The organism is Bhargavaea cecembensis (assembly GCF_000826125.2).
Lineage (GTDB): Bacteria > Bacillota > Bacilli > Bacillales_A > Planococcaceae > Bhargavaea > Bhargavaea cecembensis_B.
Genome location: NZ_LN651373.1, coordinates 497,377 through 552,666 on the forward strand (window position 1 = coordinate 497,377; position 55,290 = coordinate 552,666).

The following is a 55,290-nucleotide window of genomic DNA, read 5'->3' on the forward strand; positions in this document are numbered from 1 at the left end:
CACCGCACTCGACTTCGCCCGCCGCATCTCAGAAGAACTGCCGGCGGAAGGAATTGAGGTCGAAGCGATCGGCGCGTTCAGGTAACGGAAGGTGGAAGAAAAGCGGCTCACTCGCGGGAGAAAGCGGCTCACTCGGAATGGAAAGCGGCTCACTCGCGGGAGAAAGCGGCTCACTCGAAGGTGAAAGCGGCTTACTCGCGGGAGAAAGCGGCTTACTCGGAATGAAAAGCGGCTCACTAGGGGGAAATCAATGAACAGCACACTGGATCAGAAAAAACAGAACCGCAGCGTCCTGCTCGGCGCGGCGTTTCTCATGGCGACATCTGCGATCGGGCCGGGGTTCCTGACGCAGACGACCGTCTTCACCGAGCAGCTCATGGCGAGCTTTGCGTTCGTCATCCTTATTTCCATCCTGGTCGATATCGCGGCCCAGCTGAACATCTGGCGCATCATCGCGGTGTCCGGGAAGCGGGCGCAGGATATTGCGAACGACGTGTTGCCGGGGCTCGGGTATTTCCTTGCCCTGCTCGTCGTCATGGGCGGGCTCGCCTTCAATATCGGGAACATCGGCGGGGCCGGCCTCGGGACGAATGTCCTGTTCGGCATCGACCCGAAAGTCGGAGCGGTCATCAGCTGTCTGCTGGCGGTCGGCATCTTCCTCGTGAAGGAAGCGGGACGGGTCATGGACCGGTTCACCCAGGTGCTCGGCTTCGTCATGATCGCGCTGACGCTCTACGTCATGTTCACGGCCGCGCCGCCGTACGGGGAAGCCGCACTCCGGACCGTCGCCCCGCTTGAGCTCGATGCCCTCGCCATCGTCACGCTCGTCGGCGGGACGGTCGGCGGGTACATCACGTTCGCCGGCGGCCACCGGCTGATCGACGCGGGCATCAAAGGGAAGGAGTCCCTCCCGGAAGTGTCGCGCGGCGCCATTTCCGCGATCGGGATCGCCTCGCTCATGCGGATTCTCCTGTTCCTCGCCGTACTCGGCGTCGTCTCGCAGGGACTGAAGCTCAACCCGGACAACCCGCCGGCATCCGTGTTCCAGCTCGCCGCAGGGAATGTCGGCTACCGGATCTTCGGCGTCGTCATGTGGTCGGCGGCGGTCACGTCGGTCGTCGGATGCGCCTACACATCGGTCTCATTCATCCGCTCATTCAGCACGTGGATCGACCGGCACCACCGGAAATTCATCATCGGCTTCATTCTCATCTCGACGCTCGTGTTCATCATCGTCGGGCAGCCCGTGAAGATCCTCGTGCTCGTCGGCTCGCTGAACGGGCTCATCCTGCCGCTCGCGCTCGGCGTCATGCTCGTCGCGGCATATAAATCAAAAATAGTCGGCGACTACAAGCATCCGATGTGGCTGACCGTCATCGGTGTCATCACCGTCATCGCGATGGCGATCATGGGCATCTACTCGCTCCTCAACGGCATCCCTCAATTATTTAAATGAATGAACCGAACCGGACTTCTCATGGGAAGTCCGGTTTTTGAATTTCGTTCTAGGTCTATTTACATAAGAAGAAACTATCAAGAAAAAAGTAAATGAAAGTTTTAATAGATATTTAGTCATACGCCGTGATAGAAGCGCATATACATATTAGGGCAGGGCAAATAGTGACCGGGAGGGGGACAGGCGATGAAAAAGAGACTGGCTGCAACGGCAATCGCCCTGGTCGTCGGCGCAGGCGCCGTGCATGCAACCGGCATGCAGGGGGGCTCCCTTTCCGGCTGGTACGAGGGTGCCTTCCAAAAGGAGCGTGAGAGAATCGCCGGATTTGCCGGGGAAGAAATGACCAGGCTGCTGGCCGGCATCGGGGCGTTCGCCCTGGAAGCCGGGGAATGGGCAGAAGAACAGATCGTCTCACTGACCGAGACGGAAGAAGAACGCGCCAAGCGGGAACTCGAAGCCCGTGAAGCCGAAATCCGGAGCCAGCTTGAAAGCACGGCAGCCCGGCTGGAAGAAGACCTGAAGGACGGCATCACCGACCACGAACAACTGGAAGCGGAAATCGAATCGGATGTCACCCGCCTCCTCGAAGAAATCCTCAACGAACACTGAGGGATCCAACCAACCATTACACGAAGAAAAGGGGAACTTTACAAATGATGAAAACAGTCAAAGGCAAACTCGTCGCAGGCGCAATCACAGTAGCACTCGTATCCAGTGCGGGGGGAGTGGTATTTGGGGCTTCGGATGCAGGTTCGAAACTGAAGAATTGGTATGACGTGCAGTTTGGTGATGCAAAAAAGACTATTGAAGCTGAAGCGGATGCTGTTTGGAAAGACAGCCTTGAAACAGAAAGCAAAGAAATTGGAGCCATGATCGGAGAGGCGAAAACGGAAATTGCCAATAAGGGTGATGAGCAAATTGATCAGAAAGGCAAGAGTATCCAAGCGGCAGCGGATAGCTATATCGATAACCTGAAGCAAGAGCGCGATACAATCATTAAGGGAATGACTGCCCAGTTCGACAAAATCGAGAAAGACGCCGAAGCAAAGTTTCAATCTGAGGGACAAGTATTTGCAGAAAAGAAAAAGGACGAGCTAACTAAAGGCACAGGAGAGGCAGGACGGGCAGCATCAGAAAAATTGGATAAAGAACTCCAAGCCGTTACAGATCAGGCACTCAAAGATCTTAGGGATACGATTAATGGAGTAAAAGGCGAACTTGTAAAAGAACTTAACTCTAATTCTATTCGTTCGAAGGAAGCGATGGTAAAAGCAGTTGACCGTGAAATCACTCGTATTCATGGTGTAATCGAAGGTGAAAAGAAAAAACTTGTTAAGCAATACGAAATCATGATCAGCAAAGCGGCACAAGTAAAAGAGGACAATGCGAAAACAGAGATGGAGAAAGTGATTAACGGAATCTAATTACACCCACACAGGACCTCTTCCGCGGGGTCCTGCTTTTATAATGGAGGGACGGCATGTATACGAAATTTCAGAAACGCCTTGTGCTCGTAATCGGGTTCTGCCTGTGCGTCATGCTGGGGAGCGGCGTGGGGACGGCGATGGCGGGGCAGGATGCGGGGACGATGCTGGAGAATTGGTTCAACGGGAAGCGGTCGGCGGCGGTGAGTGAGATCGACCTGGCGATCACGTCGGAGAAGGAGCGGCTGATGGGGGAGCTCCGGCTGAAGCTGAATGAGTCGATCGGCGCGGCGGATGCGGAGTTAACGAGTTTCACGGAAGCCGAAAAAAGCCGCCGGGTCCAGGCGCTCCGGGATTACGCGGCGTCTCTCATGGCGGGAATCGGGAACGGCAACGCCGACTGGGACAAGGCCTCGTATCTGGCTGATGTGGACAAAGCCGTAAACAAGGCGATCCAGGAGATCAACAAGGCCGCCGAGAAAGCGAAGAAGGACGCGGAGAAGAAGAAAGGGAAGCCGGCAGTCGAGACGCCGGCAGCCGTGACAGAGCCTGAAAAGCAGGAAGCGCCTGCGGAATCGAAGCCGTCAGAACAGCAGGAGGCCCCTGCGCCTGAGAAGACAGATCCTCCGGCAGCGGCCCCTGCACCTGAAGCTCCGCCCGAATCACCGGAAGCCGTGCCGCCAAGCCAGGGACAGCCGGCAACGCCTTCGGCAGAGGAATCCGCCGATGCCACGGCCGGAGCGCCTGAGTGATTTCGCTGCATAAGCAGGCTTTCAAAGCAAGTTGTACGAAATTCAAGGAAAAGAATGGACAGACGAGAACGCCTCCCGGCCGCCGGGAGGCGTTTTGATTGGCGAAGATTTCAACGGATCCCGATAAAGTAATACACAACAAGTGCGACCAGGCCGACCGGCACTCCGAACTTCGCCCACTCGACGCTCGTGATCCGCAGTTTTCCGGCGGCGATGATGTTCGGGATGTTTCCGGGGATGAGCATGCCGCCGCTGATGAGGAGTCCGAGCAGGATGGCCCGGATGGCGTCGTATTGCATGGCGGGACTGATTTCGGCGGCGGCGAGGGTGGCGTTGTCGAGTACGGCGGAAAGCATATTGATCCAGTACAAAGTCCCCGGCGCGACATCGGTCAGATGTTCCCGGATCAGCGGTTCGAACCCGGCGCCGAGCAGGGTGAGGGCCATGACGAACACATAGACATGGAACGCACGCGAAAACACGCTGAAGACAGGTTCCCGTTCGTCTCCTTCCTCCAGAACCGGCCGTTCTTCCGGCGGGTCGACCCAGACGGCGGCGAGCAGGCCGAACAGCAGGATGGCGGTCATCACGTCGAGCCCGACGAGATGGAACAAGTAGAAAAAGTCGGCATCCAGCTTCTTCACGGTAATCGTCGAAAGGGGTTCGCCGATCGGGGTGAGGGCGGCGCCGAGTCCGATTGAGTAGCACGCGAGGATGACGAGCCGGATCTGCGCCCGGCGTTCGAGCCGCAGGGCGGTGGTGACGGTGACAAGGACGAGCGCGGCGATGATAGCGGTGATCAGGCTCGACAGGAGGCCGAGCCCCATGACGAGGAGGGCGTACAGGAGCCGTTCGGGCATGAGTTTCTGCATGCGCCGGACGCCGTGGTCGATCTGCCGGGAAAACAGCCGGAATAGGAAACCGGCGATCAGGACGGCGGCGGTGATCGGGAGCGGGTCGGACAGCGCCTTGTCCAATAGCTCGCGTCCGAGCATGCCGCTGACGACGGCCGCGGCGATTCCCATGACGAGCAGGAACCACTCGAGCCGCTGCTCCACGGCTTTGATGGCAAATGGAAGAACGAGGACGAGTGATAAGATGATCAGCAAACCGGTTGTCATCAGGCCCGCTCCTTTTCGGTGGACTATTCGCCATCATACGCACGCGGACGGGCGGACATGCATAGACGAAAGTTCCCTCTATCTATTCCAGCAAGTCGAAATGTTCGTTATACTAATAGAATGACGAACGAAATGAAAGAGTTGATGTCGTGAACAAAGATTTATTCATCGCGTTTTTCCGGGCGGGGATGCTCGGTTACGGAGGCGGCCTGTCCGCCATCCCGCTTATGCAGAAGGAAGTGGTGGACCGGTACAAATGGATGGATGACGAGGAGTTTTCGGACGTGCTGGCGCTGGCGAATGCACTGCCGGGGCCGATCAATACGAAGCTGTCCGGCTACATCGGCTGGCGCGTGAACGGCTGGGCGGGCATGCTCATGACGCTGCTCGCGACGATTTTGCCGACTGCGGTGCTCATGATCATCCTGCTCACGCTGCTCAACGCGTTTAAGGACAAGCCGTTCGTACAGGGGATGGCGAAAGGCGTCATTCCGATCGCTGGTGTCATGATCGGGGTCATGGCGCTCGATTTCCTGAAGAAATCAGGCATCGGACTCGGCTGGAAGCTGTCGATCGGGCTCGCCGCCGCGAGTATCGTGCTGATCGAGTTCCTCGGCGTGCATCCGGCGATCGTCATCGGGGCGCTCATCCTGTCGGCGTTCCTGCCGTGGGACAAGCTGAAGCGGAAGGGGGCGGAGTGATTTGCTGACTTTATACTGGCAGCTGTTCATCTCCCACCTGACCGCGAACCTGCTCGGCTACGGCGGCGGACCGGCGACGATCCCGCTGCTCCAGCATGAGGTCGTGGACCGGTACGGCTGGATGACGAACCGGGAGTTCAGCGAAATCGTCGCGCTCGGCAACGGCCTGCCCGGCCCGATCGCGACGAAGATGTCGGCGTATATCGGCTACGACGTTGCGGGGATTCCGGGAGCGATCATCGCCACATTCGCTTCGGTCGCCCCGTCGCTCGTCATGATGCTCGCGCTGCTCGGCCTCCTCATGAAGTACAAGGAGTCCCCGCAGGTGAAGCGGCTGACGAAAGTCGTCCGGCCGACGATCGCCGTCCTGCTCGGGGTCATGACGTACGATTTCTTCTTTGATTCGTTCACCGGGACAGGCTGGATCCACTCGGTGATCCTTATCGTCGCGGGCTACATCCTGCTCGAGGTGCGGAAAGTCAGCCCGACATATGTCGTCATCGGGGCGCTCCTGTACGGGGCGATTTTCCTCGGCGGCTGAAAAGAAATTCTAAATAATAGGGGGAAATGAACATGGACTATCTATACCATCCATTCACGTCACGCCGTCACACAGTCTTCGCAAAGAACGGCATTGTCGCGACGAGCCAGCCGCTTGCGGCACAGGTCGGCATCGAAATCATGCGTCACGGGGGAAATGCGATCGACGCGGCGATCGCGACGGCGGCGGCCTTGACGGTCGTCGAGCCGACGGGCAATGGCATCGGCGGAGATTCGTTTGCGCTCATCTGGACAAAAGGGGAACTGCACGGCCTGAACGCATCGGGCCCATCAGCCAAATCCATCACCGCGGAAAAGGTGAAAGCTCTCGGTCACGACAAGATGCCGGTCTACGGCGCGGTCCCGGTCACCGTTCCGGGCACGCCCGCTTCATGGGCCGAAGTGTCCAGGAAGTTCGGCAAGCTGAGCCTCCGGGAAACACTCCAGCCGGCGATCCAGCTGGCGGAGGAAGGCTTCCCGCTCACTCCGATCCTTGGGAAATACTGGCGCATCGCCTACGACAAGTTCAAGACCATGTCGGACAACAGCCCGGAGGAAGAAAAGATGTTCGCCGCGTGGTTCGAGACGTTCGCACCGGACGGACGGCCGCCTGAAATCGGAGAAATCTGGTCGGCTCCGGGACATGCGGACACACTCCGCCAGATCGCCGAAACGGACGGCCGTGCCTTCTACGAAGGGCCGCTCGCGGAAAAGATCGCCGCGACCGTCAAAGAACACGGCGGCTTCCTGACGGCTCAGGACCTCGCTGATTATCAAGTGGAGTGGGTCGAACCGGTATCGACCAACTACCGCGGCTACGACGTATGGGAAATCCCGCCGAACGGACAGGGCATGGTCGCGCTCATGGCGATGAACATCCATACCGCCGATGGCTACAAGCCTGTCTATGGAGAGGTTGAAACCCTTCATAGACAGATTGAAGCGATGAAGCTCGCCTTCACGGACGGGAAGGCGTTCATCACCGAAGAGGCGGAAATGCCGGTGAAGGTGGAAGAACTGCTTTCTGAGGAATATGCAGAAGAGCGGGCACGGCAAATCGGGGAGAAGGCAATGCTTCCGGAACCGTACGATCCGGTGAAGGGCGGCACGGTCTACCTCGCAACCGCCGACAGCGAAGGCAATATGGTTTCATTCATCCAGTCGAACTATATGGGCTTCGGCTCGGGCGTCGTCGTCCCGGGCACCGGCATCGCGCTCCAGAACCGCGGCGCGGACTTCTCGCTCGATCCGGAACACGCAAACTATCTGCAGCCGGGCAAGAAGACCTTCCATACGATCATCCCGGGCTTCCTCACAAAAGACGGGGAAGCGGTCGGGCCGTTCGGCGTCATGGGCGGGTTCATGCAGCCGCAGGGCCATTTCCAGGTCGTCTCGAACACGGTCGACTTCGGACTCAATCCGCAGGCCGCGCTCGACCAGCCGCGCTGGCAGTGGACCGGCGGCAAGACGGTCCACGTCGAGCCGGACTTCCCGAACCATCTCGCGCAGGCGCTCCAGCGGAAAGGCCACGACATCCACATCATGACCGACTCCGGCTCCTTCGGCCGCGGCCAGATCATCTGGCGCGACCCGGAAACCGGCGTCCTCCAGTCCGGCACCGAATCCCGGACCGACGGGGCGATCGCGGTCTGGTGACAGCCTCGCGGGCCTAGTGCCGGGCATCTCCGGCCTCTTTGGAGAAAAGCGGCTCACTCAAACAGGAAAGCGGCTCACTCGCCATGAATTGCGGCTCACTCGGAAGGCAAAGCGGCTCACTCGAAGCAGATTGCGGCTCACTCACTCTCCGGCAACCCAAAAAGAAGCATCCGGCCCGTCCGACGGGCGCGGATGCTTCTTTTCTTAATCAAAATTCAGCTTGTAGTCTTCTGCTTTCAGCAGCTTGAGTTTCCTTGAGAACACATAGATCAGGCCGATGTTCAGGGCGATCGGCAGGATGAGGAATGTGCTGAGCATGATGCCGATGTTTTCGAGTGTCCATCCGCCGTCCGCGAGTTTGATGTAGTTGAGCGGACCGACGAAGCCGGAGAGGCCGAACCCGGCGCTGTACGGGGTGCCCTGGATGTTCAGGACGCCGGCGAGTCCGCCGAGCACAGCGGCGGAGATCATCATCGGGAAGGCGATTTTTGGCCTCATGATGAAGTTGCGCATCTGGATTTTCGGGGAGCCGAGGACGTGTGCGAGCGCGGTGCCGAGCGAGTTGGCTTTGTAGCTCGCGATGGCCAGTCCGACGCCCGCCGCGACGATCCCGAGGTTCGCCGCGCCGGCACCGACTCCCGACAGCATGATGACCGTCGCAACGCCGACTGTCGAAAACGGCGACAGGATGAGCACACAGAAGACGACCGCAATGGCGGCGCCCATGAAGACGGGCTGGAGCTGGGTGAGGAATGCCACGCCGTTGCCGACGAGCCCGGAGCCGCCGCGGACGAACGGAAGGAGCATGTAGCCGATTATGCCGGGCACGAGGATCGTCGCCGTCGGGATGACGAGGATGGCGTACTCCCGCATCTGGTCGCCGAGCAGTTTGACGAAGAGGACCGCCAGCGCGGAGGTGATGCCGATATTCAGCGTCGTCCCGATCCCGTTCAAGGCGAACAGGCCGTCCGTCGTTTTCATGACCGCACCGCTGCCGATCATGGCGGCGATGCCGACGCTCGCCGTCTGGATCGGCGACAGCTTGAACGACACGCCGACCATGACGCCGATGATGACCGGCAGCAGGCTCATCACATACACCGTGATATCGAGGATATTCTGTAGGAAAGGGAAAGTGGGAATCAATAATTTCAGGATCTCGCCGAGCAACGCATTGGGAATGAGGGCGACAACAATCCCGATGCTCATGCCGTTGAGCAATTTAGAGAAGAAATCTTTCATGGGCGCACGACTCCATTCCGGGATGATGTTTTCCATTATAGGCACACAAAAATGACAGGTCAATGGATATTTTCAAAATATTTAGTGAAAACGCTTTCTTCTGACGGGATGGGTGGCTGCATTGATTAGCCTGAAGTCTTGAAGGGAATAACAGGATTAATCGATTGTATGGAAAAGGAGCGGTGCGCATGCTGACATTCAAGCCAAGCAGAAATGAACAGACGGTCGCCTTCGAATTCGACGGCCGCCTGACGAAAGAGGACGTACAGAAAATGGAGGAAGTGCTCCAGCAGAAATATGAAGAAGGCGGGACGTTCAACCTGTTCGCAGAAATCGGGACGATCGACTTCGCTTCCATTCCGGACGCCGTGCGGGATCTCCAGCTCGAGATGGCCCACTGGATGGCCTTCGACAAAATCGCCCTCATGAGCGAACAGAACTGGCTCGACTTCGCCGCCAACTTCGGCATGGGCGACATCGTCAGCCAGCGCGCGAAATACTTCCGGCCGGGTGAGTATGAGGAAGCATGGGCGTGGCTGGAGGAGTGAAGGTCCGCCGGTATGAGCGGATTTTCATTTGATATTAAGGTATAATTGGATCAGACAGATTTAGAGATAACACTGATCGAAATAGAAATTGTATTGAAACAGCCAACCATCATCTGGCTGTTTCAAGCTATTTATAAACACAGCGGAAGGGGTATTTGGTTTGGCGGACAGCCAATTAGACGACCATGACGTCGATCAGTTGATTCGTTTGTTGAAATACCTCTTTAAAAAGTACGAAGTGGATCTATCGTCGGGACAGACAGGGAGTCTGCGATTATACACGGATGGTTCAAGTGAGTTCATCTTGGATTACTTCACCTCAAAGCATAGGAAGGACAAAATGTCCATTAACCTTAGAGAAAGAGAATCCAGTTTGGCATTAGTTCGTGTCAATATTGATCCCGTGGGATTTCACAACAACGCAGATGGAACTCGAATCAGGGGAAATCGTATGATGCTTTTTTCAACTAAAGAGTTTATAGAAAAAGCGGACGGTGCCACATATGTGCGGGCTATTGACCTGCCTGTGGAGTTCTCTGAACCCAGTAATATTGAAAAGGTCTTTTTGGATTTCTTGGTCTATATACATGTGAAGCAAGAGGGAAAGTTAATCATATCTTCAGAGCTTGGATTTTAAAGGAGGTGAACCACCAATGGTCAGCACGATCCAAGATTCATACTTCCAGTGGATCCGCGAGAACTCGGTGTTCAGCCCCGTTTTAAATGAGGCGATCGAGCTTTCCACGCCGTTTATCGACTCGCTCAACGAAAATGTGAAAATCTATTTGATTCCTGAAAGCGGCTTATGGAAAGTGACAGATGACGGTTTTACAATGTGGAGTCTGGACGCAATGGGTATGGGTTTCCGGAAAGGTTCACACCGGGAAGGAATGATGAGACGTACGATCGACCGGTATCAAGTTCAATTGGACCCGCTCACCAGAGAGCTCTTTATCAAAACGGCGCCAGATACCATTGGCCAATCCATTCATTATCTGATCCAAGCTGTTCTGTCGGTTTCAGATTTTCTGCAGATTAATCAAAAGAACATCAAGAATCTTTTCAATGAAGAAGTCCAACAGTATTTTGACAGTCAACGGAATCTCTACGATGCGTTTGCTGATTTCGAGTTGCAGGGGAAGTCGAAGCTGATGCACCGATTTGATTACTTGATGACCGTGAAGGATAGGAAAAAGAAATTGGTCCGGCTGATCAATCACCTTGACCAGACACAATTGGAGAGGACGCTCTTAAGCTGGCAGGATACAAGTCAGCAAAGGGCAGCCAAGTATCATGATCAATTGAGCATGGCTGTTGTCGTGAATGACCGGCAACGGCCGATCGATCCGAAATCTGAACGAGCGTTCATGGAATATGAAATTGAACCGATTCCATTTTCAAATAAGAAGCTGATGCAACAATCATTGTCGATCGGCGGCTAGATCCAGAACTCCATCGCTTTCCAAGGAGTTCTGGTTTTTATTTTTATTGATGGATGACAGTCAGCTGTATCGGTTTCGATTCAGCTTATGCCAGCCTCTTTTCATGCCGGTAATCAAAACTCCTTCAAATACCAACGGTCCATCGTCCCGTGCTCGGATCCTTCGAGCGGGCGCTCCAGCCGCCGGAAGCCGAGCCGTTCGTAGAGCCGATTGGCCGTTTGCAGTTTTTCCATCGTTTCCAGGTAGCAGGACGAGTAGTGCTGCCTCGCAAAATCGAGTGCAGTGTCCATCAGCTTTTTCGACAGGCCGAGTCCCTGGGCTTCCGGTTTGATATAGAGTTTCTGAAGTTCGCCGACGTCCGGATGCTGCGGGGAGAATGGGGCGATGCCGACGCCGCCGAGGACTTCGCCTTCATCGTCGGTGAGCGTCCAATATTTTGCGTTCGGCTGTTTTTCATAAAAGCGGGACAGGCTGCCGAGCTGCGGGTCGAAGTAGGCGGTCCCGGGTATGTCCAGTCCGAATGACTCCAGCGAGTTTTTGATGATCCGTTCCAGGGCCTGGTTGTCCCGTTCTTCGATTTCCCGTATGTTCATGGCACGATTCTCCGATCTGTATGTAGTGGGTTCTGATGCTTTCAATGTAGCGCGGCCGGCCGGTTAAAACAACTGTTCTTATTGCTTTTATACAATTCGACTGTGCTTCGCCGAGAGTGACGGTCTAAGCTTACTCACCCGATTTATGGTAATTATGAGGAGCAGCAAGAGTGAACCTGAACAGTCAGAATCTAAGACAAATCCGGATTTCAGAGAAGCGGCAGATCACAATTCCAAAGCGGTTTTATGATCAACTCGGCATGACCGACTCATTAATTTGTGAACTGCGTGATGGTGAATTGTTGCTTCGTCCGGTACCGGTGGAAGCGGGTTTTTCAGAGGAAATTTTGAAGGAGCTGCTGCAGGAGGGATATGAAGGGGAAGAACTTTTCCAAGAATTCCAGAAACGAAAAGCGAAGGACCGCTCTGCAGTATAAGCATTGACTGAGGAGGCTGACCAGATCACCCGGAACTTTAAAGGAACGGGAGACGAAAAGAGTGAAGAACTCTTCGGTGATGTCCGGGAATGAGCAGCCTGTTGCCGGTGCTCTACTTGAAACCAGCCGACAAGAACCTTTTCCGCTCTTTTTCGTTCATTTTATCAATGAGCTGAAGGGGAGTGGTTTTTTGGAATTCATTTTTCTGAGACCGGTTTATATTTTGCTGATCGTGGCCTTGATTATCTTGACGGGACTTGTTTTGGCAAGGTTCCGGATGGTGAACAGGCTGGCGGTATGGGTGTAGCGGCCCTGGCTTCGATGGTATCGGCGATCTGTCTGTGGCAGACCGGCATCATCGCGGATGAACTGAATCTGGCGGGGGATGGTGTGTCGTTTTATCTGGTTCTTATAGTGTGGGGGCTGGCTGCGATGGATGTCGGGTTATTCGAGAAGAACTCGTCGAAGAGCCTCTGACAATTTGGCCTTGCCGTCGATCGTTCTAAATCTCCGCGCGTTCGCCTACTCTATTAGGAAGAAGTCCTTTCTGAAAGGGGCGGAACCGTGCGGATTGATGGGGTGTTTTCCGGGGGCGGGCTGAAGGGGCTGGCGCTGGTCGGGGCGTTCGAGGAGCTGGAGCGGCAGGGGATGGTGTTCGGCCGGGTGGCGGGAACGAGCGCAGGGTCGATTTTGGCGGCGTTCATCGCGGCCGGTTATACGCCCGGCGAAATCAGCCGGATCCTCAGCGAGCAGGATTTCGGGGAATTGCTCGACCGGCGCCATTCCTTGCTTCCGCTTCCATTCATGAAGTGGGTGAATCTGTATTGGCGAATGGGCTTATATAAGGGAGAGGCGCTGGAGGACTGGTTCACGGAACGGCTTCTGGAGAAGGGGATCTACACGTTCGGCGATCTGGCGCCCGGCAGGCTGAAGCTTGTTGCGTCGGATCTCTCGAACGGGAAGATGCTCGTGCTGCCGGATGATCTGGAGAAGTACGGCGTCCCGGCGGATTCATTCCCGGTCGGCCGGGCGCTCCGGATGAGCTGCGGCATCCCGTATTTCTTCGAGCCGGTCCGGCTGTTTACGAAAGATGCCGATGCGATCGTCGTCGACGGCGGCGTGCTGAGCAATTTCCCGATGTGGATTTTCGATGAAAAGGACGGGAGCCGCAAACGGCCGGTCATCGGCCTGAAGCTGAGCCGGCGGGAAGAAGAGAAGAGCCCGCGGAAGATCCATAATGCGCTCGACCTGTTTGAAGCGCTGTTTTCGACGATGAAGAACGCACATGATGAGCGGTACATCCAGAAGGATCACGCCCGGGATATCGTCTTCATCCCGATGGACGACGTGAAGGCGACCGACTTTGACATGGACGATGAGCAGAAGGAAGAGCTTATGCAGCGGGGGCGTGACCGCACGCGCCAGTTCCTGGAGACATGGCGATATACGGAACTGCCGGGGCGGCGGCCGGTCCGGGTGATTTAGTCCCGGTTCAGGCGAATGTTAAGCAACTCGGCTTGAATGTTAAGAAAGGACCTCTGAATGTTAAGCAAACCAAGCTGAATGTTAAGCAAACCGTCCCGAATGTTAAGAAAGAGCAACGGGGCTGACCACAACGGTCGGCCCCGCTGCTTTTTGCTGTGCCTTTAACACATCCTTACACCCTCTTAACACTCCGTCAACATTGCCCCGATAACATAGTCCTTGCACCATACATACTCATCCGCCGGCAGACAGGCGGACGGCGACATCCGGGCGGTCGGTGAAGATGCCGTCGGCGCCCATGTCGATGAATTTCCGGATTTCGTCTTCGTCGTTCACGGTGAAGATGTGGACGTCGATTCCACGGCCTTGGATCTTTTCGACGAACCCGGCGTGTGTCGAACCTGCCGGGATGCCGATACCGGATGCATAGTTCTGGAGTTTCCGGATCTCATCAGAGTGGAGGTCCGCCGCGTTCCCTTTGAATGAATAGAGCTTGATGAGCGGGATGTCCGGGCGCTTCTCATGCAACCGCATCAGGCTGTCTTCGCTGAATGACTGGAGGATGATCGGCGGCAGGCCGCCGGGTCCGGGTTCCATCGGGGGATCGCCGATGATGCCGTACGCCGTGAGATCCCGGATGACGGCTTCTTCCATCTTTCCGGAGCGGTCCGGGGATTTCAGTTCAATGTAGTAATTGACGGACGTGCCGAACCGCGCGAGCACGTCGATCAGGCCGGAGAAGGAGATTCCTGCGTAATCGGAGTCGGCGAGGTCCGGGTGTTCTTCATTGAACAGCTTGCCGTAGGGAAGGCTCTTCAGTTCGGCGAGCGTCAGGTCCTTCACGCGTTCGTCGGTGCCGGTAAGCCGGTCGAGCCGGCTGTCGTGGATAACGGCGAGCTTCCCGTCTTTCGTCATCTGCAGGTCGAGTTCGATATAGTCGGCGCCCATTTCGTCCGCGAGGAGATAGGCGGGGATGGAATGTTCCGGCCGGTAGGCGGAGGCGCCGCGGTGGGCGATCGTGAGAAACCGGTCGTCTGGAAGCGCGGCCGGCTCGGATCCGGGCGCCCCGCAGGCGGTCAGCAAAAGGACCGTCATGAGAAACCCCGGCAATTGGGTCCGCTTCATCCGGTTCAGCCTCCTGTCGGTGGTAGTGGCTCTATTTTACCGGAGCGGAGGAGGCAAAAACAACCTTGTAAACGGTTGTCTTTCCATTCATCCTCGGGTACGATTGTGTTATCAGACTATTTTTACATCTGGAGCGGCACAAATCAGAGAATGCCGTGCCTGCCTTGGGGGAAGGAAGTGCTCTTTTGAAGAAAGTGGAACTGATCGGCGTGTCGAAGTCGTATGACCGCCAGAAAGACGTCATTTCCAACATCGACGTCACGATCGAGCCGGGAGAGTTCTTCGTGCTCGTCGGTCCGTCCGGATGCGGGAAGAGTACGATGCTCCGGATGATCGCGGGACTCGAAGAGATCACCGGCGGAACGCTGAAGATTGGCGAACAGGTGGCGAACCGGCTGCCGCCGAGCCGCCGGGACTTGTCGATGGTGTTCCAGAACTATGCGCTGTACCCGCATCTGAGCGTGGAGGACAACATCACGTTCGGACTCGACGTGAAGAAAGTGCCGAAGGAAGAACGGAAGAAGCGGGCGCTTGAAACGGCCGAGATGCTCGGGCTGACCGACTATCTGAAGCGAAAGCCACGCGAATTGTCCGGCGGGCAGCGTCAGCGGGTCGCCCTCGCCCGTGCCATCGTAAGCGAGGCGCCGATCTGTCTCATGGATGAGCCGCTGTCGAACCTGGACGCCAAGCTCCGGGCGCATATGCGCTCAGAAATAAGACGGATCCAGCGGCAGCTCGGCATCACGATGATCTATGTCACCCACGACCAGGTCGAGGCGATGACGATGGGCGACCGGATCATGATCCTCCATGAGGGGAAGATCCAGCAGGTCGGCAATCCGATCGAGATCTACAATCATCCGGCGAATCCGTTCGTGGCCACGTTCATCGGCTCGCCGCCGATGAATCTCGCTCCCGCTGATGTGAATCCTGACGTATCCGCGCTCATCCTGCCCGGCGGGGAGGAGATCCGGCTGCCGGAAGGATCACTCTCAGGCATCGGGAAGGGACGCGTGACGATCGGGATCCGGCCGGAATTCCTCATGCCGCCGGAAGGGACGGAAGGGAAAGGTCATCCGGTGTTCCGGGCGGAAGTGACGAACGTCGAGGTGCTCGGGCATGAAACGGTGTTTTCGTTCCTCGCAGGCACCGAGGAATGGACGGCGAAATGGAACGGCCAGTGGCAGATCGAGCCGGGGGACCGGATTCCGATCGCCATCGACGAGGAGTCGATCTGCCTGTTCGACGGGGAAACCGGAGAGCTCTTGAAGAAGCCGGTTGACCGGCTCCGGTCGATTCCGGCAACCGAGGGGGCGGCGCCATGAGCACGGTCCAGGACAGGACGGACCGCCTGGTCGTCGCGGAAGGGCGGCCGGGCGCGTGGGCCCGCACCCGACGGGGGAGGACGGCTCTCCTTTATCTTCTTCCGTCGATCATCCTGTTTTCCGTTTTCATTTTCTATCCGATGTTCCGGACGATCTACCTGAGCTTTTTCCTCACCGACCAGGCGGGGGAGGCTGCGGTGTTCGTCGGGCTCGACAACTACAAGTATCTGCTTGAATCGGCGGCGTTCCTGAACAGCGCGAAGGCGACGATCCTGTTCGTCCTGTACACCGTGCCGGCGGGNTGAGCCGCTGTCGAACCTGGACGCCAAGCTCCGGGCGCATATGCGCTCAGAAATAAGACGGATCCAGCGGCAGCTCGGCATCACGATGATCTATGTCACCCACGACCAGGTCGAGGCGATGACGATGGGCGACCGGATCATGATCCTCCATGAGGGGAAGATCCAGCAGGTCGGCAATCCGATCGAGATCTACAATCATCCGGCGAATCCGTTCGTGGCCACGTTCATCGGCTCGCCGCCGATGAATCTCGCTCCCGCTGATGTGAATCCTGACGTATCCGCGCTCATCCTGCCCGGCGGGGAGGAGATCCGGCTGCCGGAAGGATCACTCTCAGGCATCGGGAAGGGACGCGTGACGATCGGGATCCGGCCGGAATTCCTCATGCCGCCGGAAGGGACGGAAGGGAAAGGTCATCCGGTGTTCCGGGCGGAAGTGACGAACGTCGAGGTGCTCGGGCATGAAACGGTGTTTTCGTTCCTCGCAGGCACCGAGGAATGGACGGCGAAATGGAACGGCCAGTGGCAGATCGAGCCGGGGGACCGGATTCCGATCGCCATCGACGAGGAGTCGATCTGCCTGTTCGACGGGGAAACCGGAGAGCTCTTGAAGAAGCCGGTTGACCGGCTCCGGTCGATTCCGGCAACCGAGGGGGCGGCGCCATGAGCACGGTCCAGGACAGGACGGACCGCCTGGTCGTCGCGGAAGGGCGGCCGGGCGCGTGGGCCCGCACCCGACGGGGGAGGACGGCTCTCCTTTATCTTCTTCCGTCGATCATCCTGTTTTCCGTTTTCATTTTCTATCCGATGTTCCGGACGATCTACCTGAGCTTTTTCCTCACCGACCAGGCGGGGGAGGCTGCGGTGTTCGTCGGGCTCGACAACTACAAGTATCTGCTTGAATCGGCGGCGTTCCTGAACAGCGCGAAGGCGACGATCCTGTTCGTCCTGTACACCGTGCCGGCGGGAATCATCATTTCGCTGTTTCTGGCCCTGCTGGCAAATGAAAAGCTGAAGGGCGTCGGGTTCTTCCGGACGATCTATTCGTCCACGATGGGAGTGTCCGTCGCAGCGGCATCCGTCGTCTGGCTGTTCATGTTCCACCCGAGCATCGGGATGTTCAACCGGTTCCTAGCCATTTTCGATTTTCCGCAGATCCAGTGGCTGCTCGATCCGCAGTGGGCGCTCATTTCGGTCGCCATCTCGACAATCTGGATGAACACCGGGTTCAGCTTCCTCATCCTGCTCGGGGGACTGCAGAACATCGACGAGCATCTGTATGAAAGCGCACGGATCGACGGGGCGGGCTATTTCTACCGGCTGCGGCGGATCACCTTGCCGATGCTGTCGCCGACGCTGTTTTTCATCATTACGATTTCACTGATCAATGCGTTCCAGACGTTCGGCCAGATCGATATCCTGACGAAAGGCGGACCGGCCCAGTCGACGAACCTCATCGTTTATTCGATTTACCGGGAGGCATTCGTCAACTACCAGTTCGGCACGGCGAGTGCGCAGGCGGTCTTCCTGTTCCTCTGCATCCTGGTCGTGACGATCCTCCAGTTCCGTCTCGGTGAGAGGAGGGTGCATTACCAGTGACGATGAGCCTTCCGAAGAAACTCACCTTTTACACATTGCTCACCTTGTCGGCGCTCGTGCTGTTTTTCCCGATCGTCTACGCGTTCATGATCTCCTTCATGACCGGGCCGGAGATCCTCCAGGGGAAGTTCCTGCCTGAATCGTTCCACCTGGACAATTATATCCGCGTGTTCGACCGGCTGCCGCTCCTGCAGTATCTCGTGAACAGCTTCATCGTGTCGGCGGGCGTCATGCTCGGCCAGCTCGTCGTCTGTTCGCTGGCGGCCTACGCATTCGTGTTCATCCCGTTCAGGGGCAGCAACTTCGTGTTCTTCCTGTTCATCTCGACGATGATGATCCCTTGGGAAGCGACGATGATCCCGAACTTCTTCATCATCCAGAACCTGAACTGGCTGAATACATACCAGGGCCTCACACTGCCGTTCTTTGCGCTCGCATTCGGAACGTTCCTGCTCCGGCAGCATTTCAAAACCATTCCGAAAGAGCTGCATGAAGCGGCACAGGTCGCCGGTCTCGGGCCGTTCCGCTTTTTCCTGAAAGTCGTCTTGCCCGTTTCAAAGACGAGTCTCGTGACGCTCGGCGCCTACGGGTTCCTCACGACCTGGAACATGTATCTGTGGCCGCTCCTCGTCACGACGAACAACTCGGTGCGGACGGTCCAGATCGGACTCAAGCAGCTCCAGTCCCAGGAAGTCGCGACCGATTGGGGGGTGGTGATGGCCGGCGTCATCGTCGTGATCATTCCGACGTTGCTTCTGCTGTTCCTCGGACAAAAGCAGCTCCAGAAAGGCTTGACGCAGGGTGCCCTGAAGTGACGTGCCCTGAAAAGATGAAAAGGGGAGGAATTGTGGAATGAAGAAAAAATGGCGGATCGGATTTTTGCTTCTTGCCGCGCTCGTACTTATCCTTGCAGCCTGCTCGAACAGCGACCCGGATGCGGCTCCGGACAAAACGGACGGAGGGGCCGACGACGGGGAAACGAAGAGCGAGGCGACGGTCAATAAAGACGGCAAAGTCGAAATCGAATTCTGGCACGCGATGTCCGGTGCGGGCCAGGAATCCCTCGACGGCATCGTCGCCGGGTTCAATGAATCCCAGGATGACTATGTCGTCAACGCCGAGTTCCAGGGAAGCTACGAGGAACTGTTGACGAAGCTCCGCAGCATCGGCGGCACGAAAGACGCGCCGGCGATCATGCAAGTGTTCGAGATCGGCACGAAGTACATGATCGACAGCGGCTACATCGAGCCGATGCAGAAATTCATCGATGAAGACGGCTACGATCTCGACCAACTCGAGGAGAACATCCTGAACTACTACCGGGTCGACGGCGAACTCTATTCGATGCCGTTCAACTCATCGACACCGGTCATGCTTTACAATAAGGACGCATTCAAAGATGCCGGACTGGATCCGGAAAAAGCGCCTGAAACATTCAGCGAAGTGATCGACGCGGCGGCCAAGCTGAAGACCGGCGACATGTACGGCTTCTCCATGCTCACATACGGCTGGTTCTTCGAAGAGCTCGTCGCGACGCAGGGCGGGCTGTACGTGAATGAAGAAAACGGCCGCGCAGGAGATGCGACCGAAGCGGTGTTCAACGGAGCGGAAGGGCTGAATGTATTCAACTTCCTCGACACGATGAACAAAGCCGAAACGTTCGGCAACTTCGGCACGAACTGGGATGACATCCGGGCCGCGTTCTCGTCGGGCAAAGTCGCCATGTACATGGACTCCTCGGCAGGCGTCGCGAACGCCATCAACAATTCGCCGTTCGACGTCGGCGTCGCCTACATCCCGCATGCCGACGAAGTCGAGCGGAACGGCGTCATCATCGGCGGTGCTTCCCTCTGGATGTCCAAAGGGATAGCCGACGAAGAGCAGACGGCGGCATGGGAATTCATGAAGTATCTGACGACGCCGGAAGTCCAGGCGCAGTGGCACCTCGATACCGGCTACTTCGCGATCAACCCGGACGCCTATGAAGAAGACATCGTGAAAGAGAAGTGGGATGAGTATCCTCAGTTCCAGGTGACCGTCGACCAGCTTCAGGACACGAAGCCGTCGATCGCCACCCAGGGCGCGCTCATTTCCGTCTTCCCGGAATCGCGCCAGCAGATCGTCACCGCTCTTGAAAACCTGTACCAGGGCGGAGACCCTCAGCAAGTGCTCGACGAAGCCGCGGAAGGCACGAACCGCGCGATCGAGATCGCGAACAAGACGAAGCAGTAAGGAACTAAAAAACGCGGGGGAAGGCCGGTTTCAACGGCTTTCCTCCGCGTTTTATTGGTGGGATTAAATCGGTCCCCAGTTGATCATCACTCCGATGCTCAGCATAATGACGGCGATGACGATCCAGATCAGGAAGAGCGGCCAAACCCAGCGGAACCACTTCGTCCAGGCGACACCCGCGACGGCGAGACTCGCCATGAGCGGCCCGGAAGTCGGGAAAATGCTGTTCGTGAACCCGTCGCCGAACTGGAATGCCTGCACTGCCACCTGCCGGGTGATCCCGAGCATGTCCGCAAGCGGTGTCAGGATCGGCATTGCGATCATCGCCTGACCGCTTCCCGACGGCACGAAGAAGTTCAGCACCCCGTTGGACACAAACATCCCGAGCGCCGCGAGAACCGGCGGAAGCGATTCAAGCGGGACGGACAGGGCATGGACGAAGGTATCAAGAATTTCCGCGTTTTCCATGATGATCAGAATGGCACGTGCCAACCCGACGATCAATGCCCCGTACACGAGGTTTTTGCATCCTTCCATGAACGTCAGGGTCAACCGGTTGTAGTTCATGCCGGCAATGATCCCGGCACCGAGTCCGATGAATACGAAGAAGGCGGCCATATGGTTGATCGACCATTGGTGACGGATCGTCGCGTATACGAAAAATGAGAGGGAAAGCCCGGCAAACAGCAGAATGAGCTTATGGCGGCCGGTGAACGGCGCGGACAAGTCATCCCCATTTTCCCCGTCTTCCTCCAGAACGCCGACAAGGCTGCGCGACGGATCGTTCAAAACCCGCTTTGCATATCGCCACGTATACCAGATGGTCGACCCGACGATGATCACGAACGCGACAATCCGAAGGCCCATCCCGGAAAACAGCGGCACGTCTGCAATCGACTGGGCAATGCCGACCGTATACGGATTGAGGAAGCCGACGTTGAAGCCGGCAAACGTGGCCCCGAACGTGATGGCGACGGCGACCAGCGCATCGAGCCGGAGCGCCCGGCAAATGATCAGGCCGATTGCGACGAACGGGATGACCGAGTTGGCCACGGCCCCGATGGCGCCTCCAAGTGCGAATAAAATCGAGACGAGGGCGATGAGCCAGAATTCCTTTCCCCTCGTCAGATCCACCGCCCGCAAGATTCCCCCCCGGATGGCCCCGGACCGTTCAATCACTTCAAACGCGCCGCCGGCAAACAGAATCAGGAAAATCAGATCGCCGGATTGGACCATCCCTTCCTGGAGCGCAAGGAAAATATCCATGAACCCTGCCGGCGAACCATCCGTCTGCCCGTATGTACCCGGGATGACCCGCTCCACCCCGTCGATGTCTTCCCGTTGAAACGCTCCGGACGGCACGACGTATGTCGCAATGACCGCCATCAACAGCACCGCAAACAGAATCACATATGTATCCGGCATTTCCCACCTTTTCTTTTTCGTTTCCTCCATGCTGAACATCCCCTGCCCCTAGTTGGTATTCAATCTTGTTCTTCTATTCACAAGATTGTTACCACTATACAAGTATCAGAATTTAAATGCAAAGTGGCGGGGGATCGGTTGGGTGGATTTTGGGCAGATGGGGGAGAGTGTCCAAAAAAGGGCATCCGGAAACAGTTCTCCGGATGCCCGAGTGTTTATTTACGATCGGTCCTCTTCTTTCTCCTCCGCCATCCGGACCGCGATGTCCGGGCGGTTGGTGAAGACGCCGTCTGCGCCCATGTCGATGAGCTTTTTAACATCGGTTTCTTCGTTCACGGTGTAGACGTGGACTTTCAGGCCGTGGACGTGCATCGCTTCAATGAAGTCCTTGTTGGCGGAACTTTCGGGGATGTTGATGCCCGTCGCGTAGTCCGCGATCCTCTCGACCTGATCCGGAGGCAGCACCGCGTCGTCGCTGAATGAGTAGAGGCGGAAGAGCGGGATGTCCGGCCTCATGTCGTGCAGCCGGAGGAGGGCGTCTTCACTGAAGGACTGGAACATGACGCGCGGCAGGCCTTCTTCGTCTGTTTTCACGGAATCTTCCCCGATCAGATCATGGGCGGCGAGTGCCTCAAGGACGGCTTTTTCCATCTCGCCCGATTCGTCGGGCGTCTTGATCTCGATATAGTAGTTGATCGAGGTGCCGAGCTCGGAAAGGACATCATTGAGCCCGGAGAAGGTGACGCCCGAATATTCAGGCTCGGCATTCACGGGATGCTTTTCGTTGAAGTGGTCGCCAAACGGAATTTCCTTCATTTCATCGAGTGTCAGGTCCTCCACTTTTTCGGGGTCGTCCGCGAGGCGGTCGAGGTCCTCGTCGTGGATGACGACGAGCCGGCCGTCTTTTGTCATCTGGACGTCGAGCTCGATGTAGTCGGCGTTCATTTCCTCGGCGAGCCGGAAAGCGGGCAGCGAATTTTCGGGACGGTATTCGGATGCGCCGCGGTGCGCGATTGCGAGGAAGCGGTCGTCGGGGAGTTCCGCCTTGCCGGCATCTTCTCCCGAGCAGGCACTTGCCCCGAGGATCAGCAAGGCCCCGATCGCCGCTGATTGTATCAATCGTTTCATCTGTATGGCCCCCTGTCTATCTGTCTTCTGGTACGATACCCGTTATGCGGCCGGCAAGCATGCAAGGGGGCAATCAAAAAAGGATGCAGCCGGTTAACGAAGGCTGCATCCTTTTATCATGTCCGGTCCCAGAACCGCTGATGGGCGATCGCATTGACGAAGTCTTCCCCGAAGTTCGGATTGTCTGCAGCGAACACGACACCGGCCAGATTGTTTTTCGGGGACGTCTCGAGGAACGACTGTCCGCCCGCCGATACGCCGATCGGCTTGTAGTGCTTGTAGGCGACGTCGATATAGTAAGTCAGATCATAGTTGAATTTCTCGGGATTCTTGGATTTCCCTCCGACGACGTAGAGGGCATCGACCAGATAAGGGCTCGACGTGAGATACGTTTCATTCACTTTCAGTTTCGTGCCGTCGCTTCCGGTGACCGTTCCGAGTGTTTCGGCGATGATGACGACGAACACGCCGTATTTTTCGAGCGTTTTCAAGGTCCGGCTCACTTCCTGCCCGTCAAAGCCGTTTGCAACGAGCACGCCGACTTTTTGCGTATAGGCATACTTCGGCGAGGTGGCCTGGCTTAGGGAAGCATAGCTCGTCGAGACCGGCACGTTGGTTCCTTCCGGCCGTTCAACGCCGATATTGTCTGCGACGACGTATGCCAATTCCTGATCGACGTTCACGAGCAGGTCGACATTCTGCTGCCGGACGGATTCGCTCTCCACGCTTCCGAGCTGGTAGCTCAGCGCTTCGATCGTGTGCTGTTTTTCAACGGGCGTGAGGGAATTCCAGAAGATCCTCGGCTGCGAGAAGAAATCATTGAACGACTCGCTCCGCCCGCGGATCACATGACCCTCCACTTTCTTCGGATAATGGACATAGCCACCTTCCGCGGGCGGGGTGGTGTGCGGCGTGTTGCCCATGAGGGAGTTGTTGTGGTAGTTGACCCGGTCCACATCGATCCGCTGTCTCATATAGCCGCGTCTCGTATTGTTGTGGAACGGACAGAGCGGCCGGTTGACCGGAAGCTCGTCATAGTTGGCGCTTCCGAGCCGATGCTGCTGCGTGTCCCGGTAGGCGATCAGCCTGCCCTGGAGGACGGGGTCATTGGAAAACCCGATGCCGGGCACGACGTTCGCCGGGTTGAATGCGATTTGTTCCATCTCGGAAAAGTAGTTGTCGATGTTCCGGTTCAGCGTCAGCTTTCCGACCAGATGAACCGGGACGACTTCCTCCGGCCAGAATTTGGCGGGATCCAGGACATCGAAATCGTACTTGAACTCATCTTCCATGGAGATCAGCTGGACGCCGAGTTCATATTCCGGATAGGCGCCGCGGTCGATCGCTTCCCGGAGGTCGCGCCGGTGGTAGTCCGGATCGAGCCCGCCGATTTTCTTCGCCTCGTCCTGAAGCAGGGAGTGGGCGCCGAGCACCGGTTTCCAGACGAAGCGGACGAATGTCGCGACGCCTTCTTTGTTGATGAACAGGTAGGTGTTGATCGACCAGGCTTCCATCATCCGGTAGTTTTTGATGATGCCGCGGTCGGACATGATCCAGAGCACCATATGAAGTCCTTCCGGGTTGTTCGCCACGTAATCCCAGAACCGGTCATGCGCGCCGGAAGCGGTCGGGATCGCGATATCCTGCTTGGACTGATACGCATGCATCGCATCGGGGAACTTCATGGCGTCCTGGTTGATCAGGACGGGCATCGCGATCGTCGTCAGGTCGTAGTTCCCTTGTTCCGTATAAAACTTCGCGCCCCAGCACCGCAGATCCCTTGCCGTGTCCATGGATCCTTTCGGGCCCTGCACCGTGGAGAACCGCACGGCGACGGGAGTCTTCTGGCCCGGTTCCTGGAGGAAACAGGCTTCCGTCACGGCCGCCATGGACTCATAGCACTCAAACTCGCCGTACGCGCCGTATCCTCTCGCGTGGACGACCCGTTCGGGAATTTCTTCATGGTTGAAATGGGACATCTTCTCGAGGAACCAATAGTCCTCGTGCAATGAAGGGCCGCGGACGCCGGCCTTGAGCTGTTCCGAGTCATTGGAGATTTTCCTGGACTCCTTGGTCGTCAGCGGCTCCCCTTCATTGGAGATGCGGAACTGATCGAGCTGCTGCTGCTTTTTATTGCCGGCCGGCTTTTTATCGTTTGATGATGGATCGTATGCCATCCATTATTCACCATCCTAATTAGGGATTGTCGAACCTTTACATACATATGCGGAGTGCCGGGCTGTATGACTGCGGGCACTTGTCGAAGTGTGGGTTGCCGGCTGCGCTTTTATTCCCCCTTTTCGGCGGGAGGAAATACTACCGGGGAAGGAGAAAAGTTGGTAGAATAAATGAAATACTATAAACATTCAAACGAGGGGGAACGGATATGTTCATGCCGGAGCGGGTCATCGAGTTCGGAAAGTCGCAGGCGGATCAGGTGTATACGATTTTTGAGGGGAGAGAGTGGACGTTCGGGGAGTTCAAGGAAAAGGCGGAGCGGGTCGCAGCCTATTTCCAGCAGGAGGGGTATGAGCCGGGAGATGTAATCGCCCTCTATGCCGGCAATTCGGATGCTTTCATCGCCGCATATTTCGGCTTGCAGCTCGGCGGGTTTATTTGCGCGCCGGTGAATACGAAATTAACGGCAAGCGAAATCGGCTACATCTTCGGCCATTCGGAGGCAAAGGCGCTCATCACGGACGGGGCGCTCCGGGAAACTGCGGACAAAACGGGCCATCCGTTCAATGAAGTGCTGGAAATCGGCGGGTCCGGCGGATTCGATGCGTTGCTGGAGGACGGGTCGCTCAAGTTCCGGCCGGTCCCGCTCCAGGCGGACGACACAGCGGTCATCATGTACACGTCGGGAACGACCGGCAAGCCGAAGGGCGTCATGCTGTCGCATGCGAACATCCTCGCGACCGCCGAAATCTGGGCGGAGGCGATGGACATCACCGGCGCGGACCGGATGCAGATTTCGACGCCGCTGTTTCACTGTGCTGCAAGCCATGTGTTCATGAACCCGGTGACGCTGAAGGGCGGATCGCTCGTCATCGAAACGGCGTTCTCTCCGGACAAGACACTCGAAACGCTCGAGAAGACGGACGCGACGATGTTCTTCGGCGTGCCGGCGATGTTTGCCATTTTGCTCAACCGGCCGGACATTCGGGACCTGAACGTGCCGCATCTCCGGCTGTTTTGCTACGGGGCGGCGCCGATGCCGTACGAACTCGTGAAGAAGCTGAAAGAGACATTCCCGGACGTGAAAGTCCAGAACCTGTACGGCCAGACGGAAAACACGCCGGCCGCCACGACGCTGAAGGACCACTTTGCACTCGATAAAATCGGGTCGGTCGGCGAACCGCTCCCGCGGACCGATGTGCGCGTCGTCGATGAAGACGGCCGCACGCTGCCGCCGGGCCAGGTCGGCGAAATCGTCGTGCGCGGCCCGCAGGTCATGAAAGGCTATCTGAAAAACGAGGCAGAAACCGCCCGCACGATCCGCGACGGCTGGATGTACTCCGGCGATCTAGGCCGGACCGACGAAGACGGCCTGCTTTACATCGTCGACCGAAAAAAAGACATGATCATCCGCGGCGGGGAAAACGTCTATCCGCTCGAAGTCGAGGAAGTGCTGTTCCAGATCCCCGAAATCCTCGAAGCCGCAATCGTCGGCGTCCCGCATCCGGTGTACGGCGAAGTCCCGAAAGCGTTCGTCGTCGTGAAGGAAGGCAAGAGCCTGAGAGAGGATGCGATTCTGGCATACTGCGCAGAGCACCTCGCAAAGTTCAAGCTGCCCGCTGAAGTGGAATTCCTGGAAGAACTCCCGAGGAACGCGTCGGGGAAAGTGCTGAAGCACACGCTGCGGCCGAAGGTGGAGGCCTGAAGTAGGCGGTCTGGAATTGGCGGTCTGGAATTGGCGAGTGAGCCGCAATAGGTTCCGAGTGAGCCGCTTTTCGTCTCGAGTGAGCCGCAATAGAGTGTGAGTGAGCCGCTTTCAGATCTAGGAGGGCGGATCTTCGAACAAAAAACAGGTGAAGGAACTTTCCTTCACCTGTTTACCATTTATCGATCTTTTTCCGTTCGCCCTTGAAATTGTTTTTCAAGGCGTGGCGTTCGTGGAGGATCTGCTCGACTTCCGCAATGCCGATGCCTTGTTCATGCAGGAGAACGAACAGGTGATAAAGCAGGTCGGCGGTCTCATTCTTTAATTCTTCCCGGTCACGCTTCATCGCGGCGATTACGACTTCAAAACTCTCCTCGCCGAACTTCTTCGTGATTTTATCGAGTCCTTCGCTGAGCAGGTAATTCGTGTACGAGCGCTCGCCACCGTCCGCCTGGCGGTCACTGATCATCGCCTCGAGCGACTGGAGAGGGGAGACGGCCTCCTCGCCGAAGCAGCTCTTCATTCCGGTGTGGCAAGTCGGGCCCGCGGGATCGACCTGGATGAGCAGCGTGTCCCGGTCACAGTCGAGCGAAATGTGCTTCACCCGCTGGACATTGCCGCTCGACTCGCCCTTTTTCCAAAGCCGTTCCTTGCTCCGCGAATAAAACCAGACGACGCCGTCTTCCAGCGTGCGCTCGTATGCCTCTTCATTCATGTAGCCGAGCATGAGGACAGTCCGGTCGCTCCAGTGCTGGAGGACGGCCGGGATGAGGCCTTTCGAGAAATCAGGCTTCATTCGGAACACCGCCCGCAGTTTCGCGCACCGGCACGCCGGCTTCCCGGAGAAGCGCCTTCACTTCGCCGACGGAGGTTTCCTGACTGTGGAAGATCGAAGCGGCGAGCCCCGCGGAAATATCCGTCCCTGTGAACAGACGCACGAAATCTTCTGCACTGCCGGCGCCGCCGGACGCGATGACCGGAACGGAGACCGCCGCTTCCACGGCTTTCAGGAGGGGAAGGTCAAAACCGTCTTTCGTGCCGTCCGCCTCCATACTCGTCAGCAGGATCTCGCCGGCCCCGAGCCTTTCGCCCTCAACGACCCAGTCGAGCACACGGACATCGGTCTTCTTTTTGCCGCCATGGGTGAAGCAGAACCAGTCGGCGGCCTCCTCGTCCCAGCCCGCATCGACCGACAGACAGACGCACTGGCTGCCGAACCGGTCCGCCGCTTCCCGGATGAGTTCCGGCCGGTTGAGCGCCGCGGAATTGATGCTCACCTTGTCGGCCCCCGCCTGCAGCAACCGGCCGATATCATCCGCCGACCGGATGCCGCCGCCGACCGCCAACGGAATGAACAGCGTCTCCGCCGTCTGCCGGATCACATCGAGCATCAGGCCATGCCCCTCGTCCGTCGCCGACACATCGAGAAAGACGAGCTCATCCGCACCCTCCGCATTGTAGCGGGCCGCAAGCTCAACCGGATCTCCGATATCGCGGAGCCCCCTGAAATTAATGCCTTTCACCACTCGCCCGTCCTTCACATCCAGACAGGGAATAATCCGTTTCTTGATCATCCGCTTTCACCTCTTTGGTTTTTTTGAAGGGAGGGGAGGGGCAGCCAGCATGCGATGACACTCGGGGCCTCTCCGATCACACTCGCGCTCCATGCGATGACACTCACAATCTGGCCTATCATTGGGTCCGTCGGATCGAGTGTCAACTTGGGGGCGGCGAGCGTCAACTTCGTCAGGGTGAGTGTCAACTTTCGGGGAGCGGGTGTGAACTTTCACGAGTCGAGTGTCAACTTGCTGGAAAGGTTGATAGATCTACATCCACACTCCCTGCGATGACACTCGGGGTCTCTCCGATGACACTCGCGTCCCTTGCGCTAACACTCGCCGCCTCTCCGATGACACTTGCGCCCCCTGCGCTAACACTCATCGCCTCTCCGATGACCCTCACACTCCCCGCGATCACATCCAAACTCCCCAGCCACTCACAAACTCTCCCAGAACTCCTCCGTATTCGCCGCTTTTCCGACGATGGCGGCGGTGATGCCTTCTTCTTCCAGGGCTCGCAGGTCGCGGGCGTGGCGGACGCCGCCGGATGCGGTGACGGGCCATGCTGAGGCGCGGGCGAGTTTGCCGGTCATGCCGATGTTCGGTCCTTCCATTCGTCCGTCGCGGGCGATGTCGGTGTAGATGACGCCGGCCAGGCGGGCGCCTTCGAGCCGGTCGAGGGTTTCAAAGATGGTCGCTTCGCCGGTTTCGAGCCAGCCGTTCAGGGCGATCCGGTCTCCGCGGGCGTCGAGTCCGAGCATGAGCCGCCCGGGGTATTTCAAGCTCATTTCCATCAGCCAGTCGGGGTCGGTCAAGCCTTTCGTCCCGATGATGAGGTAGCCGGCGCCCATGTCGAGGTACCGGCGGATCGTGTTTTCGCTCCGGATGCCGCCGCCGATTTCCGCCGGCCGGTCGGTCGATTCGATCAATTTCTTGAACAGGTCCATTTCCGCCGGCCGCTTTTCCTTGGCGCCGATCAGGTCGACGAGGTGGATGCGGGTCACCCGGGGCTGCCGGTTATAAAATTCCACTGCTTCAAGCGGAGTGCGTCCCATCGCGGTTTTCGTTCCGTAGTCGCCTTCGGTGAGCCGCACGTTCTGTGAGTCAATGATATCGATGGCCGGCCAGATTTCAATCATCGGTCCGCCTCCTTTCCAATGAATCCTTCGGTGACGGCGCGCTGCAGGAGAAGCAGTCCGGCGTCACCGCTTTTTTCGGGGTGGAACTGGATGCCGATCAGGTTTTCTTTCTGGACGATGGCGGTGACGGTTTCTCCGCCGTACTCCGCGGCCGCGACCGTGTACGGGCCGGGAGCCGCCCGGTAGGAATGGATGAAGTACATGTCCTGCCCGTCGATTGCCGGGTCTTCGCTCGCCAGTGTGTTCCAGCCGAGGTGGGGGACGGGGAGCGCTGTCCGGATCCTCGTCACCCCGCCCGGAATGAAGCCGAGGCCTTCCGTTCCGCCTTCTTCGCTCTGTTCAAATAAAAGCTGCATGCCGAGGCAGATGCCGATGAACGGTTTTTCACCCTTCAGCTCGGTCAGCACCGGCAACAGCCCGTCCGCGCGGAGCCGCTGCATGGCGTCCGCGAAGTGGCCGACGCCGGGAAGGACGAGCACATCCGCGGCTTGCAGTTCGTCCGGCCTGGAAGTGAGCAACACCCGGTGGCCGAGGAATTCGAGCGCCCGCCGGACGTTCGCCACGTTGCCGAGTCCGTAGTCGACGACGGCGATCCGGCGGCCGTCGGTGAGTGCGGTTCCATCCGGCCGCGCACTCATGCGAGCAGCCCCTTCGTCGAGGCGAGCCGTCCGTCGCCGGGCTGCATCGCTTCCCGGAGCGCCCGGGCGAACGACTTGAACAGCGATTCGATCTCGTGATGGGCGTTGCCGCCTCGGATGAGGTCCATATGGACGGTGAGGCCTGCGTTCATGACGACGCCCCGGAAGAACTCCTCACAAAGCTCCGTATCGAACGAGCCGACCTTCTCGCGGGAAATCTCCGCATTAAATGAAAGGAACGGCCGGCCGCTCACGTCGACGACCGTCCGGGTGAGCGTCTCGTCCATCGGCACGTAGGCGGTACCGTAGCGGCGGATGTCGCCTTTGTCGCCGAGCACTTCCTTCAATAGCATGCCGAGGACGATGCCGGTGTCTTCCGTCGTGNAACAGGTCCATTTCCGCCGGCCGCTTTTCCTTGGCGCCGATCAGGTCGACGAGGTGGATGCGGGTCACCCGGGGCTGCCGGTTATAAAATTCCACTGCTTCAAGCGGAGTGCGTCCCATCGCGGTTTTCGTTCCGTAGTCGCCTTCGGTGAGCCGCACGTTCTGTGAGTCAATGATATCGATGGCCGGCCAGATTTCAATCATCGGTCCGCCTCCTTTCCAATGAATCCTTCGGTGACGGCGCGCTGCAGGAGAAGCAGTCCGGCGTCACCGCTTTTTTCGGGGTGGAACTGGATGCCGATCAGGTTTTCTTTCTGGACGATGGCGGTGACGGTTTCTCCGCCGTACTCCGCGGCCGCGACCGTGTACGGGCCGGGAGCCGCCCGGTAGGAATGGATGAAGTACATGTCCTGCCCGTCGATTGCCGGGTCTTCGCTCGCCAGTGTGTTCCAGCCGAGGTGGGGGACGGGGAGCGCTGTCCGGATCCTCGTCACCCCGCCCGGAATGAAGCCGAGGCCTTCCGTTCCGCCTTCTTCGCTCTGTTCAAATAAAAGCTGCATGCCGAGGCAGATGCCGATGAACGGTTTTTCACCCTTCAGCTCGGTCAGCACCGGCAACAGCCCGTCCGCGCGGAGCCGCTGCATGGCGTCCGCGAAGTGGCCGACGCCGGGAAGGACGAGCACATCCGCGGCTTGCAGTTCGTCCGGCCTGGAAGTGAGCAACACCCGGTGGCCGAGGAATTCGAGCGCCCGCCGGACGTTCGCCACGTTGCCGAGTCCGTAGTCGACGACGGCGATCCGGCGGCCGTCGGTGAGTGCGGTTCCATCCGGCCGCGCACTCATGCGAGCAGCCCCTTCGTCGAGGCGAGCCGTCCGTCGCCGGGCTGCATCGCTTCCCGGAGCGCCCGGGCGAACGACTTGAACAGCGATTCGATCTCGTGATGGGCGTTGCCGCCTCGGATGAGGTCCATATGGACGGTGAGGCCTGCGTTCATGACGACGCCCCGGAAGAACTCCTCACAAAGCTCCGTATCGAACGAGCCGACCTTCTCGCGGGAAATCTCCGCATTAAATGAAAGGAACGGCCGGCCGCTCACGTCGACGACCGTCCGGGTGAGCGTCTCGTCCATCGGCACGTAGGCGGTACCGTAGCGGCGGATGTCGCCTTTGTCGCCGAGCACTTCCTTCAATAGCATGCCGAGGACGATGCCGGTGTCTTCCGTCGTGTGGTGGTCGTCCACCCACGTGTCGCCCTTCACGTCCACATCCAGTTCGAGCCCGGCGTGGAAGGAGAGCAGCGTCAGCATATGATCGAGGAAGCCGACTCCGGTGGAAATCATCGATTCACCCGTCCCTTTCCGGAGCTCCATCCGGATTTCGGTTTCCTTCGTTTTCCGTTCATACACGGCCATCAGTCAGCCCCTCCTTTATCTAGCCGCGCCTGCATCGAAGCGGCGTGCGCATGCAGTTCTTCGGCTTCCGCGATCGGAATGCCCGCTTCGGCGAACCGCCGGTAGTCTTCGCGCGGGACCCGGATGACCGCATTCGCAGTGAGGAAGTCGTTCACCGACAGCCCCGACTGGAAGCGGGCATTGCCCCCGGTCGGCAGCACGTGGCTCGGGCCGGCCGAGTAGTCGCCGACCGCCTCCGGGGAAAAACCGCCGATGAAGAGCGCTCCCGCGTTCGTCACGTCCTCCGCGTACGAATCGGCGTCCGCCGTCTGGATCGCCGCGTGTTCCGGCGCAATCCAGTTGACGAGATCCACGGCCTCCGCCCGGTCTTCCGCGAAGATCGCCCAGTGGTTGTTCCGGAGGCTTTCCTTGATGATCGCACTGCGCGGCGCTTTCTCCGCCAGTTCAGACGCGAGCCGGCCGACTTCCTCCAGCTTGCCGGGATCCAGCGAGATCAAATACGTCCTCGCGTTTTCGTCGTGCTCGGCCTGTGCCAGCAGATCGAGCGCCGCCCACCGCGCATCCGACTCTGCGTCCACGACGATCGCAAGCTCGCTCGGCCCTGCGATGGAATCAATGCCGACATCGCCGTACACAAGCTTCTTCGCCAGCGCGACATATGCATTGCCCGGCCCGACGATCTTGTCGACCGCCGGAACCGTCTCCGTCCCGTAGGCGAGCGCGGCGATCGCCTGGACGCCGCCGACCGTGAACACCCGGTCGACGCCGCACAGGAAACAGGCCGCGAGCGTCACCGGACTCCCGGGCGGCGGGGTGGCGACGGTGATCGAATCGACGCCGGCCACTTTCGCCGGGATGGCCGTCATGAGGACGGTCGACGGATAGTTTGCCTTGCCGCCCGGAACGTAGATCCCCGCACGCCGGACCGGATGGAACACCGGATAAAACCCGTCCGGATCCGCCGGCCGCCATTTGATCTTCCGCTGATAAGCCTCGATGTTCTCCTTCGCCGAAACGAGCGCGCCGCGCAGCCGGTCCGGCAGGGAATCAAACGCCGCTTCCAGCTCACCGCGCGGGACTTCCCGGACCGAAGCCTCTTCGCCGTCGAACTGCCGGGTATAGCGGGCGAGCGCCGCGTCGCCGTTTTTCCGGACGTCCTGCAAGATTTTGATCACCGACTCTGCCCGGTCCCAGCTGTCTGTTCCGGCCGGCCGGTATGTCTTCTTGAATTCACTCGCCTTCAGCATTCAGGCCACCCTCAATTCATTGATGAATGCGCGGATCTCCGCGGATTTCGTGAAGAACGTGTGCTTGTTCGCGATGAGCCGGGCATTGATCGGATCGAGCCGGACCCGTTCCGCCAGCCCGTTCATCCGGAGCGTCTCGCCCGACTGTACGATGTCGACGATGGCGTCCGCCATGCCGATGACGGCGGCGAGCTCGACCGATCCATTCAGCTTGATGATCTTCACCGGCTTTTCCGACCGGTCGAAAACCGACTTTGCATAGTTCACGTATTTCGTCGCGATCGTCCGGTAATCCGGCAGCTCTTCCTTTGAAGCGAGCGCGAAGTGGCAGTGGCCGAACGGCAGATCGAGCAGTTCATTCACATCCGCGCCGTACTCGGCGAGAATGTCGCTTCCCGTGATGCCGAGCTCCGCGATCCCTTCTTCCACGTATGTCGGCACGTCGTCGCCCTTCACGAGGAGGAACCGGATGCCTTCCGTTTCGACGAGCAGCTCCCGCTGGGCCGCCTTCAGCGCCTCGTGCCATCGCAGGTGCCCGTTCTGTTCAAGATAATCAAGGAAGCTCTTCAGAAGCCGTCCCTTCGACAGTGCGATCGTAATCATCGGAATCCCCCTATTCGCTCAATAAAATATCCCCATCCCGAACGCTTTCTTCCGCGCGGTGTACTGGCCGCCGGACGCGATCGGCGCCGTGCGCCCGGGCCCGTACAGCCGGATGAACACGCCGTCATAGTAAGACTGGGACGGGAGGGCGGTGATGTCCGGGTAGACGGCTTCGATGCCGGCCTGCCGGAGGGTCTCCTCCCAGCCCGTCAGCTCCTCGAGGATCGGACCGATCTCCGGGAACGCGGANGACGGTCGACGGATAGTTTGCCTTGCCGCCCGGAACGTAGATCCCCGCACGCCGGACCGGATGGAACACCGGATAAAACCCGTCCGGATCCGCCGGCCGCCATTTGATCTTCCGCTGATAAGCCTCGATGTTCTCCTTCGCCGAAACGAGCGCGCCGCGCAGCCGGTCCGGCAGGGAATCAAACGCCGCTTCCAGCTCACCGCGCGGGACTTCCCGGACCGAAGCCTCTTCGCCGTCGAACTGCCGGGTATAGCGGGCGAGCGCCGCGTCGCCGTTTTTCCGGACGTCCTGCAAGATTTTGATCACCGACTCTGCCCGGTCCCAGCTGTCTGTTCCGGCCGGCCGGTATGTCTTCTTGAATTCACTCGCCTTCAGCATTCAGGCCACCCTCAATTCATTGATGAATGCGCGGATCTCCGCGGATTTCGTGAAGAACGTGTGCTTGTTCGCGATGAGCCGGGCATTGATCGGATCGAGCCGGACCCGTTCCGCCAGCCCGTTCATCCGGAGCGTCTCGCCCGACTGTACGATGTCGACGATGGCGTCCGCCATGCCGATGACGGCGGCGAGCTCGACCGATCCATTCAGCTTGATGATCTTCACCGGCTTTTCCGACCGGTCGAAAACCGACTTTGCATAGTTCACGTATTTCGTCGCGATCGTCCGGTAATCCGGCAGCTCTTCCTTTGAAGCGAGCGCGAAGTGGCAGTGGCCGAACGGCAGATCGAGCAGTTCATTCACATCCGCGCCGTACTCGGCGAGAATGTCGCTTCCCGTGATGCCGAGCTCCGCGATCCCTTCTTCCACGTATGTCGGCACGTCGTCGCCCTTCACGAGGAGGAACCGGATGCCTTCCGTTTCGACGAGCAGCTCCCGCTGGGCCGCCTTCAGCGCCTCGTGCCATCGCAGGTGCCCGTTCTGTTCAAGATAATCAAGGAAGCTCTTCAGAAGCCGTCCCTTCGACAGTGCGATCGTAATCATCGGAATCCCCCTATTCGCTCAATAAAATATCCCCATCCCGAACGCTTTCTTCCGCGCGGTGTACTGGCCGCCGGACGCGATCGGCGCCGTGCGCCCGGGCCCGTACAGCCGGATGAACACGCCGTCATAGTAAGACTGGGACGGGAGGGCGGTGATGTCCGGGTAGACGGCTTCGATGCCGGCCTGCCGGAGGGTCTCCTCCCAGCCCGTCAGCTCCTCGAGGATCGGACCGATCTCCGGGAACGCGGAACGGAGCTTGTGGACCTGCGCTTCCGGACGGTCGCCGAGCAGTTCCGGGAGCGGATGGTCGCCGAGCAGCTGCTGCAGCGCGGACGAACTCCGCTGTGACAGCGCGCGCCGGATCGCCGGCTCCGCCAAACGGTCCCCGCCGAGAATGATCGGCAGGAGCGCATAATGGCTGATAACCGCGGTCTGCGCCCGGTCGCCGAGACGGTCGTCCATGAACCCGATGAGGAGCTCCAGTGCCTCCTGCTGGCGGGCGGTCCGGTCGGAGAACACTTCCATGCCGAGCTGCCGGGTCTCTGAACCCGAATGGAACACCGGCCCGGAATAGGCGGCACGTTCCGCATCGATCTTATATTTGGTCAAATACCGGACAATCGAATTCGTCCAGTCGTGGCGGAGCGCATGGACGGACCCGTCCTGGATCCAAGTCTCGCGCTGCGGCATGAGCCGGAGATCGTCATCCGTCATGCCCGCCCAGTCGAACGTCTCCACGACGGGCAGATCGATGATATCGAAACCGTGACCATGGAAAAAGGACAGGAACTCCACTTCCAGCTGCTTCTGCCGGATGAGCGCCGGATTATAGATGAATGATGTCATTCGGATCCACCTCTTCACTTCATCGATTTAACATGGTAAAGTAGTAAACAAGTGAAATCGTAACATAGCTTTTTAAAAATTTCAACAGACCGGGGGAAAGAAAAGATGAAAATCGACGGCCACGTGCATACGCCGTTCTGCCCGCACGGAACGGATGCGCCGATGGAGGACTATGTGAAGGAAGCGGAACGAAAGGGAATCGACGTGCTCGTCTTCACCGAACATGCCCCGCTGCCGGAAGGGTTCGAGGATCCGGTGCCGGAGAAGGACAGCGCGATGCGGCTGGAAGACGTGGAGGCCTATCTCGCGGAAGGCGCCAGGCTGCGGAAGGAGTACGCCGGCCGGGTCGACGTCCGTTGCGGATTTGAAGTCGACTATATAGAAGGATTCGAGAGAGAGACCCTCAAACTCCTTCAACAATATCCGGAAGCCGCCGGAAACTCGATTTTGAGCGTCCATTTCGTCCGGCTGCCGGACGGCTGGTTCTGTGTGGATTACAGTGCGGATGCATTCGAAGAGAAATCGGCGGAACTGGAGGTCGGGATCATCTACCAGGCGTACGGGGAAGCGATCCTGAAGGCGGCCGGCAAGCCGTTCGGCGGATTGAACCCGCCTGTGCTCGGCCATATCAATCTGATTCATAAGTTTCGGAAACGGGTTGCGCCGGAGAGCGATCCGGTCGACTGGCAGGGGGTTTTGGAAACGGCCGCAAGGAACGGATACCGCCTCGACTTCAATCATGCCGGCCGCCGCAAGCCGGACTACGGGGAGACGTATCCGGAGGAATGGATGGTCAGGGAAGCTCTTGGACTTGGAATGAAACTGCAGACCGGGTCCGATGCCCATGCGCCGGAAGACGTCGGACGGGGGTTTGCGGGTGAATGAAAAAAGTGGACCGTCCCGTTTCGAGCGGGCGGTCCACTTCTTTTATTTTCGTAAAATCTCTTCCAGCTCTCCGAACAGCCGGTCCATCTGGGCGTCCGTCCCGACGGTAATCCGAAGGTATTCCGAAATCCGCGGCTTGCCGAAGTGGCGGACGAGGATGTTCCGGTTTTTCAGTTCCGTGTACAGGGATTCCGCACTCCGGTCCGGATAGGTGCAGAACAGGAAGTTCGCGGACGACGGCAGGACGGTGAAGCCGAGTTCGACCAGCCGCTTTGCGGAGCGGGACCGGGTTGCGATAATTTTTCCGGTCGTTTCCTTGAAATAAGCCGGGTCCCCGAAGGCCGCCGCGGCACCGGCCTGGGCAAGCCGGTCGAGTGTATACGAGTTGAACGAGTCCTTGATCCTGACGAGGCCTTCGATCAGGTCCGGGCTGCCGAGCGCGTAGCCGACGCGCAGGCCGGCGAGCGACCGGGATTTTGACGTCGTCCGGACGACGAGCAGGTTTTCGAATTCGGGGATGAGCTCCGCTGCCGACGGGCCGGCAAAATCGATGTAGGCTTCGTCGATGATGACGACCCGGTCCTTGCTGGATTCAAGGATTTCCCGGATGCCGGCAAGCGGCTCGTAAAGCCCGGTCGGCGCATTCGGATTCGGCAGGATGACGCCGTCGGAACCGGCGAATCCCGCAAGATCCAGCGTGAAATCCTCCCGGAGCGGGACTTCCTCGAACGGGATATCGAACAGCTTTGAATAGACGGGGTAGAAGCTGTAAGTGATGTCAGGGAAGCGGATCGTCCGCCCGGGATCGAAGAACGCCATGAACGAGAATGCGAGCACCTCGTCCGAGCCGTTGGCGGTGAAGACATGATCGGCCGGCAACCCTTCAGCCCTGCCGATCGCTTCGCGGAGCGGCTTCGCGGTCGGGGACGGGTACAGATGCAGCCGGGCGGCCTCGGCCCGGATGGCGTCCAGCACTTCCGGGCTCGGCGGGTACGGATTCTCGTTCGTATTCAGTTTGATGACGTCCGGCCGGTTGAGCTGCTCACCGGGAATGTACGGCTCGGTACGGCGCGCCATGTCGCTCCACAGTCTGTTCATGAGATCGCTCCTTTTTGCTTTAACGCGTTATAACGCTAAAGTTACAGGGTGCCGGACGTGTTGTCAACGGTCGGAACGGGTATAGTAGTTTTTATGAAAGGGGGAGAGGCAGATGAAAAAACAGCTGGCCATTCTGGCGGCACTGGCCGTGCTCCTCGGCGCGTGCAACCAACAGGAAAATCCCGAACAGGCACCCGTGAACCCGGACAGCGAAGAGACGGGCGACGCAATCGGCGACCAGACGAACAAAGGAATCGTCACGGAAGACGAGGATGAAGAAGCGGCCGGTGAACAGAACAACGGAGACACGATCCATGCAAGCGAGGCGGACAACGCCCTGCCGGCAGAAGACACCTCGGACTATGAAGAACTCGAACATGTCGGCGACTACTTCAACCCGGACGACTACGAAATCCGCGTCGCCAATGACAATCCGGGCAACCGTGTCCTTCTGTTCATGGACGGCGAAAAACCCGCTTACAAAACCGTTTACATCAAACACGAAGGACTCCTGAAAGTCATCTCGACCGACGAGGGGCTCATGGATCAAGTGCATCTGAAGTAGGGTATCACACACAGCGACAGGACCTTTCCCAATTATGGGGAAGGTTCTTTTTTCTGCAAGGGTAGAATGGTTTGCAGATGACAAAGCACCGCAGGTTATGGAGGGTCACCAAGTGAGATTATTAAACGGGAAGGAAGATTCGATGGAACAGCAGAATCAGCAAGTAATGCCGCCGGATGGAAAAAATAAAAAGAAAAAAGGCTTTTTAGCCGGGTGTCTTGGCTGCCTTGGGATGATTATTTTTTTTGGCATCATTATTGGAGCATGTGCCGGAGGTATGACCAGTGAAGAAAAGACACCGGTAAGCAGTGATGTATCGAAGGATCAGGAAGAGACAACAGCAGACGAAGCGCCGGAAGAGGCAACGGATGATGCAACGCAGGAAACGGAAGCTCCTCAGGAAGAGGTGACTGAGCCGGAAGAAGAGCCGGCCGAGAAAACTACAGAGATTAAAGCAGGGACGTACAAAGTCGGAACTGATCTCCCGCCCGGCGAATATCTTGTGTTTTCCGACGGAATGGCTTATTTTGAGGCATCCAAGGACAGTACCGGCACTTTGGACAGCATCATTTTTAACGATAACCTGACCGGCGGAACCGCTTATGTTACATTACAGGACGGCCAGTACTTCAAGCTGCAGCGGGGCAAGATGTATCCCGTAGACCAGGCTCCCTCTATTATCCCGGAAAACGGCATCTATGAGACCGGCATGTTCAAGGTTGGCAAGGACATCCCGGCCGGAGAATATAAAGTTATCCTCGATTCTACAATCGGCATGGGCTATATAGAAGTTGCGTCCGACAGCAGTCATCAACTCGGCAGTATCATCTCAAATGACATTGTTGAGTCCGATCAATACATCACTGTTTCGGATGGACAGTACTTGAAACTGCAAGATGTGAAGATTGAGAAGTAAATAAATCAAAAAAACAACGATGACATGCCTATATCGGTCCATGTCATCGTTATTTTTATCGGACAAATTCAATTTCAACCCTACCTACTCCCGGGTATAATGCCTTGTATATTCCTGGAGTTGCAGGGATTGGCGAAAGGAAAGTTCCCGATGAAATCACCATGTCTTTTTCAAGCATCCGTTCATGCTCGGCGAGCTTCTTCGATAACCATACGACGGCGGTGGCCGGATTGCCGAGCACGGCGGAGGAGTTGCCTCTGTTGATAAGTTTATCATCCTTATAAAGTTCCATCCCGATGTCTGCCATTTTTTCTAGAGGCGGTGGGTCGACCGGCTCTGACAGGGCGACTAAACCGGTTGCTGTGTTGTCACAGATCAGGTCGGCGAGGGAAAAGTTAGGGTACCAGTTTTTATAGCGTGCATCGGGAATTTCGATTCCCGGAGCGATTTTGGATTTGCTCAGGATTTCCTCAGCCGAAGCTTCCGGCGATAGATCCTCCTGCAAAATAAACATGATCTCCGGCTCGATCAGCGGTTCAAACAATGCGGACAGATGTACCGTTGCACCACTCTTCACGATGTGGGAATTTAAGAGAGTCCCGTAAGCCGGTTCATCCGTGCCTGCGATCGCCTGGGTTTCTGGGCTCGTCATACTGATTTTGTATCCGATAATCCGGTCACGGCCGATTCCGCACCATCTGCGCACCCATTCGTCCTGGACTTTGTAGGCTTCATCCTCTCGAAGGGAATACTGATGGCGGATAAAATCAATTGGTTTCCGTGTCTCATAAGCTTTCTCGATCTGCTTGGCTATTTCAACTGTCCGTGCGCTCGGTTGATTGGCCATTTTGTCTCCTCCTCAATTCACTAGATGATTTGAGCAGCAGACCTTTCCCTAAATCGGAAAAGGTCTGTCCAGCCGATGTTGTATCCTAAGAATGGAAGTTGACCTGCGGCGACTTATGACCCCGCTGTCGGGTCGCTTCCAAACATTCTATTGTGCAGCCCTTTCTCGGATAGAGAGGGGGCATTTTTGTTATCCGATATCAGTGAGAATAGACGAGATGATATGCTTGGAGTCCCACTCGCCGCGTGAGAATCGGCTGATTGGATATCGTTTGGGAAACAGCTCCTGCTGGATTTCATCGGCACTGAGCCCTTGGTGTACCAGATGAGAGACATTACCTGTTAAATCCGTCAGGAACTCGAGCTTTTCCTTGATTTTCTTTTTTCCGTCTTTTACATAACCCGCATGGCAGCAGAACATTTCACCGAAGTCGTACTCCAGGATCGTTTCGAGCGAGCGGATTGTCTCAGGGATGTTTTCCTCGCGCAGGGCGACTTTTTGTTTCACGCTTACGAACAGATCGCCTGAAAACAACTGTCCCGTCGACTCATTCAGTAAGGAAACGTGGTCCGCCGCATGGCCGGGCGTTTGAACAGCGCGCCACTGGAAGTGTCTGGAGGAAAAGGTTTCGGGCATTTTTTCGGAAGAGAACGCCGGCCGGCTGCCCCAGAAAAGCCTACGGTAAAACGGATAGCGGGCTCGTTCATTACAGTCTTCCGCGTACAGCGGATCCATGTAAATCGGAATCCCCTTGGCCGCACAATAAGCCGCATTTCCGGTGTGATCTTCGTGGTAGTGGGTGATTGCGACGAAATCGGGTTGGGCTTGATCAATAAACGGCCGGAAAAATTGTCGCAGGGAATGAGCACCGGTGTCGATCAGGACGCCGTCCGTTTCAAAGGCGTAGCAGTTAAGGGTCACGCCGAGCCCTTTATTCATCGCCTGGCAATACTGCACGCCCGACTGGTCGCCGAGAACGCCGGAACCTTTGAAAATCATCATGGCCACCTCACAGACTGTTTCCTCTACTCTACCATATGAATGACTGACCATTCATAAATACCAGACAAATTTCCGGGATTTCTGCGAATTCAGCCAGTTTTTGTTATACTAGTTGGTGATAACCCAACACGAAGGAGTCTTGCATCATGATTGCGACCGAACTTGACCGCGTCCGCGCGGATTTTGAAGATAGTGAGTATTTCCGGTTCCTGGGACTGGAGATCACCAAGCTTGAGGAGGGGGATGTCGAGCTGCGCCTCCCGTACAGGCCGGAATTTGATAATGTCCGAAGCACCGTGCACGGCGGTGTGTTTATGAGCGTCCTTGATACGGTGATGGGCCTGCATATCCGGTCGATCGGCTACGATGACACGATGACGATCCAGATGCAGACTCAGTTTCTCCGGCCACTGGTCGGCGGGGCGATGGTCGCACGTGCTGAAGTGATCAACCGGACGAAGAGCACCATTTTGCTGGAAGGGCGCCTGTACAATGAGGCTGATGAGTTGATCGGCTACTCAACGGGTACATTCAAGGTAATGAAATTCGACTGAGGGGATGATTTGGGATGAAGACGATTCTGCTGACCGGCTTTGAGCCGTTTCTGGACTATCCGGTGAACCCGACGATGCGGGTGGCCGAGGAGCTGGACGGGACGATGATCGGGGATTATAAAATCTGCAGCCGCATTTTGCCGGTCGACTTCAACCGGGCGGAGGCCCGGCTGATGGGCGTGATCCGGGAAGTCAATCCGGATGTGACCGTGTCGCTGGGACTGGCAGGGGGGCGTTATAAAATCACGCCGGAGCGGGTGGCGATCAATGTCAAGGACGGTGCCCCGGACAATGACGGCAATCATCCAATCGATGAGCCGATCAATGAAGACGCGCCGGATGCCTACTTTTCCACGCTTCCGGTCCGGGACATGGTCAATGCGCTGATCGAGGCGGGCCTGCCTGCAGAAGTATCGAACACGGCCGGTACATATTTGTGCAATAACGTCATGTTCGGCGGTCTTCATTACGCGGCGACTGAACGACCGGGCATGCGGTCCGGATTTATCCACGTTCCGGCCTCTCACGAACTCGGAATCCGGCACGGCCGCATTCCGAGTTGGAGCCATGAGGATCTGTTGCGAGGCGTGCGGGTGTGCCTCGAGACGATCGTTTCGGGTAAATAAAGATGGACGAGAAATGTGCTCAGATTTTTCGTCAGCTGGATTTCATGCAAGGCACGGTGTCCGGAATGATGGACGGGCTGGCGGAACAGGATCTCGTTTTCCGGCCGTATCCGGGAAAACGGTCGCTCGGGGAATTGCTCGGGCACTTGGCGTTGCTCTGCGAAGCGGATCTTCTCATCTCCGATGAAGCATCCGAAGAGAAAATGGCGGCATTTTATACGGCGAACCGGCCGGACAGCCTGGAGGAGATTCGCTCCGCGCTTACCCGTTCCGCAGATAATCTTCGAAGCCGTTATGATTTATACACGGCCGCCTCACTTGAAGAAAAAACGACTTCCTGGTGGGGTGTCACTTGCACCCGATATGGCTGGCTTGTTCAGATTGCTGTCCACTTTTCTCATCACCGCGGCCAGCTTCACGGGATGCTCCTGGCTCTCGGTAAGGATCCAAAAGTTTCTTTGTTTGAATAAGAAAAGGATGTGCAGGGCCCTTGCCGGGGCGGCAGCACATCCTTTTTCTATTTACACCGGCAAATCAGTTTCGGCCGTTCAGCCGAAGCGCCGTCCGGAACAAAACATCAACCGCGGCGAACATCGTTTCTTCATTGATGTCGAACCGTTCGTTGTGGTGTCCGGCGGCGAGGTCGGTGCCGGCGATGCAGTAAGTGGCCTCACCGCCGTTGCGGATCACGCGTTCCATGAAATAGGTGGCGTCTTCGGAGCCGGCGGATGCATTGTCCTCAAGGACGACCGCATCGACGTAATCCGAACCGGCAGCAACTTCTGCCAAAGTGCGGGCAAGCTCATCCGAACATTTGCAGTCGATCGCCTCGCCGACCGTGCGGAATTCAACATCCACGCCGTACATGTCTGCGGCACCGTGGATGATGCGCTCGGCCTGTTCTTTCACGAATGCGTTGACGTCCGCATTCTGGCCGCGCGTTTCGATCTTCATTTCCGCGCGGTCGGCGATGACGTTGCGGCCGCTACCGGCATGAAACTCGCCGACGTTGACACGGGTCGTTCCGTCCGAATGCCGGGAGATGGCGTGCAGATTAATCGCCGCGTTCGCTGCGGCCAGCAGGGCATTGCGGCCTTCTTCCGGCTTTGCGCCTGCATGGGATGCGACTCCATTAAATGTTACGTCGATTTTGGATGTTGCCAGAAAGCCGTTCGAGGCGGCGAGGAAGGTTCCGTGCGGCACACCGGTCCCGACATGGGTGGCGATGAAGAAATCGGCATCGTCAACGACGCCCGCTTCCGTCATTGAGCGCGCACCTCGGGTTCCTTCCTCCGCCGGCTGGAAAATAATGCGGACCGTGCCGGAAAGCGACCCGGCAGTTTCCGATACGAGGCGGGCGAGGCCCAGGCCGATCGTCGTATGGGCATCATGGCCGCATGCATGCATCGAGCCTTCATTCATCGACCGGAAGCCTTCCCGGCGGGGGACGTGGTCATCGGTGTCGGATTCGGTGATCGGCAGGGCGTCCATGTCGACCCGGAACACGGTGACGGGGCCCGGTCTGCCGGTTTTCCAGTCGGCGACAATACCGGTGTAGCCGTCCTTGAATCGATCCACAGTCTGAGGATCGGCGCCGTTCTCTTTCGCCCACTCGAAGTGAGCTGCTGTTTCTTCGTCGGACGGCTTGCCCATGACGGCCTCGCGGTCCATGACGTCAAGGCCGGTCCGGATCTCAAAGCCGAGCCGGAGAAGTTCCGTTGCGACGATCGAGGCCGTCCTCATTTCAAGAAATCCCTGTTCCGGATGGCGGTGCAGGTCGCGCCGGCGATCGATCAATTCGGCTTTCAGTTGTTCATTTAGCATGGCGATCCTTCCTTTCTCGTTTAAAATAAACGCCTCCGAACGGACCGGAGGCGATTGTTCTTAAATGTAAGGCGTGATGCCCGGCCCGAACGGGATCCCCGCGTAGAAGAAGATGAGGATCAGGATGATCCAGGCGATCAGGAAGGCCATCGAGTAAGGGAGCATGAGGGAAATGAGCGTCCCGATGCCGGCCTTTTTATCGTATTTCTGCATGAATGTGAGCACGACGACCATGTATGGCATGAGCGGTGTCACGATGTTCGTCGAGGAGTCCGCAATCCGGTAGGCGGCTTGCGTGAAAGCCGGGTGGTAGCCGAGCTGCATGAACATCGGCACGAAGATCGGCGCTTCAAGCGCCCACTTTGCGGATCCCGATGTGATAAGGAAGTTCATCAGGGCCGTGAAGATAATATAGCCGATAATCAGCCCGATTCCCGTGAAGTTGATGCTTTCCAGGAATTCGGCACCGTTGACGGCGACCCAGATTCCGATGTTCGACCAGTTGAAGTAGGCGATAAACTGGGAAATGGCGAAGATGAGGACGATATAACCGCTCATGTCCTTCATCGACTCGGCCATATACCCGGCGATGTCTTTTCCGCTTTTGATCTTGCCGACGGTCACCCCGTATGTGATCCCGACGGTCAGGAACAGGAACAGCAGGATCGGCACGATTCCAGTCAGAAACGGTGAAGGAATGACTTTTCCTTCCTCACTGCGGAGCGGGCTCCAGGAGAAGCCGACCGACAGATACACGAGGACAAGGAAGACGAGCGCGGCAATCATCGCATTGCGGAAGCCTTTGCCGGCATTCGGCGGGTCTTCCTCAACATCCACTTCCACCGCTTCGCCCGAATATTTGCCGAGGCGCGGCTCGATGAATTTGGATGTGATGAAGCCGGCCAGGAAAGTGATGACGAATACGGAAACGATGTTGAAGTACCAGTTATCGGCAGGCGTCACGACAATGGTGTCGTCGATGATTTTTGCGGCTTCCGTTGAAATACCGGCAAGCAGGGCATCGGTGCCGACAATGAGCAGGTTGGCGGTGAATCCGGCACCGGAAGACGCATAGCCGACCGCCAGCCCGGCAAGCGGGTGCCGTCCGACCTTATAAAAGACCATGGCTGCGAGCGGCGGGATGAGCAGCATGGCCGCGTCAGACGCGAGGTTCCCCATGACCCCGACGAAGGCGACGGAATAAGTGAGCAGCCAAGGCGGCGATTTCATGATCGTCTTGCGGATCGCGTAGTCGAGCATACCGACTTTCTCGGTGAGCCCGATTCCGAGCATCATGGCGAGCACGATGCCGAGCGGGGCGAACCCGGTAAAGTTTTCGATCATCGATGTGACGATGTACCGAAGCCCCTCTCCGGACGCCAGGTTTTTAATGTCAAGCGTCTCGCCGGTTCCCGGATGGGTGACCTGCGCGTTGAACAGGCTGAAGATCCAGGACAGCACGATGACGCCAAGCGCCATATAGACGAACAGGATGAACGGATCCGGCAATTTGTTGCCGACCTTTTCAACACCGTTCAGAAACTTGTTGAAGAACCCCTTTTTAGCAGTTTCCATCATTTCCCCTCGATTCGTTCATATATATGTTTGTTTCCGGCCGTACTCCGGAAGCCCGGTCAGCCGTTCAGCTTCGATGGCTTCACATGGGCCGGAATCGGGTTCGTGTACGGGTGTTTTTTCTGGAATTCGGCGAACTCCTTCTTGGCCGGTTCCAGCAGTTCCGGATTTTGCAGGACTTTCATGCCGGTGAGGCCCATTGAGGCGGCTGCACGAAGCATCGCTTTGTGGGCATTCGTCGAAAGTCCCTGGCTTGTCATCTGCCAAGTGTGCAGAGGAGTGCCGATTGCGGATGTGGACGTGGTGAGCTGCGCAGTCGGGACGACCCAGCTGACATCACCGACGTCGGTGGATCCGGCGAGCACTTCATCGGTTTCGACGTACGGGCCGACCGTATCGGCGATGTATTTGCCTTCGTATTCGCTTCCGTCGCCGAAGTAGCCGAAGCCGCGCATGCCGTTGAAGGCATCCTGCTGTTCGCTTTCGGTGAGCGAGTCGTGGATCGCTTTCGCGAACGTCTTTTCTTCCTCAGTAGGTTCTCCGGGGCCGACTTCCTGCAGGCTTTCATAGAGGATCCGTTCGGCGGCACGGTTCGGAACGTAGTTCGAGCATGCTTTGTTGAATTCGATTTCCAGTTCGGTCTCCGTCATAAGTGCCGCACCTTCCGCGATTTTGATGACCCGCTTGTAAATCTCGTCGACCTGCGCAATTTTCGGTGCGCGGATGAGGTAGAGGACTTCCGCTTCGGCCTGCACGACGTTCGGCGAGATGCCGCCGGTGTTCGTGACGGCATAATGGATGCGGGCAGCATCGATGATGTGCTCGCGGAGATACTGGACGCCGACGTTCATGAGTTCGACCGCATCAAGCGCACTTCGGCCAAGATGCGGCGAGTTCGCCGCGTGGGATGGGACCCCCTTGAAGCGGAAGAAGACCTGGTAGTTCGCAAGCGATGACAGCGACATGATGGCATTGCCTGGGGACGGATGCCAGGAGAGGGCGAGGTCCACACCGTCGAATACGCCTTCGCGTACCATGAACGTTTTGCCGGATCCGCCTTCCTCTCCCGGGCATCCGAAGAATTTCACTGTGCCGGGCAAGTTGTTCTCCTCCAGGTAGGCCTTCGCTGCACAGGCTGCCGCGAAAGCACCGGTGCCGAGCAGATTGTGTCCGCAGCCGTGCCCGACATTGCGGTCCCATGGTTTGGGCTCGGCCAGATTCGGTTCCTGGCTCAGACCCGACAGTGCATCGAACTCGCCGAGGAAACCGATGACCGGCGCTCCCTTGCCGTACGTGCCGATGAATGCGGTTTCAATTCCGCCGACACCGCGCTCAACCGAGAAACCGGCTTTTTCGCATTCGTCTGCGAGGAACTTTGACGATTCGTATTCCTCAAACCGTGTTTCCGGGTGGTGATAGATATATTCGCTTACTTGTTCAAAGTGATTTTTATGCTCGGACAGATACTGGTCGATGAACGATTTCAAGTCTGCCATGCCCCCTGATTCCCCCTCGATCATTCAGTGTTTAGAAAATTTCTAAAAAAGCATACAGATTCCGACATCGTTCGTCAATGGCAACAGAAGGAAGAAAAGAATGCGAAAAAACCGGGGAGCGCGAGGCTCCCCGGTTCACTTTCCGGCGGTCAGTCTTTCTGTACGAGTTTGACGAGCATGTGGGCGAGGTGATGCTGTTCATCTTTGTCGCCGACTTCCCAGAGCTGCTGAAGGAGGTACTGCTCGCGGTTGCGGGGTTCTTCGTGTTTGGCCAGGTGATTGGCCACTAGTTCGGCACCTTTGGCAAGCTGTTCGTCGCTGAGTCCCATCTTCTCGCCTTTTTCGACTTTATCGCCGAGGACTTGCTTGAAGCGGTTGAAGTTCTCGAGAATCTGGTCCTTTTCTTCGGAGTCATACTGGTCCATCTGGCCTTCGATCTTGTCCTTGAAGTTGTCCATGATGTCACCCCTTTCATTTTTTGCCTAATGACTGTATGCCCGCGTTCGCGGAAATGTAAACGGTTGGATTCCCGCAATGTCGCCGGTCAGACGGAAACTACGATGCCATGGGCAGGAAGGACCGGCCACAGGCACCGGATTGCCGGAAAACCCTTCCGCCAGGCTAAATGAAGTGCGACTATTATACCAATTCCAAATTAAGTGAAAAAACCTTTTGAATATTGACTCTATTGACGCTAAAATGAATCTATTCTTTCCATATCACTTGGATGACTAAAAGAAGGAGGAGAGTCATATGAAAGTTGGAAGCGTTTACACGGACAGCCGATCTGTCCGGAAGGCACGGCAGCGGGAAGCACCCAATCATGCAGGAGGGACGGATTTTACAGCAGTTGCCGAAAGTCCGAAGTTCAAGGGGCTGATTGCCCGGAAAAAGAAATTCATCGTTCCGCTTACGGTTTTCTTCCTGGCATTTTATTTCATGCTGCCGATTTTGACTTCTTACACGGATGTGCTTGAAAGGCCGGCGGTCGGGGACATTTCCTGGGCTTGGATCTATGCGACCGCCCAGTTCGTCATGACGTGGGTGCTCTGCATCGTGTACGTTAAGAAATTCCAGAAGTTCGACCGTGAGGCGGATGAAATCGTCGAAACGGAGCTGAAGGGGGATCGCGCATGAGCACAACCGTCATTGTTTTATTCCTGTCCATTGTCCTGCTGACTTTGTTCATCACCTGGTGGGCCGCGAAGCGCACGACGAACGCCGGCGAGTTTTATACCGCCGGCGGGGGGCTCACCGGCTGGCAGAATGGCCTCGCCATCGCGGGGGATTATCTTTCTGCCGCTTCGTTCCTCGGTATCGCGGGGATGATCGCGCTGTTCGGATTTGACGGCTTCTTCTATTCAATCGGATTCCTCATTGCTTATCTCGTCGTCATGTTCCTCGTCGCGGAGCCGCTCCGGAATCTCGGAAAATACACGCTCGCCGATATGATCAACTCGCGGTTTGACTCGAAGAAGGTCCGGGCGGCGGCAGCGCTCAGCACGATTACGATCGTCATCTTTTACATGATCGCACAGCTTGTCGGTGCCGGGGCGCTCATCCAGCTTCTGTTCGGCATCGATTACTGGATCGCGGTCCTCATCGTCGGGGTCATGATGACGGTCTACGTCCTGTTCGGCGGCATGACGGCGACGAGCTGGGTCCAGATCGTCAAGGCGGTCCTCCTCATGCTCGGCACGGTCGTCATCGCATTCCTTGTGTTTGCGAAATTCGACTTCAGCATTGCGACGATGTTCACCGAAGTGAAGACAGCGACCTCGCACGGGGAGGCGTTCCTGCAGCCGGGCCTGAAGTATACGGTGCCGCTTGACACCATCTCGCTCATGCTCGCGCTCGTCCTGGGAACAGCGGGTCTTCCGCATATCCTGATGCGTTTCTTTACAGTGAAAGACGCCAAGACGGCCCGCAGCTCCGTCGTCACGGCCACGTGGATCGTCGGGATTTTCTATATCCTGACCATCTTCCTCGGGTTCGGGGCCGCCGCATTTGTCGGACACGACGCCATCATGGCGGCGAACCCGGCCGGCAACATGGCCGCTCCGCTCCTCGCCGAAGCACTCGGCGGAGATCTCCTCATGTCGTTCGTGTCCGCCGTCGCCTTCGCTACCATCCTGGCCGTCGTGGCCGGACTCGTGCTGACAGGCGCTTCGGCATTCGCACACGACATCTACGGCCAGATCATCAAGAAGGGCCAGGCGACCGAAAAGCAACAGATGAAGGCTGCCCGCCAGGCATCCCTCTGGGTGTCGGTCTTCTCGATCGCCCTGGCCCTGTTCGCCCAGACGATGAACGTCGCCTTCCTCGTCTCGCTCGCGTTCTGCGTGGCCGCAAGCGCGAATCTGCCGGTGATTCTTTACACGATCTACTGGAAGCGGTTCAACACTTCCGGCGCCCTCACGGCGATGGTCTTCGGGCTTGTCTCGGCGCTCGTCCTCGTGGCGGTCAGCCCGAATGTCCTGTCCCCTGAAGCCGGAGCCGCGATCTTCGTCGGGGAGCCGCTCTTCCCGCTCACGAACCCGGCGATCATCTCGGTGCCGCTCGGATTCCTCGGCGGCTGGCTCGGGACTGTTCTGTCGAAGGAAAAGGACGCCCGCCGCTTTGCGGAAGTAGCCGTCCGTGCGAACACCGGCTACCGCGGAGAATGATTCTTACAAGAAAAACCGCTCTTCCGATGGGATTCGGGAGAGCGGTTTTCCTATTGCGGTTGGAAGACCCGCTCCGGAGCGGAGAAGCGGTCACGTCGGGATGCGGCTCAGGCAATGAAATCTTCTTTCGGAACGTCTGCCGGTTCCCGTTGCAAGTAATACCGGCCTTTTGTCGCGACCGCCATGGCAATGGTCGTGAGGGAGGCCAGGACCGCGGCGAAAAACGCAGCTGTGCTTTCCAGAAAGACGCCCATATAGCCGAGGGCGGCAATAGTGCCGAGTCCGCTGGCGAGGATGAGCGAAACTGTGCCGACCGGATTCCATTTATACAAGTATTGCTGGCGCGCCTCGTAATAAGCCGGGCCGATTTTAAGCAGTTTTTTCACGACGAGGGCGTCCGTGACGAGGACCGCTGCCCAGGAAAGCAGGAACACGCCCTGGAAGGTCATCGCCGTTCCGAGGTGGTCGACGATGCCGCCAAGCATGAGCGCCATCGCAGAAACTCCGGCGATCACGACCCAGAAACGGCGCCCGGGCGTGAAGCGGAACATGTTTTCGAAGAAATTCGAAAGGGAGAGCGAAGCGCTGTAGATGTTCGTAACGTTGATGCGAAGCTGGGTCAGCATCGTGAACAGCGCACCGCCGATTCCGAGAAGGAAGACGATATAGATGCCCGGATTCGCTTCTCCGAGACGGACGCCGAACCAGATGCCGAGGCCGCCCATGACGCCGAAGCAGAAGATCTGGGGGATAAAGCCGACTGCGATGGACCCGATTTTTGTATCGGCCGGCTTCATGAACCGGGTGTAGTCCGAAGCGAGCAGGGCGGTGAGCCCCATGATCCCGTGATGCATGCCGATGCACATGAGCAGTGCCCGGCCGCCGACTTCAACGCCTTCGGGCATGTAAGCCCAAAAATGTCCCCCGTAGACGGACGGGGTAAAGGCGGCGAATGCGATAGCCGCAATGAGAAAGAGGAAGAAGATCGGCAGCGACCATTTCTGCAGCTTGTCGAGCTGCTTGATGCCGAACCAGTTCAGTGGGATGACGAGAGTGCCGAAAAAGACGATGAGCGCCCATTCGGGGATGGAGGGGAGGAACGTATGGATGGCGGCGACCAGGATCAGTCCTTCAAAAGCACAGTACATGATGAAGTTCGTGGCGTAGATGAAAGATGTGAGCGAGGCGCCGATATAGCCGAATCCGCCGCCGCGCGACATCAGGTTCACGTTCATGCCGGATTTCGCAGAGAAATAGGCGATGAAGGAGCCGAGGATGCCGGCGACGACGATGGCATACGCGGAGGAAATCAGAGCATTGATGGCACCGAACTGAAGGGCCATCACGCTTCCCATCTGAAAATAGAAGATCGCCGTGGCGATGCCGAACGTGATGTTCGTAATGCTCAGCCATCCCATTTTCCGTTCGGAACGCGGTACGCGGTCCAATGAATAATCGTCTGTATTTGCTTCCTGTACAGTCTTTTCATTGACGGTCAGAGAAGTCATTTGATCATCTCCTTGTTTGAGTGGGTTTGTCCACGCTCCTTTTCATGTTTGTGAGATTCTTCACAATCCGCAACTTTTTTAGTTTAACAGAAGAACGGCAGGCGGGCAAAGGAAGAAACAGGATAGCTATGCGGATCGTTCGGATTGCAAGCGGAATCAGATCACGGAACCGGAGGAGCCGTTCGAGTTTGGGGGATGGTTAAACGGCTTGCGTGTTCTGTTGTTCGTCATTTGGCCGCCGTGCCAGGCCGATTGCGGAAAGACGAACATGAAAAAACGGCTTCCGCGTCGGCGGAAAGCCGTTCATTTCAAGAGAATCAAAGCGCCTTCAGCATCCCGCCGTCGATGACTAAGGATTGGCCGGTGAGATAAGTGTTGGCGCCTGAGGCGAGGAAGACGACGGCACGGGCGAATTCATCCGGCTTGCCGTACCGGCCGATCGGAATCCGGGTCCGCTGCTCTTCGGTGATCTGTTCCAGAGGGATTCCCCGCTTTTCCGCCGTGATCGAATCGAGCTCGATGATCCGGTCCGTCTCGATTCTTCCGGGTCCGACCGTATTGACGAGAATCCCGTCCGCGGCCGTTTCCCGTGCAAGCGACTTCGACAGACCGACCACGCGCATCGTGTTCGATAGGATGATCCCGTCGATCACTTCTTTTGTCGAGGAAGATGAAATGTTGATAATCCGGCCCCAGCCGTTTTCCTTCATGGAAGGGAGGACTTCCCGGATGGTCCGCGTGTAGCTGAGGAGATTTTGTTCGAATGCATGGATCCAGTCCGCGTCTTCCACTCCTTCGAATCCGCCGGCTTTCGGACCGCCGGTGTTGTTGATCAGAATATCAGGCGCTCCGATCGTCTTTCTGACGGTCTTGAACAGCCGGGTGATGTCATTTGCGGACGACATGTCGCATGGAGCGAAGTGAATTTCTTCATTCCCCGTCTCCCGCCTGATTTCACCGGCCGTCACGGAAAGCGCCTCCTCGCTCCGGCTCGTCAGGAACACGACCGCCCCTTCCCGTGCAAACTCGGCGGCAACCGCTTTGCCGAGCCCTTTGCTTGATGCCATGACGAGCACACGTTTTCCGTTCAGCTTCAAATCCATCGATCATTCCTCCCATTCCCGTTTGTTTGATTGTACCGGAGCCGCTGCGGTACATGCACCGGAACGCACTTATTGCCCGGAGCGCCTTGACTGTTCCGTCCCGAGGCGTAAAATGGAAAGAAGTGTTCAATCCGCAAGCCTGGAGATGACTCATCTATATGAAAAGACTGCTTCAACTCGTTTTGATCTTCCTGTTTTATCTGTTCGGGATGCGCATGAAGGAATGGCTCGGCCTGCCGATTCCCGGCAGCATCGTCGGCATGCTTCTGTTGCTCGCCTTCATCATCCTGTTCAAAAATCTGCCGGTCAACCGGCATGTGGAAGGCGCACAGGTCCTGATCCGGAACTTCACGCTGTTTTTCATCCCGACGACAGTGGCGATTATCCTGTACCTCGGCCTGTTCGCGACATGGAATGTCGTATCGGTGCCGGCCGTCCTCCTCAGCACACTTGCCACGATCGCCCTCGTCGCCTATGCGCTCCAGCGCTTCATGGACAGGAGGGAGCCGCGATGAAGGAAGTCTCCCTCTGGCTGTTCGGCAGCCTCTTGACGCTTGGCGCGTATTCATTCGGCCAGTTTTTATACGGCAAATACAAAAAGACATATTTCCAGCCGCTCATCGTGGCCACCGTTCTCATCGGGGCGCTGCTCCTCGTTGCCGGAATCCCGTATGAGACCTACATGAAAGGCGCAAACCTGTGGAACTGGCTGCTCGGCCCGGCCGTCGTCTCGCTCGCCTATCCGCTGTATTTCAACTTGCCGATGGTGAAGAAGTACTTCGGACCGATTCTGCTGGGTGTTCTCGGCGGCGGCCTGTTCGGCCTGTTCAGCGCCTACTGGCTCACGATGCTGCTCGGCGCCGATCCCGACGTCACCCGTTCGGTCATCCCGAAAAACGCCACGACGCCGATCGCAATCGAACTGTCGGCCATGGTCGGCGGCATCCCGTCGCTGACGATCGTCTACGTCATGATCGCCGGCATCGGCGGGGCCGTACTCGGCATCCCGATCCTCGACCGGCTCGGCATCAAACACCCCGTCGCCCGCGGCCTTTCCATCGGCATCGCCTCGCACGGATTCGGCGCGGCGAAACTGTTCGAGGAAAGCGACAAGGAAGGCTCCGTCGCTACCGTCGCTTATATATTGACGGCAATCCTCCTCACGATCGTATGCACGATTTTCTTCAGCTGAACCGACGGACCCCTCCGGCCATAGCGGCAGGAGGGGTTTTGTCGTGGATACGAAACGTTTCTTCGAAGATACAAAACGTTTCGCCAAAGATACACAACGTTTCCGAAAAGATACGAAACGCTTCGCCGAAGATAAACAACGTTTCCGGACACTAAACGAAATGTTCTGAAATTAATCTTGAAGTTTACGTCAACGTCAAGTATAGAATAAGAGAAGAAGCGATCGGAGGAGGGAGGTTGTATGAAGACAATCCGGGAAATGACGGAGCAGTTCGGGGTCACTTCAAGGACGCTGCGGTATTACGAGGAGCTCGGCCTGCTGGATCCGGAGCGGACGGAAGGGGGCCGGCGGCTGTACCCGACGGCGGATGTCGTCCGGATGAAACTGATTACACGGGGGAAGCGTTATGGGTTTTCGCTGGACGAGATCAAGGAGATGGTGCTCCTGTTCGACAAGGACCGGAGCGGCCGGGCGCAGCTGGAGCGGACCATCCGGTATGGTGATGAAAAGCTGAAGGAAATCGACGACCGGATTCGGGAGTTGAAGGAGATCCGGGAAGAGATCGTGGAGCTTCGCGGAGAGTTTGCCGAGAAACTAAATCAAACGGAAGGGGGAAACAAGGATGAACAGTTCTGAAATGCTGGCGTTGAATGGGAGGAAGTATGCGGACGGGGAGGCGGTTGTCGGGATGGGACGGAGGGTCACCTGGAAAGAGCTGGACCGGGAGACGGACCGGCTGGCAGGTGCACTCAAGGAAAGGGGGATCGGGGAAGGCGACAAGGTGGCCCTGTTCATGCCGAACGTTCCGGAATTTGTAACCGCTTACTTCGCGGTGCAGCGGGTCGGTGCAATCGTCGTGCCGCTCAACGTGAAGCTCGCCGGGGCGGAGCTGGAATACATTCTTTCCGACGCGGACGCCGCCGGGATCATCGCCCATGAACTCGTGTTCGGGGCGGTCCGCGGCATTACCGGTCCGAAGGTCAAAATCAAGACGGGGGAACCGGAGGCCGGCTGGGAAAGCTTTGCCGACGTACTGGCAGGCGGACCGGATGAACCGGTTGCCTGCGATTTGCCGGATGAGGCTGAATCCACGATCCTCTACACATCCGGCACGACCGGGAAGCCGAAGGGCGTCTTGTTCAGCTACAAAAACATCCACACGGTATCCAGCATGATCTGCACGGAATTTGAAATGAAGCCGGAAAGCCGGCTGCTCATCATGATGCCGCTCAGCCACTCGGCGCCGCTCCATCTGTTCCTCATGGCGGGTGTAACTGTCGGCGCGACGCTCGTCCTGACGCCGACGTTCACGCCGGATCTCCTTCTGGATACCGTTGAAAAAGAGCGGACGACGCATTTCTTCGGCGCGCCGGTCGCTTATTTGCTGACGGCGGGACATCCGGGGATCGGAGAGGCCGATCTGTCATCGATGAAATGGTGGATCTACGGCTCCGCGCCGCTTTCGGCCCCGGAAGTCCGGAAAGTCCAGCAGGCGTTCCGGACGGACAATCTCGTCTGTGTATATGGCCTGACCGAGGCGGGGCCGAGCGGGACGCTCATGCTCGGGCCGGAGCACGCGGAGAAGGCGGGAAGCATCGGCAGGCGGGCTGCCCTTTACACGGAAATCCGGATCGTCGATGACGAAGGGAAAGACGTGAAGGACGGCGCTGTCGGGGAGATCGTGCTCCGGGGAGAAGGAACGATGATCGGCTACCACAACAATGACGAAGCGACGGCCGGGACGTTCCTTGAGGACGGCTGGCTGAAGACGGGCGACCTTGCGAAGTTTGATGAGGACGGCTACATCTGGGTCGTCGACCGGAAGAAAGACCTCATCATCTCGGGCGGCGTCAACATTTATCCGAAAGAGATCGAGGAAGCGATCCTCGTTTTCCCGGGCATCCGGGAAACGGCCGTGTTCGGCGTGCCTCATCCGGAGTGGGGAGAAACGGTGAAGGCGGT

General features: G+C 57.6%; 61 protein-coding genes and 3 pseudogenes (1 of these 64 only partly in view). 34 read left to right on the forward strand and 30 right to left on the reverse strand.

What is annotated here, in order from left to right; translation table 11 throughout:
• The first annotated feature begins 250 nt into the window (after window positions 1-250).
• From BN1189_RS08075 to BN1189_RS16070, 4 genes are all read left to right on the forward strand, one after another.
• The gene (locus tag BN1189_RS08075) at window positions 251-1,456 is read left to right on the forward strand and encodes an NRAMP family divalent metal transporter (RefSeq protein WP_040227233.1); all 1,206 of its coding nucleotides are present in this window, start codon (window positions 251-253) and stop codon (window positions 1,454-1,456) included.
• A 186-nt stretch (window positions 1,457-1,642) separates the two neighbouring features.
• Window positions 1,643-2,065: a hypothetical protein gene (locus tag BN1189_RS08080; RefSeq protein WP_040227236.1), complete on the forward strand. Its 423-nt coding sequence runs from the start codon at window positions 1,643-1,645 to the stop codon at window positions 2,063-2,065.
• A gap of 44 nt (window positions 2,066-2,109) precedes the next feature.
• On the forward strand, window positions 2,110-2,880 hold the full coding sequence (locus tag BN1189_RS08085) for a hypothetical protein (protein ID WP_040227238.1): 771 nt from the start codon (window positions 2,110-2,112) through the stop codon (window positions 2,878-2,880).
• 56 nt (window positions 2,881-2,936) lie between these two features.
• Entirely contained in the window at window positions 2,937-3,632 is a 696-nt protein-coding gene (locus BN1189_RS16070) for a hypothetical protein (RefSeq protein ID WP_040227241.1), read from the forward strand.
• A 110-nt stretch (window positions 3,633-3,742) separates the two neighbouring features.
• Here BN1189_RS16070 and BN1189_RS08095 read toward each other — a convergent pair whose 3' ends face one another.
• Entirely contained in the window at window positions 3,743-4,753 is a 1,011-nt protein-coding gene (locus BN1189_RS08095; protein ID WP_040227243.1) for a DUF1646 family protein, read from the reverse strand.
• 149 nt (window positions 4,754-4,902) lie between these two features.
• On the opposite strand from BN1189_RS08095, the gene BN1189_RS08100 reads away from it, so the two are divergent.
• The 3 genes from BN1189_RS08100 to BN1189_RS08110 are packed head-to-tail and all read left to right on the forward strand — an operon-like array spanning window position 4,903 to window position 7,650.
• Window positions 4,903-5,454: a chromate transporter gene (locus tag BN1189_RS08100; protein ID WP_040227245.1), complete on the forward strand. Its 552-nt coding sequence runs from the start codon at window positions 4,903-4,905 to the stop codon at window positions 5,452-5,454.
• Window positions 5,455-5,458: 4 nt separating this feature from the next.
• Window positions 5,459-5,995 (forward strand): chromate transporter, encoded by a 537-nt coding sequence (locus BN1189_RS08105; protein ID WP_040227316.1) that lies wholly within the window; start codon window positions 5,459-5,461, stop codon window positions 5,993-5,995.
• A gap of 32 nt (window positions 5,996-6,027) precedes the next feature.
• Window positions 6,028-7,650: a gamma-glutamyltransferase family protein gene (locus tag BN1189_RS08110; protein WP_040227247.1), complete on the forward strand. Its 1,623-nt coding sequence runs from the start codon at window positions 6,028-6,030 to the stop codon at window positions 7,648-7,650.
• A 204-nt stretch (window positions 7,651-7,854) separates the two neighbouring features.
• Here the strand turns inward: BN1189_RS08110 and BN1189_RS08115 are convergent, their stop codons facing one another.
• Window positions 7,855-8,892 carry a PTS transporter subunit IIC gene (locus BN1189_RS08115; protein ID WP_040227249.1) on the reverse strand — a complete coding sequence of 346 codons (1,038 nt, stop codon included), beginning with the start codon at window positions 8,890-8,892 and terminating at the stop codon, window positions 7,855-7,857.
• 188 nt (window positions 8,893-9,080) lie between these two features.
• On the opposite strand from BN1189_RS08115, the gene BN1189_RS08120 reads away from it, so the two are divergent.
• The 3 genes from BN1189_RS08120 to BN1189_RS08130 all read left to right on the forward strand — a co-directional run bounded on the left by BN1189_RS08120 (window position 9,081) and on the right by BN1189_RS08130 (window position 10,882).
• Window positions 9,081-9,440 carry an STAS/SEC14 domain-containing protein gene (locus tag BN1189_RS08120; protein ID WP_040227252.1) on the forward strand — a complete coding sequence of 120 codons (360 nt, stop codon included), beginning with the start codon at window positions 9,081-9,083 and terminating at the stop codon, window positions 9,438-9,440.
• A 160-nt stretch (window positions 9,441-9,600) separates the two neighbouring features.
• Entirely contained in the window at window positions 9,601-10,077 is a 477-nt protein-coding gene (locus BN1189_RS08125; RefSeq protein WP_052455751.1) for a DUF6978 family protein, read from the forward strand.
• Window positions 10,078-10,093: 16 nt separating this feature from the next.
• Window positions 10,094-10,882 (forward strand): DUF1829 domain-containing protein, encoded by a 789-nt coding sequence (locus BN1189_RS08130; RefSeq protein WP_040227253.1) that lies wholly within the window; start codon window positions 10,094-10,096, stop codon window positions 10,880-10,882.
• A 113-nt stretch (window positions 10,883-10,995) separates the two neighbouring features.
• Here the strand turns inward: BN1189_RS08130 and BN1189_RS08135 are convergent, their stop codons facing one another.
• A complete protein-coding gene (locus BN1189_RS08135; RefSeq protein ID WP_040227255.1) occupies window positions 10,996-11,475 on the reverse strand; it encodes a GNAT family N-acetyltransferase in 480 nt (159 codons plus the stop codon).
• 170 nt (window positions 11,476-11,645) lie between these two features.
• Between BN1189_RS08135 and BN1189_RS08140 the strand changes: the two genes are divergently transcribed.
• The 4 genes from BN1189_RS08140 to BN1189_RS08155 all read left to right on the forward strand — a co-directional run bounded on the left by BN1189_RS08140 (window position 11,646) and on the right by BN1189_RS08155 (window position 13,397).
• Window positions 11,646-11,912: an AbrB/MazE/SpoVT family DNA-binding domain-containing protein gene (locus tag BN1189_RS08140; RefSeq protein WP_040227318.1), complete on the forward strand. Its 267-nt coding sequence runs from the start codon at window positions 11,646-11,648 to the stop codon at window positions 11,910-11,912.
• A gap of 61 nt (window positions 11,913-11,973) precedes the next feature.
• On the forward strand, window positions 11,974-12,219 hold the full coding sequence (locus BN1189_RS08145; protein WP_143242279.1) for a hypothetical protein: 246 nt from the start codon (window positions 11,974-11,976) through the stop codon (window positions 12,217-12,219).
• Window positions 12,210-12,389, forward strand: a complete 180-nt coding sequence (locus BN1189_RS08150) for a hypothetical protein (RefSeq protein ID WP_040227261.1) — start codon at window positions 12,210-12,212, stop codon at window positions 12,387-12,389. Before BN1189_RS08145 ends, BN1189_RS08150 begins: the two co-directional genes overlap by 10 nt.
• Before the next feature lie 87 nt (window positions 12,390-12,476).
• Entirely contained in the window at window positions 12,477-13,397 is a 921-nt protein-coding gene (locus tag BN1189_RS08155; RefSeq protein WP_040227263.1) for a patatin-like phospholipase family protein, read from the forward strand.
• Window positions 13,398-13,631: 234 nt separating this feature from the next.
• Here BN1189_RS08155 and BN1189_RS08160 read toward each other — a convergent pair whose 3' ends face one another.
• A complete protein-coding gene (locus BN1189_RS08160) occupies window positions 13,632-14,522 on the reverse strand; it encodes a glycerophosphodiester phosphodiesterase family protein (protein ID WP_040227264.1) in 891 nt (296 codons plus the stop codon).
• Between the two features lie 185 nt (window positions 14,523-14,707).
• Here BN1189_RS08160 and BN1189_RS08165 point away from each other — a divergent pair, with 185 nt between their 5' ends.
• The 6 genes and pseudogenes from BN1189_RS08165 (at window position 14,708) to BN1189_RS08190 (ending at window position 19,977) form a co-directional block, all read left to right on the forward strand.
• Complete coding sequence (locus BN1189_RS08165) at window positions 14,708-15,847, forward strand: ABC transporter ATP-binding protein (protein ID WP_040227265.1); 1,140 nt, start codon at window positions 14,708-14,710, stop codon at window positions 15,845-15,847.
• A pseudogene (locus BN1189_RS08170) lies at window positions 15,844-16,143 on the forward strand (carbohydrate ABC transporter permease); the annotation flags it as partial. The gene BN1189_RS08165 and the pseudogene BN1189_RS08170, both read left to right, overlap by 4 nt.
• Window positions 16,144-16,189: 46 nt before the next feature.
• Entirely contained in the window at window positions 16,190-16,813 is a 624-nt protein-coding gene (locus BN1189_RS08175) for an ABC transporter ATP-binding protein (RefSeq protein ID WP_082194196.1), read from the forward strand.
• Window positions 16,810-17,745, forward strand: a complete 936-nt coding sequence (locus tag BN1189_RS08180) for a carbohydrate ABC transporter permease (protein ID WP_052455752.1) — start codon at window positions 16,810-16,812, stop codon at window positions 17,743-17,745. Before BN1189_RS08175 ends, BN1189_RS08180 begins: the two co-directional genes overlap by 4 nt.
• Window positions 17,746-17,747: 2 nt before the next feature.
• Entirely contained in the window at window positions 17,748-18,560 is an 813-nt protein-coding gene (locus BN1189_RS08185) for a carbohydrate ABC transporter permease (RefSeq protein ID WP_040227322.1), read from the forward strand.
• Window positions 18,561-18,597: 37 nt separating this feature from the next.
• On the forward strand, window positions 18,598-19,977 hold the full coding sequence (locus BN1189_RS08190; RefSeq protein WP_040227267.1) for an ABC transporter substrate-binding protein: 1,380 nt from the start codon (window positions 18,598-18,600) through the stop codon (window positions 19,975-19,977).
• A gap of 63 nt (window positions 19,978-20,040) precedes the next feature.
• On the opposite strand, the gene BN1189_RS08195 is transcribed toward BN1189_RS08190, so the two are convergent.
• The 3 genes from BN1189_RS08195 to BN1189_RS08205 form a co-directional block, all read right to left on the reverse strand.
• Window positions 20,041-21,432 carry a YfcC family protein gene (locus BN1189_RS08195; RefSeq protein WP_040227325.1) on the reverse strand — a complete coding sequence of 464 codons (1,392 nt, stop codon included), beginning with the start codon at window positions 21,430-21,432 and terminating at the stop codon, window positions 20,041-20,043.
• Window positions 21,433-21,621: 189 nt separating this feature from the next.
• A complete protein-coding gene (locus BN1189_RS08200; RefSeq protein WP_052455753.1) occupies window positions 21,622-22,530 on the reverse strand; it encodes a glycerophosphodiester phosphodiesterase family protein in 909 nt (302 codons plus the stop codon).
• Window positions 22,531-22,646: 116 nt separating this feature from the next.
• Window positions 22,647-24,707: a catalase gene (locus BN1189_RS08205; RefSeq protein ID WP_040227270.1), complete on the reverse strand. Its 2,061-nt coding sequence runs from the start codon at window positions 24,705-24,707 to the stop codon at window positions 22,647-22,649.
• A 209-nt stretch (window positions 24,708-24,916) separates the two neighbouring features.
• On the opposite strand from BN1189_RS08205, the gene BN1189_RS08210 reads away from it, so the two are divergent.
• The gene (locus tag BN1189_RS08210; protein ID WP_040227272.1) at window positions 24,917-26,413 is read left to right on the forward strand and encodes a class I adenylate-forming enzyme family protein; all 1,497 of its coding nucleotides are present in this window, start codon (window positions 24,917-24,919) and stop codon (window positions 26,411-26,413) included.
• A gap of 172 nt (window positions 26,414-26,585) precedes the next feature.
• Here BN1189_RS08210 and hisIE read toward each other — a convergent pair whose 3' ends face one another.
• The 14 genes and pseudogenes from hisIE to BN1189_RS08275 form a co-directional block, all read right to left on the reverse strand.
• On the reverse strand, window positions 26,586-27,209 hold the full coding sequence (gene hisIE, locus BN1189_RS08215; protein ID WP_040227273.1) for a bifunctional phosphoribosyl-AMP cyclohydrolase/phosphoribosyl-ATP diphosphatase HisIE: 624 nt from the start codon (window positions 27,207-27,209) through the stop codon (window positions 26,586-26,588).
• Complete coding sequence (gene hisF / locus BN1189_RS08220) at window positions 27,199-27,987, reverse strand: imidazole glycerol phosphate synthase subunit HisF (protein WP_040227274.1); 789 nt, start codon at window positions 27,985-27,987, stop codon at window positions 27,199-27,201. The genes hisIE and hisF overlap by 11 nt, the downstream gene beginning before the upstream one ends.
• Window positions 27,988-28,409: 422 nt before the next feature.
• Complete coding sequence (locus BN1189_RS08230; protein WP_040227277.1) at window positions 28,410-29,111, reverse strand: HisA/HisF-related TIM barrel protein; 702 nt, start codon at window positions 29,109-29,111, stop codon at window positions 28,410-28,412.
• On the reverse strand, window positions 29,108-29,749 hold the full coding sequence (gene hisH / locus BN1189_RS08235) for an imidazole glycerol phosphate synthase subunit HisH (protein WP_052455754.1): 642 nt from the start codon (window positions 29,747-29,749) through the stop codon (window positions 29,108-29,110). The genes BN1189_RS08230 and hisH (BN1189_RS08235) overlap by 4 nt, the downstream gene beginning before the upstream one ends.
• A pseudogene (locus BN1189_RS16775) lies at window positions 29,746-30,129 on the reverse strand (imidazoleglycerol-phosphate dehydratase); the annotation flags it as partial. The pseudogene BN1189_RS16775 and the gene hisH (BN1189_RS08235), both read right to left, overlap by 4 nt.
• A gap of 16 nt (window positions 30,130-30,145) precedes the next feature.
• Window positions 30,146-30,337, reverse strand: a pseudogene (locus BN1189_RS16780) (HisA/HisF-related TIM barrel protein); the annotation flags it as partial.
• Window positions 30,334-30,975, reverse strand: coding sequence for an imidazole glycerol phosphate synthase subunit HisH (gene hisH / locus BN1189_RS08245; protein ID WP_052455754.1), 642 nt, complete (start codon window positions 30,973-30,975; stop codon window positions 30,334-30,336). The pseudogene BN1189_RS16780 and the gene hisH (BN1189_RS08245), both read right to left, overlap by 4 nt.
• Window positions 30,972-31,544, reverse strand: a complete 573-nt coding sequence (gene hisB, locus BN1189_RS08250) for an imidazoleglycerol-phosphate dehydratase HisB (RefSeq protein ID WP_040227278.1) — start codon at window positions 31,542-31,544, stop codon at window positions 30,972-30,974. Before hisB ends, hisH (BN1189_RS08245) begins: the two co-directional genes overlap by 4 nt.
• Entirely contained in the window at window positions 31,544-32,791 is a 1,248-nt protein-coding gene (gene hisD, locus BN1189_RS08255; RefSeq protein WP_040227279.1) for a histidinol dehydrogenase, read from the reverse strand. The genes hisB and hisD overlap by 1 nt, the downstream gene beginning before the upstream one ends.
• Complete coding sequence (gene hisG / locus BN1189_RS08260; protein ID WP_040227281.1) at window positions 32,792-33,394, reverse strand: ATP phosphoribosyltransferase; 603 nt, start codon at window positions 33,392-33,394, stop codon at window positions 32,792-32,794.
• An 18-nt stretch (window positions 33,395-33,412) separates the two neighbouring features.
• Entirely contained in the window at window positions 33,413-33,619 is a 207-nt protein-coding gene (locus BN1189_RS16785; protein WP_373604622.1) for an ATP phosphoribosyltransferase regulatory subunit, read from the reverse strand.
• Window positions 33,519-34,022: a histidinol dehydrogenase gene (locus tag BN1189_RS08265; protein WP_040227282.1), complete on the reverse strand. Its 504-nt coding sequence runs from the start codon at window positions 34,020-34,022 to the stop codon at window positions 33,519-33,521. Before BN1189_RS08265 ends, BN1189_RS16785 begins: the two co-directional genes overlap by 101 nt.
• The gene (gene hisG, locus BN1189_RS08270; protein WP_040227281.1) at window positions 34,023-34,625 is read right to left on the reverse strand and encodes an ATP phosphoribosyltransferase; all 603 of its coding nucleotides are present in this window, start codon (window positions 34,623-34,625) and stop codon (window positions 34,023-34,025) included.
• 18 nt (window positions 34,626-34,643) lie between these two features.
• Window positions 34,644-35,471 (reverse strand): ATP phosphoribosyltransferase regulatory subunit, encoded by an 828-nt coding sequence (locus BN1189_RS08275; protein ID WP_040227283.1) that lies wholly within the window; start codon window positions 35,469-35,471, stop codon window positions 34,644-34,646.
• Window positions 35,472-35,576: 105 nt separating this feature from the next.
• Here BN1189_RS08275 and hisJ point away from each other — a divergent pair, with 105 nt between their 5' ends.
• A complete protein-coding gene (gene hisJ / locus BN1189_RS08280) occupies window positions 35,577-36,356 on the forward strand; it encodes a histidinol-phosphatase HisJ (RefSeq protein ID WP_040227284.1) in 780 nt (259 codons plus the stop codon).
• A gap of 42 nt (window positions 36,357-36,398) precedes the next feature.
• Here the strand turns inward: hisJ and hisC are convergent, their stop codons facing one another.
• Complete coding sequence (hisC, locus tag BN1189_RS08285) at window positions 36,399-37,454, reverse strand: histidinol-phosphate transaminase (RefSeq protein ID WP_040227287.1); 1,056 nt, start codon at window positions 37,452-37,454, stop codon at window positions 36,399-36,401.
• A 112-nt stretch (window positions 37,455-37,566) separates the two neighbouring features.
• Between hisC and BN1189_RS08290 the strand changes: the two genes are divergently transcribed.
• A complete protein-coding gene (locus tag BN1189_RS08290) occupies window positions 37,567-38,019 on the forward strand; it encodes a hypothetical protein (protein ID WP_040227288.1) in 453 nt (150 codons plus the stop codon).
• 142 nt (window positions 38,020-38,161) lie between these two features.
• Window positions 38,162-38,935, forward strand: a complete 774-nt coding sequence (locus tag BN1189_RS08295; RefSeq protein WP_052455756.1) for a hypothetical protein — start codon at window positions 38,162-38,164, stop codon at window positions 38,933-38,935.
• Window positions 38,936-38,990: 55 nt separating this feature from the next.
• Here BN1189_RS08295 and BN1189_RS08300 read toward each other — a convergent pair whose 3' ends face one another.
• Entirely contained in the window at window positions 38,991-39,782 is a 792-nt protein-coding gene (locus BN1189_RS08300; RefSeq protein ID WP_040227290.1) for a 2-keto-4-pentenoate hydratase, read from the reverse strand.
• A gap of 189 nt (window positions 39,783-39,971) precedes the next feature.
• Window positions 39,972-40,784: an MBL fold metallo-hydrolase gene (locus BN1189_RS08305; RefSeq protein ID WP_257125399.1), complete on the reverse strand. Its 813-nt coding sequence runs from the start codon at window positions 40,782-40,784 to the stop codon at window positions 39,972-39,974.
• Between the two features lie 146 nt (window positions 40,785-40,930).
• On the opposite strand from BN1189_RS08305, the gene BN1189_RS08310 reads away from it, so the two are divergent.
• Genes BN1189_RS08310 through BN1189_RS08320 form a run of 3 tightly spaced genes read left to right on the forward strand, consistent with a single transcriptional unit; the run spans window position 40,931 to window position 42,434 of the window.
• Window positions 40,931-41,338, forward strand: coding sequence for a PaaI family thioesterase (locus BN1189_RS08310; protein ID WP_040227291.1), 408 nt, complete (start codon window positions 40,931-40,933; stop codon window positions 41,336-41,338).
• A gap of 14 nt (window positions 41,339-41,352) precedes the next feature.
• Window positions 41,353-41,964 carry a pyroglutamyl-peptidase I gene (gene pcp, locus BN1189_RS08315; protein ID WP_040227292.1) on the forward strand — a complete coding sequence of 204 codons (612 nt, stop codon included), beginning with the start codon at window positions 41,353-41,355 and terminating at the stop codon, window positions 41,962-41,964.
• A 2-nt stretch (window positions 41,965-41,966) separates the two neighbouring features.
• On the forward strand, window positions 41,967-42,434 hold the full coding sequence (locus tag BN1189_RS08320) for a DinB family protein (protein ID WP_040227293.1): 468 nt from the start codon (window positions 41,967-41,969) through the stop codon (window positions 42,432-42,434).
• Between the two features lie 64 nt (window positions 42,435-42,498).
• On the opposite strand, the gene BN1189_RS08325 is transcribed toward BN1189_RS08320, so the two are convergent.
• From BN1189_RS08325 to BN1189_RS08340, 4 genes are all read right to left on the reverse strand, one after another.
• Window positions 42,499-43,788 (reverse strand): amidohydrolase, encoded by a 1,290-nt coding sequence (locus BN1189_RS08325; RefSeq protein ID WP_040227294.1) that lies wholly within the window; start codon window positions 43,786-43,788, stop codon window positions 42,499-42,501.
• 60 nt (window positions 43,789-43,848) lie between these two features.
• Window positions 43,849-45,363, reverse strand: a complete 1,515-nt coding sequence (locus BN1189_RS08330) for an AbgT family transporter (RefSeq protein WP_373604616.1) — start codon at window positions 45,361-45,363, stop codon at window positions 43,849-43,851.
• A gap of 59 nt (window positions 45,364-45,422) precedes the next feature.
• The gene (locus tag BN1189_RS08335) at window positions 45,423-46,859 is read right to left on the reverse strand and encodes a M20 family metallopeptidase (protein ID WP_040227296.1); all 1,437 of its coding nucleotides are present in this window, start codon (window positions 46,857-46,859) and stop codon (window positions 45,423-45,425) included.
• Window positions 46,860-47,008: 149 nt separating this feature from the next.
• A complete protein-coding gene (locus tag BN1189_RS08340) occupies window positions 47,009-47,317 on the reverse strand; it encodes a DUF3243 domain-containing protein (protein WP_040227298.1) in 309 nt (102 codons plus the stop codon).
• A gap of 295 nt (window positions 47,318-47,612) precedes the next feature.
• Here BN1189_RS08340 and BN1189_RS08345 point away from each other — a divergent pair, with 295 nt between their 5' ends.
• A complete protein-coding gene (locus tag BN1189_RS08345; RefSeq protein WP_040227300.1) occupies window positions 47,613-47,996 on the forward strand; it encodes a DUF485 domain-containing protein in 384 nt (127 codons plus the stop codon).
• The gene (locus tag BN1189_RS08350) at window positions 47,993-49,525 is read left to right on the forward strand and encodes a solute symporter family protein (protein ID WP_040227301.1); all 1,533 of its coding nucleotides are present in this window, start codon (window positions 47,993-47,995) and stop codon (window positions 49,523-49,525) included. The genes BN1189_RS08345 and BN1189_RS08350 overlap by 4 nt, the downstream gene beginning before the upstream one ends.
• A 107-nt stretch (window positions 49,526-49,632) precedes the next feature.
• Here the strand turns inward: BN1189_RS08350 and BN1189_RS08355 are convergent, their stop codons facing one another.
• On the reverse strand, window positions 49,633-51,033 hold the full coding sequence (locus BN1189_RS08355; protein WP_040227302.1) for a purine-cytosine permease family protein: 1,401 nt from the start codon (window positions 51,031-51,033) through the stop codon (window positions 49,633-49,635).
• A 317-nt stretch (window positions 51,034-51,350) separates the two neighbouring features.
• Window positions 51,351-52,136 carry an SDR family oxidoreductase gene (locus tag BN1189_RS08360; protein WP_040227304.1) on the reverse strand — a complete coding sequence of 262 codons (786 nt, stop codon included), beginning with the start codon at window positions 52,134-52,136 and terminating at the stop codon, window positions 51,351-51,353.
• 158 nt (window positions 52,137-52,294) lie between these two features.
• On the opposite strand from BN1189_RS08360, the gene BN1189_RS08365 reads away from it, so the two are divergent.
• The 5 genes from BN1189_RS08365 to BN1189_RS08380 all read left to right on the forward strand — a co-directional run.
• Window positions 52,295-52,651, forward strand: coding sequence for a CidA/LrgA family protein (locus BN1189_RS08365; RefSeq protein ID WP_052455757.1), 357 nt, complete (start codon window positions 52,295-52,297; stop codon window positions 52,649-52,651).
• Entirely contained in the window at window positions 52,648-53,328 is a 681-nt protein-coding gene (locus BN1189_RS08370; RefSeq protein WP_040227306.1) for an LrgB family protein, read from the forward strand. The genes BN1189_RS08365 and BN1189_RS08370 overlap by 4 nt, the downstream gene beginning before the upstream one ends.
• 43 nt (window positions 53,329-53,371) lie before the next feature.
• Window positions 53,372-53,497, forward strand: coding sequence for a hypothetical protein (locus tag BN1189_RS16495; protein WP_257125400.1), 126 nt, complete (start codon window positions 53,372-53,374; stop codon window positions 53,495-53,497).
• 71 nt (window positions 53,498-53,568) lie between these two features.
• Window positions 53,569-53,964 (forward strand): MerR family transcriptional regulator, encoded by a 396-nt coding sequence (locus tag BN1189_RS08375; RefSeq protein WP_040227308.1) that lies wholly within the window; start codon window positions 53,569-53,571, stop codon window positions 53,962-53,964.
• Window positions 53,951-55,290, forward strand: the 5' portion of a protein-coding gene (locus BN1189_RS08380; RefSeq protein ID WP_040227309.1) for a class I adenylate-forming enzyme family protein. The gene runs 169 nt beyond the window's last position; 1,340 of the gene's 1,509 nt are visible here — the first part of the coding sequence; the start codon lies at window positions 53,951-53,953; its stop codon lies off the right edge, out of view. The genes BN1189_RS08375 and BN1189_RS08380 overlap by 14 nt, the downstream gene beginning before the upstream one ends.

Bases quoted from the DNA above. Each gene is read 5' to 3' on its own strand.
- BN1189_RS08075 (WP_040227233.1), top strand. From the start codon at position 251: ATGAACAGCACACTGGATCAGAAAAAACAGAACCGCAGCGTCCTGCTC.
- BN1189_RS08080 (WP_040227236.1), top strand. From the start codon at position 1,643: ATGAAAAAGAGACTGGCTGCAACGGCAATCGCCCTGGTCGTCGGCGCA.
- BN1189_RS08085 (WP_040227238.1), top strand. From the start codon at position 2,110: ATGATGAAAACAGTCAAAGGCAAACTCGTCGCAGGCGCAATCACAGTA.
- BN1189_RS16070 (WP_040227241.1), top strand. From the start codon at position 2,937: ATGTATACGAAATTTCAGAAACGCCTTGTGCTCGTAATCGGGTTCTGC.
- BN1189_RS08095 (WP_040227243.1), bottom strand. From the start codon at position 4,753: ATGACAACCGGTTTGCTGATCATCTTATCACTCGTCCTCGTTCTTCCA.
- BN1189_RS08110 (WP_040227247.1), top strand. From the start codon at position 6,028: ATGGACTATCTATACCATCCATTCACGTCACGCCGTCACACAGTCTTC.
- BN1189_RS08115 (WP_040227249.1), bottom strand. From the start codon at position 8,892: ATGAAAGATTTCTTCTCTAAATTGCTCAACGGCATGAGCATCGGGATT.
- BN1189_RS08120 (WP_040227252.1), top strand. From the start codon at position 9,081: ATGCTGACATTCAAGCCAAGCAGAAATGAACAGACGGTCGCCTTCGAA.
- BN1189_RS08130 (WP_040227253.1), top strand. From the start codon at position 10,094: ATGGTCAGCACGATCCAAGATTCATACTTCCAGTGGATCCGCGAGAAC.
- BN1189_RS08135 (WP_040227255.1), bottom strand. From the start codon at position 11,475: ATGAACATACGGGAAATCGAAGAACGGGACAACCAGGCCCTGGAACGG.
- BN1189_RS08150 (WP_040227261.1), top strand. From the start codon at position 12,210: ATGGGTGTAGCGGCCCTGGCTTCGATGGTATCGGCGATCTGTCTGTGG.
- BN1189_RS08160 (WP_040227264.1), bottom strand. From the start codon at position 14,522: ATGAAGCGGACCCAATTGCCGGGGTTTCTCATGACGGTCCTTTTGCTG.
- BN1189_RS08175 (WP_082194196.1), top strand. From the start codon at position 16,190: ATGCGCTCAGAAATAAGACGGATCCAGCGGCAGCTCGGCATCACGATG.
- BN1189_RS08180 (WP_052455752.1), top strand. From the start codon at position 16,810: ATGAGCACGGTCCAGGACAGGACGGACCGCCTGGTCGTCGCGGAAGGG.
- BN1189_RS08185 (WP_040227322.1), top strand. From the start codon at position 17,748: ATGAGCCTTCCGAAGAAACTCACCTTTTACACATTGCTCACCTTGTCG.
- BN1189_RS08190 (WP_040227267.1), top strand. From the start codon at position 18,598: ATGAAGAAAAAATGGCGGATCGGATTTTTGCTTCTTGCCGCGCTCGTA.
- BN1189_RS08195 (WP_040227325.1), bottom strand. From the start codon at position 21,432: ATGGAGGAAACGAAAAAGAAAAGGTGGGAAATGCCGGATACATATGTG.
- BN1189_RS08200 (WP_052455753.1), bottom strand. From the start codon at position 22,530: ATGAAACGATTGATACAATCAGCGGCGATCGGGGCCTTGCTGATCCTC.
- BN1189_RS08205 (WP_040227270.1), bottom strand. From the start codon at position 24,707: ATGGCATACGATCCATCATCAAACGATAAAAAGCCGGCCGGCAATAAA.
- BN1189_RS08210 (WP_040227272.1), top strand. From the start codon at position 24,917: ATGTTCATGCCGGAGCGGGTCATCGAGTTCGGAAAGTCGCAGGCGGAT.
- hisIE (WP_040227273.1), bottom strand. From the start codon at position 27,209: ATGAAGCCTGATTTCTCGAAAGGCCTCATCCCGGCCGTCCTCCAGCAC.
- hisF (WP_040227274.1), bottom strand. From the start codon at position 27,987: ATGATCAAGAAACGGATTATTCCCTGTCTGGATGTGAAGGACGGGCGA.
- BN1189_RS08230 (WP_040227277.1), bottom strand. From the start codon at position 29,111: ATGATTGAAATCTGGCCGGCCATCGATATCATTGACTCACAGAACGTG.
- hisH (WP_052455754.1), bottom strand. From the start codon at position 29,749: ATGAGTGCGCGGCCGGATGGAACCGCACTCACCGACGGCCGCCGGATC.
- hisH (WP_052455754.1), bottom strand. From the start codon at position 30,975: ATGAGTGCGCGGCCGGATGGAACCGCACTCACCGACGGCCGCCGGATC.
- hisB (WP_040227278.1), bottom strand. From the start codon at position 31,544: ATGGCCGTGTATGAACGGAAAACGAAGGAAACCGAAATCCGGATGGAG.
- hisD (WP_040227279.1), bottom strand. From the start codon at position 32,791: ATGCTGAAGGCGAGTGAATTCAAGAAGACATACCGGCCGGCCGGAACA.
- hisG (WP_040227281.1), bottom strand. From the start codon at position 33,394: ATGATTACGATCGCACTGTCGAAGGGACGGCTTCTGAAGAGCTTCCTT.
- hisG (WP_040227281.1), bottom strand. From the start codon at position 34,625: ATGATTACGATCGCACTGTCGAAGGGACGGCTTCTGAAGAGCTTCCTT.
- BN1189_RS08275 (WP_040227283.1), bottom strand. From the start codon at position 35,471: ATGACATCATTCATCTATAATCCGGCGCTCATCCGGCAGAAGCAGCTG.
- hisJ (WP_040227284.1), top strand. From the start codon at position 35,577: ATGAAAATCGACGGCCACGTGCATACGCCGTTCTGCCCGCACGGAACG.
- hisC (WP_040227287.1), bottom strand. From the start codon at position 37,454: ATGAACAGACTGTGGAGCGACATGGCGCGCCGTACCGAGCCGTACATT.
- BN1189_RS08290 (WP_040227288.1), top strand. From the start codon at position 37,567: ATGAAAAAACAGCTGGCCATTCTGGCGGCACTGGCCGTGCTCCTCGGC.
- BN1189_RS08295 (WP_052455756.1), top strand. From the start codon at position 38,162: ATGGAACAGCAGAATCAGCAAGTAATGCCGCCGGATGGAAAAAATAAA.
- BN1189_RS08300 (WP_040227290.1), bottom strand. From the start codon at position 39,782: ATGGCCAATCAACCGAGCGCACGGACAGTTGAAATAGCCAAGCAGATC.
- BN1189_RS08305 (WP_257125399.1), bottom strand. From the start codon at position 40,784: ATGATGATTTTCAAAGGTTCCGGCGTTCTCGGCGACCAGTCGGGCGTG.
- BN1189_RS08310 (WP_040227291.1), top strand. From the start codon at position 40,931: ATGATTGCGACCGAACTTGACCGCGTCCGCGCGGATTTTGAAGATAGT.
- pcp (WP_040227292.1), top strand. From the start codon at position 41,353: ATGAAGACGATTCTGCTGACCGGCTTTGAGCCGTTTCTGGACTATCCG.
- BN1189_RS08320 (WP_040227293.1), top strand. From the start codon at position 41,967: ATGGACGAGAAATGTGCTCAGATTTTTCGTCAGCTGGATTTCATGCAA.
- BN1189_RS08325 (WP_040227294.1), bottom strand. From the start codon at position 43,788: ATGCTAAATGAACAACTGAAAGCCGAATTGATCGATCGCCGGCGCGAC.
- BN1189_RS08330 (WP_373604616.1), bottom strand. From the start codon at position 45,363: ATGGAAACTGCTAAAAAGGGGTTCTTCAACAAGTTTCTGAACGGTGTT.
- BN1189_RS08335 (WP_040227296.1), bottom strand. From the start codon at position 46,859: ATGGCAGACTTGAAATCGTTCATCGACCAGTATCTGTCCGAGCATAAA.
- BN1189_RS08340 (WP_040227298.1), bottom strand. From the start codon at position 47,317: ATGGACAACTTCAAGGACAAGATCGAAGGCCAGATGGACCAGTATGAC.
- BN1189_RS08345 (WP_040227300.1), top strand. From the start codon at position 47,613: ATGAAAGTTGGAAGCGTTTACACGGACAGCCGATCTGTCCGGAAGGCA.
- BN1189_RS08350 (WP_040227301.1), top strand. From the start codon at position 47,993: ATGAGCACAACCGTCATTGTTTTATTCCTGTCCATTGTCCTGCTGACT.
- BN1189_RS08355 (WP_040227302.1), bottom strand. From the start codon at position 51,033: ATGACTTCTCTGACCGTCAATGAAAAGACTGTACAGGAAGCAAATACA.
- BN1189_RS08360 (WP_040227304.1), bottom strand. From the start codon at position 52,136: ATGGATTTGAAGCTGAACGGAAAACGTGTGCTCGTCATGGCATCAAGC.
- BN1189_RS08365 (WP_052455757.1), top strand. From the start codon at position 52,295: ATGAAAAGACTGCTTCAACTCGTTTTGATCTTCCTGTTTTATCTGTTC.
- BN1189_RS08370 (WP_040227306.1), top strand. From the start codon at position 52,648: ATGAAGGAAGTCTCCCTCTGGCTGTTCGGCAGCCTCTTGACGCTTGGC.
- BN1189_RS08375 (WP_040227308.1), top strand. From the start codon at position 53,569: ATGAAGACAATCCGGGAAATGACGGAGCAGTTCGGGGTCACTTCAAGG.